Source organism: Empedobacter brevis (assembly GCF_965118635.1).
Lineage (GTDB): Bacteria > Bacteroidota > Bacteroidia > Flavobacteriales > Weeksellaceae > Empedobacter > Empedobacter brevis_A.
The window spans coordinates 1-55820 of sequence record NZ_CBCPHV010000014.1; the positions used below are offsets into that span (position 1 = coordinate 1).

The 55820-nt window shown below is 30.3% G+C and carries 53 protein-coding genes, 1 tRNA gene and 1 pseudogene; 36 read left to right on the forward strand and 19 right to left on the reverse strand.

Translation table 11 applies throughout. The features are described 5' to 3' along the window. A partial coding sequence (locus ACMHJW_RS13060) for an NUDIX hydrolase (protein WP_413533852.1) occupies nucleotides 1-394 on the forward strand: 394 nt, incomplete at its 5' end. Here the strand turns inward: ACMHJW_RS13060 and ACMHJW_RS13065 are convergent. The 4 genes from ACMHJW_RS13065 to greA are packed head-to-tail and all read right to left on the reverse strand — an operon-like array spanning nucleotide 391 to nucleotide 2242. After that, nucleotides 391-774, reverse strand: coding sequence for a hypothetical protein (locus tag ACMHJW_RS13065; protein WP_413533853.1), 384 nt, complete (start codon nucleotides 772-774; stop codon nucleotides 391-393). The genes ACMHJW_RS13060 and ACMHJW_RS13065 overlap by 4 nt on opposite strands. After that, nucleotides 775-1344, reverse strand: coding sequence for a DUF2892 domain-containing protein (locus ACMHJW_RS13070; RefSeq protein WP_413533854.1), 570 nt, complete (start codon nucleotides 1342-1344; stop codon nucleotides 775-777). Nucleotides 1345-1347: 3 nt separating this feature from the next. Then, nucleotides 1348-1740 (reverse strand): HIT family protein, encoded by a 393-nt coding sequence (locus tag ACMHJW_RS13075; RefSeq protein ID WP_413533855.1) that lies wholly within the window; start codon nucleotides 1738-1740, stop codon nucleotides 1348-1350. Nucleotides 1741-1762: 22 nt separating this feature from the next. Continuing rightward, nucleotides 1763-2242 carry a transcription elongation factor GreA gene (gene greA / locus ACMHJW_RS13080; RefSeq protein ID WP_413533856.1) on the reverse strand — a complete coding sequence of 160 codons (480 nt, stop codon included), beginning with the start codon at nucleotides 2240-2242 and terminating at the stop codon, nucleotides 1763-1765. 133 nt (nucleotides 2243-2375) lie between these two features. Here greA and ACMHJW_RS13085 point away from each other — a divergent pair, with 133 nt between their 5' ends. From ACMHJW_RS13085 to ACMHJW_RS13110, 6 genes are all read left to right on the forward strand, one after another. Next, nucleotides 2376-2825 (forward strand): hypothetical protein, encoded by a 450-nt coding sequence (locus tag ACMHJW_RS13085; protein ID WP_413533857.1) that lies wholly within the window; start codon nucleotides 2376-2378, stop codon nucleotides 2823-2825. Nucleotides 2826-3033: 208 nt separating this feature from the next. Further along, nucleotides 3034-4326: a phosphopyruvate hydratase gene (gene eno, locus ACMHJW_RS13090; protein ID WP_413533858.1), complete on the forward strand. Its 1293-nt coding sequence runs from the start codon at nucleotides 3034-3036 to the stop codon at nucleotides 4324-4326. Between the two features lie 79 nt (nucleotides 4327-4405). Then, nucleotides 4406-5689: a citrate synthase gene (locus ACMHJW_RS13095; RefSeq protein WP_413533859.1), complete on the forward strand. Its 1284-nt coding sequence runs from the start codon at nucleotides 4406-4408 to the stop codon at nucleotides 5687-5689. A 131-nt stretch (nucleotides 5690-5820) separates the two neighbouring features. Continuing rightward, a complete protein-coding gene (locus ACMHJW_RS13100) occupies nucleotides 5821-6489 on the forward strand; it encodes a sterol desaturase family protein (protein WP_413533860.1) in 669 nt (222 codons plus the stop codon). A 38-nt stretch (nucleotides 6490-6527) separates the two neighbouring features. After that, the gene (locus tag ACMHJW_RS13105) at nucleotides 6528-7436 is read left to right on the forward strand and encodes a M28 family metallopeptidase (protein WP_413533861.1); all 909 of its coding nucleotides are present in this window, start codon (nucleotides 6528-6530) and stop codon (nucleotides 7434-7436) included. 248 nt (nucleotides 7437-7684) lie between these two features. After that, nucleotides 7685-8203 carry a DUF421 domain-containing protein gene (locus ACMHJW_RS13110; RefSeq protein WP_413533862.1) on the forward strand — a complete coding sequence of 173 codons (519 nt, stop codon included), beginning with the start codon at nucleotides 7685-7687 and terminating at the stop codon, nucleotides 8201-8203. 204 nt (nucleotides 8204-8407) lie between these two features. Here ACMHJW_RS13110 and gcvP read toward each other — a convergent pair whose 3' ends face one another. Beyond that, on the reverse strand, nucleotides 8408-11263 hold the full coding sequence (gene gcvP, locus ACMHJW_RS13115; RefSeq protein ID WP_413533863.1) for an aminomethyl-transferring glycine dehydrogenase: 2856 nt from the start codon (nucleotides 11261-11263) through the stop codon (nucleotides 8408-8410). Between the two features lie 247 nt (nucleotides 11264-11510). On the opposite strand from gcvP, the gene hisE reads away from it, so the two are divergent. Genes hisE through ACMHJW_RS13130 form a run of 3 tightly spaced genes read left to right on the forward strand, consistent with a single transcriptional unit; the run spans nucleotide 11511 to nucleotide 13329 of the window. Continuing rightward, nucleotides 11511-11837, forward strand: coding sequence for a phosphoribosyl-ATP diphosphatase (gene hisE / locus ACMHJW_RS13120; protein WP_413533864.1), 327 nt, complete (start codon nucleotides 11511-11513; stop codon nucleotides 11835-11837). Between the two features lie 18 nt (nucleotides 11838-11855). Then, nucleotides 11856-12632 carry a M48 family metalloprotease gene (locus ACMHJW_RS13125; protein ID WP_413533865.1) on the forward strand — a complete coding sequence of 259 codons (777 nt, stop codon included), beginning with the start codon at nucleotides 11856-11858 and terminating at the stop codon, nucleotides 12630-12632. 16 nt (nucleotides 12633-12648) lie between these two features. Further along, on the forward strand, nucleotides 12649-13329 hold the full coding sequence (locus ACMHJW_RS13130) for a TPM domain-containing protein (protein WP_413533866.1): 681 nt from the start codon (nucleotides 12649-12651) through the stop codon (nucleotides 13327-13329). 442 nt (nucleotides 13330-13771) lie between these two features. On the opposite strand, the gene ACMHJW_RS13135 is transcribed toward ACMHJW_RS13130, so the two are convergent. After that, on the reverse strand, nucleotides 13772-14173 hold the full coding sequence (locus ACMHJW_RS13135; RefSeq protein WP_413533867.1) for a thiol-disulfide oxidoreductase DCC family protein: 402 nt from the start codon (nucleotides 14171-14173) through the stop codon (nucleotides 13772-13774). A 72-nt stretch (nucleotides 14174-14245) separates the two neighbouring features. Between ACMHJW_RS13135 and ACMHJW_RS13140 the strand changes: the two genes are divergently transcribed. Together ACMHJW_RS13140 and ACMHJW_RS13145 are read left to right on the forward strand one after the other, a co-directional pair. Next, nucleotides 14246-15634, forward strand: a complete 1389-nt coding sequence (locus tag ACMHJW_RS13140) for an HTTM domain-containing protein (RefSeq protein ID WP_413533868.1) — start codon at nucleotides 14246-14248, stop codon at nucleotides 15632-15634. Nucleotides 15635-15677: 43 nt separating this feature from the next. Beyond that, complete coding sequence (locus tag ACMHJW_RS13145) at nucleotides 15678-16181, forward strand: DUF2314 domain-containing protein (RefSeq protein ID WP_413533869.1); 504 nt, start codon at nucleotides 15678-15680, stop codon at nucleotides 16179-16181. Between the two features lie 66 nt (nucleotides 16182-16247). Here the strand turns inward: ACMHJW_RS13145 and ACMHJW_RS13150 are convergent, their stop codons facing one another. Next, a complete protein-coding gene (locus tag ACMHJW_RS13150) occupies nucleotides 16248-16679 on the reverse strand; it encodes a DUF4844 domain-containing protein (protein ID WP_413533870.1) in 432 nt (143 codons plus the stop codon). A 4-nt stretch (nucleotides 16680-16683) separates the two neighbouring features. Continuing rightward, nucleotides 16684-18816: a Tex family protein gene (locus ACMHJW_RS13155; protein ID WP_413533871.1), complete on the reverse strand. Its 2133-nt coding sequence runs from the start codon at nucleotides 18814-18816 to the stop codon at nucleotides 16684-16686. A gap of 317 nt (nucleotides 18817-19133) precedes the next feature. Here ACMHJW_RS13155 and ACMHJW_RS13160 point away from each other — a divergent pair, with 317 nt between their 5' ends. Both ACMHJW_RS13160 and ACMHJW_RS13165 read left to right on the forward strand, forming a co-directional pair. After that, nucleotides 19134-19556 carry an acyl-CoA thioesterase gene (locus ACMHJW_RS13160; RefSeq protein WP_413533872.1) on the forward strand — a complete coding sequence of 141 codons (423 nt, stop codon included), beginning with the start codon at nucleotides 19134-19136 and terminating at the stop codon, nucleotides 19554-19556. A gap of 54 nt (nucleotides 19557-19610) precedes the next feature. Beyond that, entirely contained in the window at nucleotides 19611-20816 is a 1206-nt protein-coding gene (locus tag ACMHJW_RS13165) for an RsmB/NOP family class I SAM-dependent RNA methyltransferase (protein WP_413533873.1), read from the forward strand. A 39-nt stretch (nucleotides 20817-20855) separates the two neighbouring features. Here the strand turns inward: ACMHJW_RS13165 and ACMHJW_RS13170 are convergent, their stop codons facing one another. Next, nucleotides 20856-23069: an OmpA family protein gene (locus ACMHJW_RS13170; RefSeq protein WP_413533874.1), complete on the reverse strand. Its 2214-nt coding sequence runs from the start codon at nucleotides 23067-23069 to the stop codon at nucleotides 20856-20858. A 250-nt stretch (nucleotides 23070-23319) separates the two neighbouring features. Here ACMHJW_RS13170 and ACMHJW_RS13175 point away from each other — a divergent pair, with 250 nt between their 5' ends. From ACMHJW_RS13175 to mnmA, 3 genes are all read left to right on the forward strand, one after another. Then, the gene (locus ACMHJW_RS13175; RefSeq protein ID WP_413533875.1) at nucleotides 23320-24186 is read left to right on the forward strand and encodes a cupin-like domain-containing protein; all 867 of its coding nucleotides are present in this window, start codon (nucleotides 23320-23322) and stop codon (nucleotides 24184-24186) included. Nucleotides 24187-24349: 163 nt separating this feature from the next. Next, on the forward strand, nucleotides 24350-25666 hold the full coding sequence (locus ACMHJW_RS13180) for a Na+/H+ antiporter NhaC family protein (protein WP_413533876.1): 1317 nt from the start codon (nucleotides 24350-24352) through the stop codon (nucleotides 25664-25666). Nucleotides 25667-25730: 64 nt separating this feature from the next. After that, nucleotides 25731-26924 carry a tRNA 2-thiouridine(34) synthase MnmA gene (gene mnmA / locus ACMHJW_RS13185; RefSeq protein ID WP_413533877.1) on the forward strand — a complete coding sequence of 398 codons (1194 nt, stop codon included), beginning with the start codon at nucleotides 25731-25733 and terminating at the stop codon, nucleotides 26922-26924. 76 nt (nucleotides 26925-27000) lie between these two features. Here the strand turns inward: mnmA and ACMHJW_RS13190 are convergent, their stop codons facing one another. Beyond that, nucleotides 27001-27771, reverse strand: coding sequence for a CDGSH iron-sulfur domain-containing protein (locus tag ACMHJW_RS13190; protein ID WP_413533878.1), 771 nt, complete (start codon nucleotides 27769-27771; stop codon nucleotides 27001-27003). 160 nt (nucleotides 27772-27931) lie between these two features. Between ACMHJW_RS13190 and ACMHJW_RS13195 the strand changes: the two genes are divergently transcribed. Beyond that, nucleotides 27932-28411 (forward strand): GNAT family N-acetyltransferase, encoded by a 480-nt coding sequence (locus tag ACMHJW_RS13195; protein WP_413533879.1) that lies wholly within the window; start codon nucleotides 27932-27934, stop codon nucleotides 28409-28411. 4 nt (nucleotides 28412-28415) lie between these two features. Here ACMHJW_RS13195 and ACMHJW_RS13200 read toward each other — a convergent pair whose 3' ends face one another. Continuing rightward, complete coding sequence (locus ACMHJW_RS13200) at nucleotides 28416-29138, reverse strand: YqjF family protein (protein WP_413533880.1); 723 nt, start codon at nucleotides 29136-29138, stop codon at nucleotides 28416-28418. A gap of 90 nt (nucleotides 29139-29228) precedes the next feature. Between ACMHJW_RS13200 and ACMHJW_RS13205 the strand changes: the two genes are divergently transcribed. Beyond that, the gene (locus tag ACMHJW_RS13205) at nucleotides 29229-30263 is read left to right on the forward strand and encodes an alpha/beta hydrolase (RefSeq protein WP_413533881.1); all 1035 of its coding nucleotides are present in this window, start codon (nucleotides 29229-29231) and stop codon (nucleotides 30261-30263) included. On the opposite strand, the gene ACMHJW_RS13210 is transcribed toward ACMHJW_RS13205, so the two are convergent. Both ACMHJW_RS13210 and ACMHJW_RS13215 read right to left on the reverse strand, forming a co-directional pair. Continuing rightward, nucleotides 30247-30714 carry a flavodoxin family protein gene (locus ACMHJW_RS13210; RefSeq protein WP_413533882.1) on the reverse strand — a complete coding sequence of 156 codons (468 nt, stop codon included), beginning with the start codon at nucleotides 30712-30714 and terminating at the stop codon, nucleotides 30247-30249. The two genes, ACMHJW_RS13205 and ACMHJW_RS13210, sit on opposite strands and share 17 nt — an antisense overlap. Then, nucleotides 30711-31202 carry a metallophosphoesterase family protein gene (locus ACMHJW_RS13215; protein WP_413533883.1) on the reverse strand — a complete coding sequence of 164 codons (492 nt, stop codon included), beginning with the start codon at nucleotides 31200-31202 and terminating at the stop codon, nucleotides 30711-30713. Before ACMHJW_RS13215 ends, ACMHJW_RS13210 begins: the two co-directional genes overlap by 4 nt. 34 nt (nucleotides 31203-31236) lie before the next feature. Between ACMHJW_RS13215 and truA the strand changes: the two genes are divergently transcribed. The 4 genes from truA (at nucleotide 31237) to ACMHJW_RS13235 (ending at nucleotide 35319) form a co-directional block, all read left to right on the forward strand. After that, complete coding sequence (gene truA / locus ACMHJW_RS13220; RefSeq protein ID WP_413533884.1) at nucleotides 31237-31992, forward strand: tRNA pseudouridine(38-40) synthase TruA; 756 nt, start codon at nucleotides 31237-31239, stop codon at nucleotides 31990-31992. After that, a complete protein-coding gene (locus ACMHJW_RS13225; protein WP_413533885.1) occupies nucleotides 31979-33739 on the forward strand; it encodes an ABC transporter ATP-binding protein in 1761 nt (586 codons plus the stop codon). Before truA ends, ACMHJW_RS13225 begins: the two co-directional genes overlap by 14 nt. Nucleotides 33740-33816: 77 nt before the next feature. After that, the gene (locus ACMHJW_RS13230; protein ID WP_413533886.1) at nucleotides 33817-34233 is read left to right on the forward strand and encodes a hypothetical protein; all 417 of its coding nucleotides are present in this window, start codon (nucleotides 33817-33819) and stop codon (nucleotides 34231-34233) included. 135 nt (nucleotides 34234-34368) lie between these two features. After that, nucleotides 34369-35319, forward strand: coding sequence for a LysR substrate-binding domain-containing protein (locus ACMHJW_RS13235; protein ID WP_413533887.1), 951 nt, complete (start codon nucleotides 34369-34371; stop codon nucleotides 35317-35319). Nucleotides 35320-35379: 60 nt separating this feature from the next. On the opposite strand, the gene ACMHJW_RS13240 is transcribed toward ACMHJW_RS13235, so the two are convergent. Then, the gene (locus ACMHJW_RS13240) at nucleotides 35380-36498 is read right to left on the reverse strand and encodes a calcium:proton antiporter (RefSeq protein WP_413533888.1); all 1119 of its coding nucleotides are present in this window, start codon (nucleotides 36496-36498) and stop codon (nucleotides 35380-35382) included. Between the two features lie 165 nt (nucleotides 36499-36663). Between ACMHJW_RS13240 and ACMHJW_RS13245 the strand changes: the two genes are divergently transcribed. Continuing rightward, on the forward strand, nucleotides 36664-36975 hold the full coding sequence (locus ACMHJW_RS13245; protein ID WP_413533889.1) for a DUF3817 domain-containing protein: 312 nt from the start codon (nucleotides 36664-36666) through the stop codon (nucleotides 36973-36975). 28 nt (nucleotides 36976-37003) lie between these two features. Here the strand turns inward: ACMHJW_RS13245 and ACMHJW_RS13250 are convergent, their stop codons facing one another. Together ACMHJW_RS13250 and ACMHJW_RS13255 are read right to left on the reverse strand one after the other, a co-directional pair. Beyond that, nucleotides 37004-37309 (reverse strand): helix-turn-helix domain-containing protein, encoded by a 306-nt coding sequence (locus tag ACMHJW_RS13250; protein WP_413533890.1) that lies wholly within the window; start codon nucleotides 37307-37309, stop codon nucleotides 37004-37006. Nucleotides 37310-37321: 12 nt separating this feature from the next. After that, nucleotides 37322-37750, reverse strand: a complete 429-nt coding sequence (locus ACMHJW_RS13255) for a transposase (protein WP_413533891.1) — start codon at nucleotides 37748-37750, stop codon at nucleotides 37322-37324. Between the two features lie 140 nt (nucleotides 37751-37890). On the opposite strand from ACMHJW_RS13255, the gene fabV reads away from it, so the two are divergent. The 5 genes from fabV to ACMHJW_RS13280 all read left to right on the forward strand — a co-directional run bounded on the left by fabV (nucleotide 37891) and on the right by ACMHJW_RS13280 (nucleotide 44059). Continuing rightward, nucleotides 37891-39090, forward strand: a complete 1200-nt coding sequence (gene fabV, locus ACMHJW_RS13260) for an enoyl-ACP reductase FabV (RefSeq protein WP_413533892.1) — start codon at nucleotides 37891-37893, stop codon at nucleotides 39088-39090. A 307-nt stretch (nucleotides 39091-39397) separates the two neighbouring features. Next, nucleotides 39398-40807: an amino acid permease gene (locus ACMHJW_RS13265; protein ID WP_413533893.1), complete on the forward strand. Its 1410-nt coding sequence runs from the start codon at nucleotides 39398-39400 to the stop codon at nucleotides 40805-40807. 723 nt (nucleotides 40808-41530) lie between these two features. Further along, on the forward strand, nucleotides 41531-42952 hold the full coding sequence (locus tag ACMHJW_RS13270; protein WP_413533894.1) for a hypothetical protein: 1422 nt from the start codon (nucleotides 41531-41533) through the stop codon (nucleotides 42950-42952). A gap of 241 nt (nucleotides 42953-43193) precedes the next feature. Next, nucleotides 43194-43460, forward strand: coding sequence for an alpha/beta fold hydrolase (locus tag ACMHJW_RS13275; RefSeq protein ID WP_413533895.1), 267 nt, complete (start codon nucleotides 43194-43196; stop codon nucleotides 43458-43460). Continuing rightward, complete coding sequence (locus ACMHJW_RS13280; protein ID WP_413533896.1) at nucleotides 43457-44059, forward strand: alpha/beta fold hydrolase; 603 nt, start codon at nucleotides 43457-43459, stop codon at nucleotides 44057-44059. Before ACMHJW_RS13275 ends, ACMHJW_RS13280 begins: the two co-directional genes overlap by 4 nt. A 136-nt stretch (nucleotides 44060-44195) precedes the next feature. Here the strand turns inward: ACMHJW_RS13280 and ACMHJW_RS13285 are convergent. Beyond that, a tRNA-Ser gene (locus ACMHJW_RS13285) sits at nucleotides 44196-44280 on the reverse strand. Nucleotides 44281-44613: 333 nt separating this feature from the next. Here ACMHJW_RS13285 and ACMHJW_RS13290 point away from each other — a divergent pair. The 3 genes from ACMHJW_RS13290 (at nucleotide 44614) to ACMHJW_RS13300 (ending at nucleotide 49462) form a co-directional block, all read left to right on the forward strand. Next, complete coding sequence (locus ACMHJW_RS13290; protein ID WP_413533897.1) at nucleotides 44614-46053, forward strand: glyceraldehyde-3-phosphate dehydrogenase; 1440 nt, start codon at nucleotides 44614-44616, stop codon at nucleotides 46051-46053. A 180-nt stretch (nucleotides 46054-46233) separates the two neighbouring features. Further along, on the forward strand, nucleotides 46234-49215 hold the full coding sequence (locus ACMHJW_RS13295; RefSeq protein ID WP_413533898.1) for a hypothetical protein: 2982 nt from the start codon (nucleotides 46234-46236) through the stop codon (nucleotides 49213-49215). A gap of 7 nt (nucleotides 49216-49222) precedes the next feature. Continuing rightward, nucleotides 49223-49462 carry a hypothetical protein gene (locus tag ACMHJW_RS13300; RefSeq protein WP_413533899.1) on the forward strand — a complete coding sequence of 80 codons (240 nt, stop codon included), beginning with the start codon at nucleotides 49223-49225 and terminating at the stop codon, nucleotides 49460-49462. A 54-nt stretch (nucleotides 49463-49516) separates the two neighbouring features. Here ACMHJW_RS13300 and ACMHJW_RS13305 read toward each other — a convergent pair whose 3' ends face one another. Continuing rightward, the gene (locus ACMHJW_RS13305) at nucleotides 49517-50554 is read right to left on the reverse strand and encodes a hypothetical protein (RefSeq protein WP_413533900.1); all 1038 of its coding nucleotides are present in this window, start codon (nucleotides 50552-50554) and stop codon (nucleotides 49517-49519) included. Nucleotides 50555-50656: 102 nt separating this feature from the next. Between ACMHJW_RS13305 and ACMHJW_RS13310 the strand changes: the two genes are divergently transcribed. Beyond that, the gene (locus ACMHJW_RS13310; protein WP_413533901.1) at nucleotides 50657-52165 is read left to right on the forward strand and encodes a GNAT family N-acetyltransferase; all 1509 of its coding nucleotides are present in this window, start codon (nucleotides 50657-50659) and stop codon (nucleotides 52163-52165) included. A gap of 206 nt (nucleotides 52166-52371) precedes the next feature. Here ACMHJW_RS13310 and ACMHJW_RS13315 read toward each other — a convergent pair whose 3' ends face one another. After that, nucleotides 52372-53628: a DUF3748 domain-containing protein gene (locus ACMHJW_RS13315; protein WP_413533902.1), complete on the reverse strand. Its 1257-nt coding sequence runs from the start codon at nucleotides 53626-53628 to the stop codon at nucleotides 52372-52374. Between the two features lie 157 nt (nucleotides 53629-53785). On the opposite strand from ACMHJW_RS13315, the gene ACMHJW_RS13320 reads away from it, so the two are divergent. The 3 genes and pseudogenes from ACMHJW_RS13320 to ACMHJW_RS13330 form a co-directional block, all read left to right on the forward strand. After that, nucleotides 53786-54595, forward strand: coding sequence for a hypothetical protein (locus ACMHJW_RS13320; protein ID WP_413533903.1), 810 nt, complete (start codon nucleotides 53786-53788; stop codon nucleotides 54593-54595). A gap of 14 nt (nucleotides 54596-54609) precedes the next feature. Then, nucleotides 54610-55434: a hypothetical protein gene (locus ACMHJW_RS13325; RefSeq protein WP_413533904.1), complete on the forward strand. Its 825-nt coding sequence runs from the start codon at nucleotides 54610-54612 to the stop codon at nucleotides 55432-55434. A gap of 6 nt (nucleotides 55435-55440) precedes the next feature. Then, nucleotides 55441-55820 (forward strand): annotated as a pseudogene (locus ACMHJW_RS13330) (hypothetical protein); the annotation flags it as partial.

Genomic DNA, 55820 nt, shown 5'->3' on the forward strand with positions numbered 1-55820 from the left:
AGAGCATAAAGGAAAGCTATTGGTAATTCACGAACCGTTTCAAGGAAATTTAATTTATAAGTTTCCCGGAGGAGGATTGGAATTTGGTGAAGGAACAAAAGATTGTATTAAAAGAGAAATGATCGAAGAATTGAACTTGAAAGTAGAAGTTCATGAACATTTTTATACCCAAGATTTTTTTGTATTGAATGCTTTTGATCCTACTGAACAGGTTTTATTGATTTATTATAAAGCTTCGATTACAGCTAAAGAATTAGCTAAATTGAAAGTGTTAGATGCGGATATTAATGAATTACTATGGTTATCGAAAGAAGAATTGGATGCTGATAAATTTACTTTAGATGCGGACAAGGTTGTAGTAGATATGTATAAAGAAGAAAACTTCGAATCTTAAGATTCGAAGTTTATTATTTTTTGATCATCAAAATACTGTATAATTGCGTATTTCATCAATAATGTTTGCTCGTTTGTTTTAAGTGGTGGTAAATCTTCCAGTAACTCAAAATGTGGCCAACCATCAGGATCTAAACCATCGAAACGGTAAAAACCAAAAGGTTCTAATACACGACAAACTGCAATGTGCAACAAATTTAGTTTATCATCTTTTTTGAATCGTTTTTTTCCTTGTCCTAATTCTTGAACACCAATTAAAAAAAGAATTGTATCTAAATCTGGTCTTTCACCATCTGTAAAATTTTCTTTGAAGAATTCTTCAATCAGCTTCCACTTATTTGTGTTTGATGATGATTCTTCTGTAAATTTTGATATATCCATTTAGAATTTACGTCCTTTATGACGCATATGTGGGTTTTGTAATTGCGAATTACTTACGTTGAAACGTTTCATTTGCTCACTCATCATTTTTATTTGATCAGTAAACATTCCTTTCGAATCGTTTTTCTTCGCTTCTTTTATATAACCTTCAGCTTCTTTCTTTTTACCTTTAGACATTGCAGCTCCAGCCAAAGATAAATTAGCCATAGCTCTATCATGATCAAAAGATAAACCGTAGTTCAAGGCTTCTCTCATATATTTTTCTGAAACCGAAACATTGTCTTGCGCTTCAGTAATTCCCATCATGTAGTGGTAATATCCCATTTGTTTAGGAATTAATTCTGATGATGGATTTTTAATTTTTTGTAACCATTTTTTCGCTTTTGCCATATCCTCTTTACGTAAAAACCAGAAAGCTAACAATATGTTTTCATTTCTGAAATAAAATATAATAGGGAATACAGCGATTAATAACGAAACAAATCCCCAACCGTATTCGCGAATACTAAACAAAAAGATTGCTAAAGAAATTAATACAGCGGATATTACTAATTTAATGTATTTGTTCATCGATTATAAATATGATTTAATATTATCTGCAATCTCGATCATTTTTTCGGCAGATAATTGAAGTTTTGGATTTGAGAAATTGATATCTTGCGTTGTATTTAGAGGAACCAAATGCACATGTACATGTGGTACCTCTAAACCAACAACAGCTATACCAACTCGTAAACAAGGTATTGCTTTTTCTATAGCTTGCGCAATTTCATAAGAAAAGTCCATTAAACCTAAATAGGTTTCTTTGTCTAAATCGAAGATTTTATCAACCTCTTTTTTCGGGATAACCAATACATGACCTTCTACCAAAGGAAAAGCGTCCAAAATAGCGATATAGTGATCGTTTTCGGTAATTTTGTATGATGGTATTTCTCCGTTTATAATTTTAGTGAAAATGCTTGCCATATGTTTTTTAATTTTTGAAATCTTAGTCCAAAGATATTTCTAAAATTTCAAAATTTAAAGTCATTCCGTTAGGTAATGTAATTTCTGCAACATCTCCTAGTGATTTTCCTAATAATCCTTTTGCGATTGGCGTATTTACAGAGATGCGCATTTTAGCTAAATCTGCTTCAGATTCTGGTACAAGTGTATAGATTAATTCTTGTCCGTTAGCCGTATTTTTTATTTTAACTTTTGATAATATAGATACTTTTGAATGATCTAATTTAGATTCATCAATCACTCTAGCGTATGCAACTACTTCTTTCAATTTAGCAATTTGCATTTCTAACATTCCTTGAGCCTCTTTTGCAGCATCGTATTCTGCATTTTCAGATAAATCTCCTTTATCACGCGCATCAGCAATTTGTTGCGAAATTTTTGGACGCTCAAAAGTTTCCAACTGATGAAGCTCTTCACGCAACTTTTCTAATCCTTCTTTCGTTACATATTGTATATTTGCCATAGCAATAATGTTTAATTAATTTTTTATTAAATAGGTCTTATAAACTAAATAATCCTACACATATCACTAATATGCGCAGGACTATTTACTTATTGTATTACAAAGATAGTAAAAAAAATACAGCAAATTAAAAATGAAACAATTTATTAAAACGATTCTAAATAAGCTTATTCTGGTTTGTGTTTTCGCAAGTCTATTTCAGGCCTGTAGTTCTGATGATGGTACAGTAAGTTGTGTACCTAATACTACTGTTAGAGCATCTATTAATCCTAATTTAATAGAATTCGCTGATCTTAATTCAAGAAATTGGGTTTATTTAAATGGACCATTAACTGGTACGAGAGGACTAATAGTAGTAAAAACTGCTTCTGGTTATAAAGCTTTTGATCGTAATGCACCACATATTTGTCCAGGTGATAAAACAACATTAGTAGTTAAAAACGATTGGATAATAGAGTGTGAAGCTGATGGAGCTAAATGGATGTTAACAGGAAGTCCTATAGAAGGGACGAAGGCTGATAGGCCTATGAAAGATTACCGTGTTGAAGTAATAAATGGGACAATCTTTATTTCTAATTTCTAATTAAAAATTTCTAATTATTTTTTGAATTCATTCAAAAAATAATAATATTTGTAAGCAATGGATTTGCATTCATTTATTATGCATGCATAATTTTTAAAAATACTTTAAGAATTAAATTATTTTTAAAAAAAGGTAAATTCGTTGTAAAGATTACTCAAATCCATTATTTTTGGTAAATCAAAATTTTATCAATTAAAAAATATTAATAATGAGCATTATTTCGCATATCCATGCAAGACAAATTTTAGATTCTCGTGGTAACCCAACTGTAGAGGTAGATGTATATACAGAATCAGGTATTTTAGGACGTGCAGCTGTTCCATCAGGAGCATCTACAGGAGAGTATGAAGCAGTAGAATTACGCGATGGTGGTGATTTATACTTAGGTAAAGGAGTATTAAAAGCTATCGAGAATGTAAATGAAGTGATTGCTCCAGAATTAATTGGTTTTTCTGTTTTTGAACAAAATTTAATCGATCAAGTAATGATTGATTTAGATGGAACTGAAAACAAAGCTAAATTGGGTGCTAATGCAATTTTAGGAGTTTCTTTAGCAGTTGCAAAAGCAGCAGCAGAAGAATTAGGTTTACCATTATTTAGATACATAGGAGGAGTTAATGCAAACACATTACCTGTACCTATGATGAATATCGTAAATGGAGGATCTCACTCTGATGCACCAATTGCTTTCCAAGAGTTTATGATCATGCCAGTTCAAGCAGAATCATTTTCTGATGCTTTACGCAAAGGAACTGAAGTTTTTCATGCATTAAAGAAAATTTTACACGACAGAGGTTTATCTACTGCAGTAGGTGACGAAGGTGGTTTTGCTCCAACTTTTGAAGGAACAGAAGATGCTTTAGATACAGTTATTTCTGCAATAGAAAAAGCAGGTTATAAAGCAGGTGAAGAAATTATGATTGCATTAGATTGTGCATCATCAGAATTCTACCACGATGGAAAATATGATTATACAAAATTCGAAGGAGAGAAAGGAGCTATCCGTACTTCTGCAGAGCAAGCAGCTTATTTAGCAGAATTAACAGAGAAATATCCAATTATTTCTATCGAAGATGGTATGGATGAAAACGATTGGGAAGGTTGGAAAATCTTAACAGATAAAATCGGTAAACGTGTTCAAATTGTTGGAGATGATTTATTGGTAACGAATGTAACTAAATTAGAAAAAGCAATTGATGCTGAAACAGCAAACTCTATTTTAGTTAAATTTAATCAAATCGGTACATTAACAGAAACAATTAAAGCAGTACAAATGGCTCAAAATGCTCGTTATACAGCTGTAATGTCTCACCGATCTGGAGAAACAGAAGATGCAACAATTGCAGATTTAGCAGTAGCATTGAATACAGGACAAATCAAAACAGGTTCTGCTTCTCGTTCAGATCGTATGGCTAAATACAATCAATTGTTACGTATCGAAGAAATTCTTGGAGAAACAGCTATATTTCCAGGACTTAAAGCTTTTAAAATTAAGCGATAAATTGCTTTAAGCTGATATTTATCAGACTTAATTTAATAAAAGAATTGTAAATTACGCTATAAATAATATAAACTATAAAATGTCAGATAAGGTAATATTAAATTACAATGGAAATGAGTTGGAGCTACCAGTTACAACTGGATCAATGGATGAAAAATCTATTGACATTTCTAAGTTAAGAAGTGCTACTGGATTAATTACAATGGATCCGGGGTATAAAAATACAGGGGCATGTGAATCTAAAATTACATTTTTAGATGGTGAAGAAGGAAAATTGATGTACCGTGGATATCCTATTGAACAATTAGCAGAAAAATCTTCTTTTGTAGAAGTAATGTATTTGTTAATCAAAGGAGAATTACCTACACAATCTGAGTTAGATAAATTTATAACAGATATTAATGAGTACAACTACGTGTCAGAAGATTTAATCAAAATCTTAGATGCATTCCCAAGTTCTGCTCATCCAATGGGAGTATTAACTTCTTTAACAGCTGCTTTATCAGCGTTCAATCCAAAAGTTGTTGATGTTACTTCTCCAGATGATATGTACAAAGCTGCAGTTACTTTATTAGGAAAATTTCCAGTACTTGCATCTTGGACACAAAGAAAAATAAAAGGATTACCAGTTAACTACTCTAACGATAAATTATCTTACGTAGAAAACTTTTATCAATTATTATTCAAAAAACCGGGTCAAGAATTAGAATTAGATCCTGTAATTATTGATGCAATTGATAAATTATTAATCTTACATGCAGATCACGAGCAAAACTGTTCTACATCTAGTGTACGTTTAGTAGGTTCTTCTCATGCAGGTTTATTCGCTTCTATTTCTGGTGGTATTTCAGCTTTATGGGGACCTTTACATGGAGGAGCAAACCAAGCTGTATTAGAAATGTTAGAAGCTATCAAAAATGATGGTGGAGATGTTGAAAAATACTTAGCTAAAGCAAAAGATAAAAACGATCCTTTCCGTTTAATGGGATTCGGACACCGTGTTTATAAAAACTTTGATCCTCGTGCGAAAATCATCAAAGTTGCTGCTGATAACGTTTTAGAAAAATTAGGCGTTAATGATCCTATTTTAGATATTGCGAAAAAATTAGAAAAAGCTGCCTTAGAAGACGAGTACTTCAAATCAAGAAACTTATATCCAAACGTAGATTTCTATTCAGGAATTATCTATAAAGCATTAGATATCCCTACAGAAATGTTCACAGTAATGTTTGCTGTTGGACGTTTACCAGGATGGATTGCTCAATGGATGGAAATGCGCGAAACGAATCAACCAATTGGTCGTCCTCGTCAATTATATACAGGAGCACCATTACGTGATTACGTTGAAATTGAAAAAAGATAATAAAATCTTATTCATCATACAATCCGAAAATCAAATTTTGATTTTCGGATTTTTTTTACAATTAATTTTTACAGATTGCTTGTTTAGAATATTCTAAAGCCTTATTTTTAAGTAAATTAAATTTTATAACCATGAAATTTGAGAAAATTCATAATAAAGGTCAAGCACAAATATTCGAAAACAAATATCTCGAAATGTTGACAAAGGGACATCCCGCAGTTATTTGGGGCATGTACATTCCATTACTTTCCTATTGTATTTATTATGGAATTTCTCGCTACAATTTACCTACATTAACAGTTGTTTTTCTTTTTTTTGGCGCAATGTTATTTTGGACATTGTTCGAGTATTTTGCTCATCGTTATCTCTTTCATTGGACAGCTGAACAAGAAAGTCTAAAACGAATTGTTTATATTTTTCATGGAAATCATCATCATTATCCGCGAGATAAACAACGTTTGTTTATGCCGCCTGTTCCAAGTATTCTTTTAGCATCAATTATATTTTTCATTCAATATTTAATTTTAGGGAAATATACATTTGCTTTCTTTCCTGGCTTTATGATTGGCTATTTATTATATGCATCAATGCATTATTTAATTCACGCTGTCGCACCGCCATTCAAGTTTATGAAACCACTTTGGCGTAATCATCATTTGCATCACTATAAAAATGAAGAATTAGGTTTTGGAGTTTCCAACACGTTTTGGGATCGTATTTTCGGAACGATGTTCGACTTGAAAAATGAAAAAGAAGACAAAGAAAAAGTAAAAGATTTGATGTTTGAGAAAAAACGTTAATTTTTTGTATCTTCCGTCAAATTAATCACATAAAGAGAATGAAAAAATATACTTTACTTGCAATAGGATTACTTGCTTTCAATCAAGCTAACGCGCAATATTCTAAAGAAAATCAAAAGAAATATGTAGAAGAATTAGCTTCTGATACCATGAAAGGTCGAAAATTTGGAACAGCCGAAAATCGTTTAGCAGCTGAATTGATAGCAGAAAAATTCAAACAAAATAAATTAAAACCTTGTGTTGGAGATTCATATTTAATCGAATTCGAATATAAAGGGAAAAAAGGACAAAATGTTTGCGGAATAAAAGAAGGAAAATCGTCTGATATTTATGCTGTAGGAGCACATTTTGATCATGTTGGAACAGATGATAAAGGAGATGATAAAATTTTCAATGGAGCAGATGATAATGCAAGTGGAACTTCTGCTGTAATGGCTTTATCTGATTATTTCAAAGATAAAAAAGTAAAACAAAGCTTAATGTTCATGGCTTTTGATGCTGAAGAAATTGGTTTAGTCGGTTCTAAAATGTTGGTTGAAAATAAAGATTTTCAAACTTATTTACCAAATATGAAAGTAATGTTGAATTTGGAAATGATCGGAACTGTTTCGGCTTTCGGAGCAGGAAAAGTATATATGACAGGAAGCGATCGTTCAGATTTAATGAGTTTGATGAATAATAATTCTACCAAAACATTCAAAGTGGAGAATGATCCTTATTTAAAACAACAATTATTTTTTCGTTCAGATAACGTAAACTTTGTCAATCATAAAGTGGTTTCGCATTCGCTTTCTTCTGTAAACATGGAAAACCAAAATCATTATCATCAAAAGAACGATGAAATTTCAGTAATTAATTTTGATAATTTATCTGAAATTACACAAGGAATTGGACATTCTTTATACGAAATGATGAAGAAAAATGAAGCTCCGAAATATAACAATTAATGGATAAAGCAATTAATATAGTTAGTGGAGTAGTTATTGCAATTTTATTGCTAACCTTTTTATCAGAAAATTTCTTTCCCATAAAAGGTTTTGAATTAGTCTATCAGAAAAAGTTTTATTTAGTAATTATCTATTTAATTTTAAGAATTTCGAGAATTTATATACTAAAAAAATCAAAATAAATTTTAAATCCGTTCCAATTTCAGAACGGATTTTTTTAGTACCTTCTCTTTTATTAGAACAAATTTATGGAAGATTACTTAGGAATAATTTTGCGTTGTATTTCGGTTTATGTGTTTATGTTGGTTGCACTGAGAATTTTTGGTAAACAACAATTATCGCAATTGAATACAGCAGATGTTATTTTGATTTTATTGATTAGTAATGCGGTGCAAAATGCAATGGTTGGCGCCGATTCCAGCTTATTAGGAGGTTTGATAGCTGCTGCGGTTTTGTTTCTTTTAAATTTTATAGTGAAAAGAATTTTACTGAAAAGTAAATTAATAGGAAACTTAATCGAACAGAAACCAGAGATTTTGATTAAAGATGGAAGAGCTGATTTTGCGATGTTGGCTAAATTAGGAATTGATGCAGAAGAATTGGATGAAGCCATGCGTGAACATGGTGTACAATATATAAAAGATGTAAAATTGGCAATGATGGAAATTGATGGAAATATTTCGATTGTTACAGTAGATCAAACCCAATTTAAAGAGACCATTTATAAACGAAAACATAATCGCAAAAATTTACAAGGCCCTAATTAACAAGAGATGGAAAACAATTTAGTAAACGGAATTCCCTTTCTATTCCTAAGAATAAATCATCCGAATATAATCAAATGAAGTTTTCTGCGGATAAATAAGATTAAGATTTTACGGATGAATTATTTAAAGATTTATACAAATAAAAAAATCGCTCCGATTTCTCAGAGCGATTTGCTATATTAAAGTTTATTTTAAATCACTTTATTAATCCATATATGCTTCGATAGGAGCACAAGTACAAATTAAGTTACGATCTCCGTAAGCATCATCAATACGAGAAACAGATGCGAAGAATTTACGTTCACGAACCCATTCTAGAGGATATGCAGCTTTAGAACGAGAGTAAGGATATTCCCACTCGTCAGCCGTAATCAAATGAATTGGGTGAGGCGCATTGTGTAATACATTGTTGTCAACTGGATAATCTCCATTCGCAATTTCATCAATTTCTTGACGAATAGAAATTAATGCTTCACAAAAACGATCTAATTCTGCTTTGTTTTCAGATTCTGTAGGTTCTACCATCAATGTACCAGCAACAGGGAAAGATACAGTTGGAGCATGGAATCCGTAATCAATTAAACGTTTTGCAATATCAGTTACTTCGATTCCTGCTTTTTTGAATGGACGACAATCTAAGATAAATTCGTGTGCTACTACATTATTTGCATTTGTATATAAAATATCAAAATGTTTCTCTAAACGAGTTTTCATGTAGTTTGCGTTCAAGATTGCAGCTCGCGTTGCTTTTAATAAACCTTCTGCACCTAACATCAAAATGTAAGAGTAAGAAATAGGTAATATAAATGCAGAACCATAAGGAGCAGCTGCGAATGTATTTTTAGCTTCTTTTCCTCCTGTTTCGATTAATGGAGAAGATCCTAAGAAAGGAGCTAAATGTGATTTTACACAAATTGGTCCTACACCAGGTCCTCCACCTCCGTGAGGAATAGCGAATGTTTTGTGTAAGTTTAAGTGACAAACATCTGCACCAATATTTCCAGGAGAAGTCAATCCAACTTGTGCATTCATATTTGCACCGTCCATATAAACTTGTCCTCCGTAAGCGTGAATCATTTCAGTAACTTCTTCGATATTGCTATCAAAAGCTCCATAAGTTGATGGATAAGTAATCATCAATGCAGCTAAGTTATCTTTATGTTTTTCACATTTTTCTTTCAAATCAACTAAATCTGTTTCGCCAGATTCTAAGTTCTTCACTACAACAACTTGCATTCCTGCCATTGCAGCAGAAGCAGGGTTAGTTCCGTGAGCAGATTGTGGAATTAAAACTACATTTCTGTGTTGTTCTCCTTTTGATTCGAAGTAAGAACGAATAACCATTAATCCTGCATATTCTCCTTGTGCACCAGAGTTAGATTGCAAAGATGTTGCATCAAAACCAGTAATTACAGCTAAATAATCTTCTAAGTTTTTGATTAATGTTTGATATCCTTCTACTTGATCTTTTGGTGTGAAAGGGTGAACATTTCCCATTCTTTCCCAAGACATGTGCAATAATTCTGTTGCCGCATTCAATTTCATTGTACAAGAACCTAATGCAATCATAGATTGATTTAAAGCTAAATCTTTACGTTCTAAACGTTTGATGTAGCGCATTAATTCTGTTTCTGTATGATATAAATTGAAGTTTTCGTGTGTTAAGAAATCAGAAGTTCTAATTAAATCTTCTGGTAAATAACAATCATCTACTTCAAATTCGAAACCATCTTCTGTATTTTTAATTGTAGCAAAAACACTCAAAATTTCGAAAATATCTTCTTCAGAAGTCATTTCGTCAACTGTAATCGAAATTTTTCCTTTTTCGAATCCATTCACATTGATTTCTTCTTCTTCAAAAATCTTCACGATTTCGTCAGAATTTTCAACTTCAATTTGAATTGTATCGAAGAAAGAAGTGTTTACTAATTTAAATCCTAAATGTTCTAAACCTCCGTGTAAAACAGCTGCTTTAGTATGGATTTGATCAGCAATAAATTTTAAACCATCTTTTCCGTGGTAAACCGCATAGAAAGAAGCCATAACAGCTAATAATACTTGTGCTGTACAAATATTAGAAGTTGCTTTTTCGCGTTTGATATGTTGTTCGCGTGTTTGCAAAGCCATACGTAATGCATATTTCCCTAAACGATCTTGAGAAACACCAATTATACGTCCAGGAATTACACGTTTGTATTCTTCTGTACAAGATAAAAATGCTGCGTGAGGTCCACCATATCCCATTGGAATACCAAAACGTTGAGACGTTCCAATTGCAATATCAGCTCCCCATTCACCTGGAGGTGTTAATAACGTCAATGCTAATAAATCTGTTGCAACAGCAACTTTTACATTAACAGCATTTGCTTTTTCTATAAAAGATTTATAGTTATTAATTTGTCCACCTTTTCCAATATATTGAACGATTGCTCCGAAGAATTCCTCGTTTAATTCAGTTGTTTCAAAGTTTCCTACAACTAATTCAATTTCCAAACCTTGTGCTTTTGTTTCTAAAACTGCAATAGATTGAGGAAATAAATTATCTGCTACAAAAAATTTGTTAACATTATTTTTCTTTTGATCACGAGAACGAGATTCCAATAACATGTGCATTGCTTCACCACATGCTGTACCTTCATCTAATAAAGAAGCATTTGCGATAGGTAAACCAGTTAAATCAGAAATAACAGTTTGGAAATTTAATAAAGCTTCTAAACGTCCTTGAGCAATTTCTGCTTGGTAAGGTGTATAAGCTGTATACCATCCTGGATTTTCAAGAACATTACGTTGAATAGGAGCTGGTAAAATTGCACCATAATATCCATATCCAAGGTAATTTTTTACTTTTTTATTTTTCGAAGCAATATCAGCTAGATGATTAATCGCTTCAAATTCTGATAATGCTTCTGGTAAATCCAAAGCATTTTTCAATCGAATGTTTTGAGGAACCGTTGCCTCAATTAGAGAATCAATAGAATCTTGTCCAATTACAGAAAGCATTTCAGCTGCTTGCTGCGCATTGTTTCCAATATGTCTAATGGAAAAATCGTTTGTGTTCATTGTGTTTGCGCTATGTTTATTTTCGCGTAAAAATACGTTTTTTTCTCTTAAAATAAAAGCGAATAACAATCTTAAAAATTAATAAAATGCACACATATCGATTTAATTTTTATTAAATAAATGTGAATAAAAACATATTATTTCTTCAAAAAAATAATAATATTGGCAACAAAATTGAGGTTAATTATTCAGTAGAATTTCTTAAATTTATTCTACGTTAAAAAAAATCTAGCAAACAAACGGTTTTATGGAACTTAATAAAAAAACTTCTGAAGTCAAAAAAGAAAAGAAATTTCCATTTCTAAAGAAATTGGAAATGATGATGGAAGAAGCAAAATTAGAGGATGCGAAAAAATCTAAAATGAAACGTGTTCATAAGAAAGGAAATTCGCAAATCGCTAAAAAAATGGGAGAAGAAGCTGTTGAAATGGTTATTGCTTCGGAGCAAGATAATGATGAAAATTTTTTAGAAGAATCGGCAGATGTTTTCTTTTATTACTTAATGGCTTTACATGCTCGTGGTTTTGAACTAAAAGATGTTTTAGAGATTTTAAAGAAAAGACATAAAAAATAATAAATTTCGAAAGAAAATATGCAAAAAGGCGGAACGTCGTTAAAATTAATAATTGCAGCTGCGATTGTTATTTTTTCGCTTATAAAATATTTTTCTTCTTCTGAAGTCAATGAAATTACAGGCGAAAAGCAATATATCTCATTAACCAAAGACGATGAAATTGCAATGGGAATTAATTCTGCTCCGCAAATGGCTCAAGAGTTTGGTGGATTATCACGAAATAGACAATATCAAGAGCTGGTAAAACGTGTAGTAGCAAAGGTTGTAAATGATAGCGATGCGCACAAAACCAACTATCCTTTTCAGTTTTATGTCTTGGCAGATAATCGTACTGTAAATGCTTTTGCTTTGCCAGGCGGACCAATTTTTATTACCGAAGCATTGTTGTCGCGTTTGCAAAACGAAGATCAATTGGCAGGAGTTTTAGGACATGAAGTTGGTCACGTAATTGCGCGTCATAGTGCTGAACAAATGTCTAAACAAGAACTTTCGCAAGGAATTGCAGGAGCAGCAGGTGTTGCAGCGGGAGATGCGAATTCAGCTTATTATGCACAAGTTGTCGCGAATATGGTGAACATGAAATATGGACGTGATGATGAATTAGAATCCGATGATTTGGGCGTTAGATTTATGATTCAAGCAGGTTATAATCCAGAAGCATTGATTGGTGTAATGGATATTTTGGAAGAAGCTTCAGGAGGAAGTCAAGTTCCAGAATTTCAAAGTACACATCCATCGCCATCAAATCGTCGCGAAAAAATAAAAGCTGCTATAGAGAAATATAGAAATCAGTAGATTTTAATTCGTTATAATGATAAAAAAAATACTTCTATCAGTTCTTTTATTTGCAAATATTACATTTTCTTATGCTCAAGATTATAATCATATCAGCAAAGAAATTTGTAAATCAATAACAAAAGACCAATCATTATTAGGAAAAATAAAATTTCCTGATTTTAGAGACTATATTAAAATTGATGCTGATAAATTTCTAATATCAGATGTAAATGTTTTTCAGTTCAATTTACAAAAGAGTTTGATTAAAAATTGTACTGAATTTTCTTTTATAGAGAATTATTCTTTGGTTCCGTTTTCAAATATTGTTGATTTGGAAAAAGTCTTTAATAGAGAAGATTTAGCTGAACTTGAAAAACAATTAAAGGAAATTCAAAAGAATAATAGTTTTCAGTTATTTATAATTTCTACGAATGATTATTTTCCAAATGAAAATATAATAGATTATTCATTTTCAATCCTTGATAACAATAGTTCAGATCTGTTTCAAAAGGGAAATATGATAATTGTCCTCAATTTAAAATCAAGAGAAGTTAGAATTTCGACGAATGATATTGCACGAAATATAATTTCTGACGATTTTTCTCAAAAGCTAATTGATGAAGTAATTGTTCCAAGATTTAGTGAGAAAAAGTATTTTGAAGGAATTAATGAAGCTATTGTAAAAATTAATGAAAGAATACTTGTGGAAGATTAAATAATTTAAACAGAGTTAATAAATTGAAAGTCCATTTTTCTTTTCTTGAAGTATTATATCTAATTCAATTAATCTGTTGTTTTTTATTTATTAAATACACAGATGGATTAGGATATATGCAAGGAAATGATTTTTATTATACTTCTCAATTACAATCTTCTGGTGATGAAGATGAAGTTTCAATTTATAGTTTAGGATTGGTAACAATACTATTTTTATTCATTAGCATTCTTTCAAAAAGGAAATATAGAGTATTAGCATTTTATTTGTTGTTTGCTTATTTCTCACTGTTTCTAATTCAAATGGCGGAAATAGATTCAACAATACTGAATGGAAACTTTGTTTTCTTGATAATTGTAGTTATAAATCTTTTTTTGACTTTTTATTTTTGGGTAATCCTTTTCCGAAAAATTAAAAAATATGTGAATCAAAAAGTTTAAAATTAATCTAAAAATTTAGCTTTCAATTCTGGAGTTGGTAACCAACAACTTTCCTGTTTTCCAAACCAACGATAACGATTTTTCGCAATAAGACTATAAACCAAATCACGTAAAGGTTTTGGAATGATCATAAAAATAGTCAACCAAGAAATTATTCCGTCCAAATATTTTGCAATTTTTAGTGCAGCCGATGATTTTGTATAGAATTTATCATCTTCAATAAAAACAACAGAATCAAATTGTGTTGCGTTTATGTTATTTTCTTTCAAGAAATTTTGTCCAAAATCAGATTGTAAAGAAGCAAACTGAAATTGATTTTTTTTGTCATGTTCAATCACAAACTGAACAGATTGATTGCATAAATTGCAAATTCCATCAAACAAAATAATTTTCCTTGTTTTCATACAATAAATATAAGGTAAAAGTAGCTAAACTCTAAAGGTTATTTTTAAATTAGCAGAAATTAACAATCAATCATGTTTAGTGAATATTTATTCCGAAAAGTAGATAATTCTCCACTTGTAATTTTCCGAATAATCTTTGGTTTATTAATTGTAGCAGAATGTTGGGGAGCCATTTTTACAGGTTGGGTACAAACAAATTTTGTAGAACCGCAACTTACATTTTCGTTCATTGGTTTCGAATGGACAAATGTATTCTTGGGGCAAAATATGATTTATTTGTATGTGCTTATGGGAATTTTAGGATGGAACATTGTGTTTGGTTTTACTTACAGATTTTCTATCATTCTATTTTCTATTTTGTGGTCGCTAACGTACTTCATGCAAAAAACAAGTTATAACAATCATTATTATTTGTTTATGCTGGTTTCGTGGATGATGACTGTAATTCCTGCGCATCATTTCTTTTCGATAGATAGTTTGATTTTTCCAAGGATAAAACGATTAACCATGCGCAATTGGGTACCAACATTATTTATTATTCAATTGTTGATTGTGTATACTTTTGCTGCTTTTGCAAAGGTTTATCCAGATTGGTTCAACGGAGTATTTCTACAAATGAAATTTCATCAATATGGAGATTTATTAAGTAGAAAATATAACCTTGTTGGTTTAGGAAAAATTGTGAGTAGTTTAGAATTTGCGCAAGTTTTTGCTTGTGCAGGATTTATTTTTGATTTATTGATTATTCCAGCCATGTTAATGAAAAAAACGAGAGGAATAGCCTTCAAATGTGCTGTATTTTTCCACGTTTTTAATTCTGTAGTTTTCGGAATTGGAATCTTTCCATTTTTTGCTTTAGCAATGTTAATTTTCTTTTACGATCCTATTAAAATCCAAGAAATTGTTTTTCCTAAAAAATCATTTATGATGGATCGTTCCGATGATGATAATTTATTGACAACTCGTCGTGTTATGTTTTCATATTTGATGTTTTTCTATGTGATTTGGCAAATTTATTTACCAATTCGTCATTATTTTATTCCAGGAAATGTTTTTTGGACAGAAGAAGGTCATCGTATGGCTTGGCGAATGATGTTGCGTAATAAAGCTGGTGAAGTTGTTGTCTATGTTTCGAAACCAGATCCGCAGAAAAAAGGGAAATATTTAAAACGAGAAAAAGTAGATTTAACTAAATATTTGACCTTTAAACAGATTGCAAAAATGTCGTTTAGCCCAGATATGATGTGGCAATTTTCGAGATATGTAAAGTACGATTATGAAAAAAATGGTATAAATGATGTGAAGGTTTTTGTCGATGCAAAAGTTTCTGTAAATGGCAGTAATTATTATCAATTTACAAATCCGAATTATAATTTAGCATATACAACATGGAGTTATTTTGGTCATCAAAAATGGATTCAGCCTACACCAAAAGAATTGAATTTATCATATTTTGAATAAATTTATGTAACTTTATAAGACAACAATCAAAAGAAATATTAGTATGAAATATACATTATTCGCAATAGCTTTTTCAGCTTTATTATTTTCTTGCGGAAATAAGGAAAGTGCTGGTGTAAATGCTTACAAAGGCATGGATAAACAAAAGGAAGAACAAAAAGATTTGGATAGTATTGGAAAAGAAGCACAACAAACATTTGATGATTTCAAGTTGGCGCTATCGATGAAAGATACAACAACAACAAATTTTATGATTCAACAAAAATATTCAATTCCAAAATCTGATTTAAAAGAAGGAATATGGATAAGTGATATTGTAAATAATAATGATACGTTGAAAGGTGTTGTAAACAGTCAAGTGCAATATATAAAAGACATTAAAATTGGTGATACAATTACAATTGATCCTAATAAAATTGGAGATTGGATGTATTATAAAGCCGACAAGATGATTGGCGGTTTAACTATAAAATATATGCGTAGTAAAATGACGCCAGAAAATCGTGCAAAATACGATGAACAATTTAAAGTAAAATTTGAAGATTAATTTCTTCCAAACAAGAATAAAATCAAAAATGCAATCTTTCGTTAGATTGCCTTTTTGATTTTAAAATTATTTTTTTGTTGGATCAAAACCATAAACATAATGATTGAGGAGTCCATTTGAACTTTCGAGATTAACAATGTCCATTAATTCTTCGATATAATTTGCAACTCTCGTTCTATCTTCAGTATCTAAGTCATATTTTTCAATCGATTTTAAAATACTTTCAATTGCTTTAAGGTATAGTTCTTCAGTAGGATTTTTACTATTTTGAATAAATTCGAATGTTTCAGCAAGTTTATTTATTTCTTTCGTCAGATTAGATTGAATATTTTTATTTTTTAATCCTGGATAAAATAGAGATTCATCTTTATTAAATTTATCGTTTTGAATAAATTTTTCAAACATTTTTTCAGAATTTTTATTAGTCGATTTCTCCTGCGCACAAGAAAAAATACTTAAATTGAATAATATAAAATATAGAATTGAAATTGTTTTCATATTCCTAATCAATCAAAGATAATTGAATTTTACGTTTTTCAGTATCAATTCCAATTACAGTTACTTCAACTTGTTGACTTAAATGTACTTTCGAATTAACATCTGAAATGAATTCATTCGAAATTTTAGAAATATGAATCAAACCATTTTCTTTAATTCCAATATCCACAAAACAACCAAAATTTGTAATGTTATTGATGATTCCAGGAACTTTCATGCCTAATTGCAAATCTTCAAATTTCTTTAATCGCTGATCAAAACTAAAAACTTTAGCTGTAGAACGAGGATCTAAACCAGGTTTTTCCAATTCTTTTTTAATGTCTTCTAAAGTTGGTAAACCTACTTTTTCTGTAATATATTTAGTTAAATCCAGTTGATTAATCAATTCTTTATTTTGAATTAAATCTTTCAATTCAACTTTTAAATCTTTTGCCATTTTCTCAACAATTGCATACGATTCTGGATGAACAGCAGAATTATCCAAAGGATTTTTTGCATTCGGAATTCGTAAAAAAGCAGAAGCTTGTAAGAATGCTTTTTCGCCCAAACGAGGAACTTTTAGCAATTCTTTTCTCGAATTAAAAGCTCCATTTTCACTTCGATATTCTACAATATTTTCAGCCATTTTTTCGCCAATTCCTGCAACATAATTTAACAAATGTTTGCTCGCTGTATTCAGATTTACGCCAACTTTGTTTACACAGAAAGAAACAACATCATCCAGTTCATTTTTTAATAAAGTTTGATCGACATCGTGCTGATATTGACCAACTCCAATCGATTTTGGTTCTATTTTTACTAATTCAGCCAAAGGATCTTGTAAACGACGACCTATAGAAATAGCACCACGAACAGTAATATCTTTATCAGGGAATTCGTCGCGCGCAATTTTGGATGCCGAATAGATCGAAGCTCCAGCTTCATTTACAATAAAAACTTTAAGCGGACGATCAAATGCAATATTCTGAACTAAGTTTTCTGTTTCGCGAGAAGCTGTACCATTTCCAATCGAAATTGCATCTATATTGTAAGCATTGACAAGCGATTTTAATTTTTTTGTTGCCTGAACTTTTTCGTTTTGCGGAGCATGAGGATAAATATTTTCATTGTGCAACAAATCGCCTTGCTCATCCAAAACAACAACTTTACAACCCGATTTATAACCAGGATCTATTGCCAAAATTCTTTTTTCTCCCAAAGGTGGAGCTAAAAGCAATTGATTCAAGTTTTTTGAAAAAACATTTACAGAGGTTTCATCTGCTTTTTGTTTTGCTTCTTTCAAAACTTCATTCGAGATTGAAGGTGCCAAAAGTCGTTTGTACGAATCTTTTATCGCTTCTTCAATAATCCATGAAATTTCTGGTTGAATAGATTTTATTAAAGTATATTCAAGAAATTTGAAAGCTTCTTTTTTATCAATTGATACATTTAATTTTAGAAAACCTTCGTTTTCGCCACGTAAAATTGCTAATAATCGATGAGAAGCAATTTTTTTCAACGATTCTTCATATTCAAAATAATTCGAATATTTAGTCGAATCTTCATCATCTACTTTAGTTTTTACAAGTTTACTTTCGATCAAAGCTGATTTTCTGAAAATATCTCGTAAACGATGACGAACGTATTCATTTTCATTAATCCATTCTGCAATAATATCTTGCACTCCAGCAAAAGCATCTTCGATGCTTATAACATCTTGATTCAAATATTTTTTTGCTAAAATATCTAAATCAGGAATATTATTTTGTTTCATGATAATTTTAGCCAAAGGCTCCAAACCTTTTTCTTTTGCTATTGTAGCGCGAGTTTTTTTCTTCTTTTTATAAGGAAGATATAAATCTTCTAATTGAACTAAATCAAAACTTTTCTGAATACGCTGTTGCAATTCAGTACTCAATTGATTTTGCTCTTCCAAATTTTTTAGGATAAACTCTTTTCGCGAAATAATATCATTGTATTGCGTTTGTAGTTTCTTAATAGCAGAAATTTGAACTTCATCAAGATTTCCTGTAACCTCTTTTCTATATCTCGCAATAAATGGTATAGTGTTATCTTCATTTAAACAATTTACGGTATTGTTGATTGATTTTTCTGAAATAGAATTTAAATGTTGATGAATGTATTGAATCAAATTCATGTTAAAAGTTTGGTCTTGCAAATTACTATTTTTCACAAAAATAAAAAAAAGAGGTTTTGTTTATATAGGTCGTATTTATTATAAATATTTTCCTATTCAAATACTTGTTTTTTGCATGTAAATATTGCTATTATATTTAATGAAAAAAAATAATAAAAATTTTTTAAATAGTTTTTGGTGTATTGTAAATTATTTTTAACTTTGACCTCAGGTAGTAGAGAGTAAGATTGATTTTTTTTAATGTTAAATTTACACTTACTGGTGTAAGTTTTTTTTTATACAACTTTCTTATATTTGAGCAAATTATATCTTCAAAAATGGCTCGTATAAAATTAGACTTTTCAAACGATTTTTTATTTTCAACAATAATTCTTGTACGTATAACAGATCTTAATTATGGTAATCATTTGGCAAATGATAAAGTTCTGTCAATTATTCATGAAGCAAGAATTCAGTTTTTTCAACATTATGGATATTCTGAATTAGATTTTGCTGGAGCAAGTGTTATTATGGCTGATGTTGCGATCGAATATAAAAATCAAGCTTTTTATGGAGATGAATTGTTGGTGGAGATTGGTGTAAAAGATTTTTCTCGCGTAAGTTTTGATTTAGTTTACAAAATTTCAACAAAATATAAATTAATTGCAAAAGCCAAAACAGGAATTGTAACCTTCGATTATCAGCAAAATAAAGTGGTAGAAGTTCCTCAAATAATAAAAGATCTTTTTGAAGTTGTATAATCTTATAAATTAATTACGCTAATCATTTAAGTCTTTGTAAATTTGCAACGAGTTATGAAGATTTTACCATATAAAAATTTATTTGTCGGAATTACCGATACATTGCAACAAATTTTCTTCGAAGGGAAATATGCAGATAAAGAAGTTGAACGAACATTAAAATCGAACAAGCAATGGGGAGCGCGCGATCGTGCTTTTATTGCCGAAACGGTTTATGATTTAGTTCGTTGGAAACGTTTGGTTGAAGGAGCTATGAGTCGCCCACTTTCACCTGAAACAATTTGGGAGTTTGTAGGAACTTGGTTTGCTTTAGATCCAGAACAAACGTTACCAAAATGGGAAGAATTTCAGAAAATCTATCCAAAAGAAGTTTTAAAAAGACATCATCAATCTTCTAAAAATGTTGCAGTAGCAGAATCATATCCAGATTGGATGTTCGAATTAGGAGAGAAGTCATTAGGAAATCGTTGGTTAGATGAAGTGCATGCAATGAACTCGCAAGCACCAACTGTTTTGCGTGTAAATTCGTTGAAAACTGATCGTAAAACATTGCAAAAAGCGCTGAAAGAACGTAGAATAAAATCAAAAGTTTTATCAAAATATCAAGATGCTTTAGAGCTTGAAGAGAAAACAAATATTTTCCGTACAGATGAATTTCAGAATGGTTGGTTCGAAGTTCAAGATGCAGGATCACAATTAATCGCTCCATATTTGCGTGTGCAACCAGGAATGCGAGTTGTTGATGCTTGTGCTGGAGCAGGAGGTAAAACATTGCATTTGGCTGCTTTGATGGAAAACAAAGGACAAATTATTGCAATGGATTTGTACGATTGGAAATTGAAAGAATTGAAACGTCGTGCAAAACGTAACAATGTTCAGAATGTACAAACAAAGGTAATTGAAGCAAAAACAATCAAACGAATGGAGAATTCTGCCGATCGTTTATTGATTGATGCGCCTTGTTCTGGAATGGGAGTTTTGAAACGTAATCCTGATGCTAAATGGAAATTAAGACCAGAATTTATTGATGAGATTTTAGCAACACAAGAAAAAATCTTAGCTGATTATTCTAAAATTATTAAAGTTGGAGGAATGATGGTTTATGCAACTTGTTCTATTTTACCACAAGAAAATGAGCAACAAGTAGAAAAATTCTTGAAAAATCATCCAAATTATAAATTGATTTCAGATAAAATGCATTATCCTTCTCAAACAAATTACGATGGATTTTACATGGCTTTGATCGAAAGAATTTCGTAAGCTAATTAGTATAAAAATACAAAAAGACTAAGTGAGAACTTAGTCTTTTTTGTTACTATAATTTTTTATTTTAAATCGAACTCGTCTATTTTCAAAATTTTTCCAGTCAATACAATTTGTTGCAGGATTACATTCTTTGTGTTTCAATTCAGAAAAACCTTTTGCGGCAACTGTAAAACGATTTTTATTTAATCCTTTTTCTACTAAATATTTCAGAACCGCATTTGCTCTTCGTTGTGATAAATCGAAATTGTAAGATTCCGTTCCAAAAGCATCTGTATGTCCTTCTATTATGAACGAATGCGAAGGATTTCGCTTCATAATCATAACAATTTCATTCAATTTCGGGAAATCAACCGTTCTAATTTCAGTTTTATCAAAATCAAATTCAACCGTTTCCATTAAATAATTAGAAAAATTTTGTACATAATTTCCAATTTTTTCATCCGTTAAATTATTCTCTGGACAACCATTCCCAAAGCGATTTCCTTTTACATATGGACATTCATCTTCAATATCCATAACGCCATCGCCATCTGAATCATAATCATTATTGAAATTTTCAATTTTTCCTTTCTGAATCAATAAATTATAAGGAGTTGAGATATTGAAATCTATTCCAATTTTTTCAATTTCTTTGCGATATCGTCCATCTTTTTTACACATTTCACCGCAACGTTCTTCATCTTTCAAGAGATAATCAATTTTTTGTTTTGCCCAATAAAACTTAATTGCTTCTACAAATTCACTTGAATTTGGTTCATTAATTTCAAAGTTTTGAATGAAATTTTCGTTCGATTGATTTCCAATAATTTCTATTTTTTTTGGATAACGACGATTACAATCGCGCGAAACAAAATTAATTGAGTTTTGAGCTAAATAAGTATTGAAGTTTTTAGGAAATGTTTCGTTGAGGTTGATTTGCGAAGATTGAACTTTTAAATGATAAACAGAAGAATTTAAAATTGCTTGCTCAAATTGGGTTATTTTTTTATTCAATTCTTTCGGTTCATTTACTGTAATAGGAAGCGTTCCTGTTGCTAAGCTAAGAAAATTCATTGCACGATAATTTAGCTCTTTTCCGATTCCTAATGTTATAATTTGTGTATCTTTTGAATAGTTTCGAAGCGAATTATAAACCGATTCATTCAAATTCATTGCGCCATCAGAAATGATTGCAATTATTCGTTTGTAATTTTTATCGAAAGGGTTTTTCTGAATTTGTTCAATTGCTTCATCCAATAATTTTTCTCCATTTCCATTCAAAGAATTTATCTTTTCTAAAGCTAAAGCGATATTTTCTTTTGTCGGAAATACAGATTCTTTGAAAAATAATTCATTTTTCGTGGAATAAACTAAAATATTGAATTTGTCTGTTTCGTTTAGATTTGGAAGGATTTTTTTTATTAATTTTTTCGTCACTTCAATTGGTTGATTCATCATCGAGCCAGAAGCATCTAAAACGAACAAAAATTCTCGTGGAGCATTATATTTAGATGGATTATTTGCAGGTTCTAATGTTCCTAAAATGTAATCGCAACCATTTTCGGTAAACGTTTCAATTCCTGTTTGATTTTCATTTTTTGAATAAGAATATTTAATAAGAGGAATTTTTTTATCCGAAATTTGAGCAACATAAGTTTCTTTATTTTCTTTTGAAAACTTCAAATCTGAACTAATTTCTGTTAGTGGAAAATTGCCTGAAAGATGAATTTTCGAATTAATATTTTTCGGAAAACCATTCAATTCGTTGTTCCAACGATTAATTTGTGTAAAAGATTCTGTTCGTTTAGTTATAAATTCAGGAAAAGAAAGCTGATAATTTAATTTATCTTCTTCTACAATTTTCGAAACTTTTAATTGAATTTTTATCTTAGCATTCGCAGGAATTTTTCCTAAATCTAATTGTAGAAATTGATTATTTTTCTGATTTCTAAAAACCGTCGAAGCATCAATACTTTTTAATTCTTTTCGAATATCAACAATTGATTTGGATTGAATTTCGAAAACTTTGTTGTTTACAAAAGCCTTTAATTCAAAAATGTTTTGCGAAGATTGATAAGGATAAATAAATCTTGCTGAAACTTCTTCTTTAGAATTGTTTTGATAAGTGAAAACGCTATTCAAGTTTCCCAATAAATGATGAAAATTGTAGTTATTTTCGAGTGAAAGCGCTTCTATTTTTTCAAAATCTTCATCATTTTTTAATTCTAAATATGGGAAAATTTCTTGCGCACAACAAAATATATTCATCAGAAAAAGAAAAATAAAAAAAAGTAGATTTTTTGCCTTCAAAGAATTGATTTTAAAAATTCAATGTAAAGATAATGAAAGAATTGATGTATTCTCTAGCATAATTTATTGTAAAGTTTGATGTATATTTAGAGAATCATTAAATAAGAATTAATTATTAAATCATATTTAAAAAAGATTGGTTTAATAATTGTATAACTCATATTTAACAAAAAAGTTAAGTAAATTTGCACTTTATTTTACATAAAAGATGAATTTTAATTTCACAGAAGTTGAAAGAATAGAGAATATTTCTGCAAAAGATTTTCAGAAATATTACGTTAAACCTCAAAAACCAGTTGTAGTAGAGCGAATTACAGAAGATTGGCCTGCTTATGAAAAATGGAATTTTGAGTATATCAAACAAGTTGCAGGCGATAAAGTCGTTCCTTTATATAATAATGATCCGGTTGATTATACAAAAAAAGTGAATGAACCTGTCGCGAGAATGAAAATGTCTGAATATGTTGATTTGTTGCAAAGTGAGCCAACAGATTTGCGTATATTTTTGTATAATTTGATGAGTCAAGTTCCACAATTGCAACAAGATTATAGAATGCCAGATTTGGGATTAAATTTATTCAAATCTATGCCAATGTTGTTTTTTGGAGGAGAAGGATCAAATGTTTTTATGCATTATGATATCGATTTGGCTAATATTTTACATTTTCATTTTGCTGGAGAAAAACGTTGTATAATTGTTCCGCCAGAAGATACAAAATATATGTACAAAATTCCTCATTCAGTAATTTGTCGAGAAGATATAGATTTTGATAATCCAGATTTTGACAAATGGCCAGCTTTGAAGAATATAAATCCGATGGTTGCAGATTTGAAACATGGCGAAATGCTTTACATGCCAGAAGGTTGGTGGCATTATATGAAATATTTAACGCCAGGTTTTTCGATGAGTTTGCGTTCATTGGCACATAAACCAAAGAATCTTTCAGAAGCCATTTATAATATCTTTTTGATGCGTACCTATGATAATGTGATGCGAAAAATAAAAGGAAAAGCTTGGATTGATGAAAAAAATGAACGAGCAATTACTAAAACGAATAAAATAATTGTGAAATAAACCACAATTTTTAGAAAAATTTTCTAAATGAAGGAACGTCTGTTGAAAGATGTTCCTTTTTTATTTTACTGTCCTAAAAAGATATAAATCAACATCTATTTAATTTTCATTTTTTAAAATTTCGATTGATATTTGTAGAATATTTTTCTGAATTTTTAATAATATGATCTTAAAAAAAGGAAATTTTTGGGCTTTACTACCCTTAATCATTTTCATACTTGTCTATTTTTCGACATCAATTTATTTGAACGATTTTTACTCAGTTCCAGCATTAGTTGTTTTTATGTTGGCATTGGTTATTGCATTTGTTCAATTTCCGAAAGTATCTTTTCATTCTAAAACTGAGGCTTTTTGTAGAAATGCGGGAGAAGAAACCATTGTCTTAATGATTTTAATATTTCTTCTTGCAGGTGCTTTCGGTAGTTTGGGTTCTACAATTGGAGCTGTAGAATCAACAGTTAATTTATTTTTAAATTATCTTCCATCTTCATTCATCGTAGCAGGTTTCTTTTTGTTGTCATGTTTTATTTCTACAGCTTTAGGAACATCTGTTGGTACAATTGTAACAGTTGCACCAATTGCGGTACAAATGGATAAAATGATTCCAGGTTCTATGCCTATTTTGTTAGGAGCTGTTGTAGGAGGAGCTATGTTTGGTGATAATTTATCATTTATTTCCGACACAACAATTGCTGCAACGCGAACACAAGAGGTTAGTATGAAATCTAAGTTTCAAACCAATTTTCGAATAGTAGTTCCAGCAGCTATCATTTCGGCAATTATCTATTTTTCACTTTCTCAACATTTTGATACAAGTAATTTTCAAGGGAAAAAATTAGATTTTGATTTAATTTTAGTAATACCTTATTTATTAGTTTTTGGATTTGCAATGTCAGGAATTAATGTAATCTGGGCTTTAATTGTAGGAATTCTATCTTTTCTTGGAATTGGTTTATTCTATTCAGGAATACCTTTATTAGAATTGGTAAGTTCGATTAATGAAGGTTTCAAAGGTATGTTTGAGTTAAGTATTATTTGTTTAATAATCGGAGGAATTGTTGGGATTATTCGTATCAACGGAGGATTAGATTTTATCATTTATCATTTAACAAAAAATATTAAAACAAAACGTCAAGCAGAAATTAGTATAGCCTCGCTTACAGCTTTGGCAAATGCTTGTTTGGCAAATAATACTATTACGATTTTAATTTGTGGAAAAATAGCAAAAGATATTTCTGATCACCATAATTTAGAAGGAAAACGAGTTGCAAGTATTTTAGATACAGTTTCGTGTTTTGTACAAGGTATTTTACCTTATGGAGCACAAGTTTTGGCAGCTGTAGCAGCAGCAAATGCAATTTCAAGTGCAACTAAAGTATCATCGATCGATGTATTATCTAACTTATATTATCCATTTTTAACAGGAATTAGTACTTTAATTTTTATCTTATTTTTTCAGCCAAAATCGACAAAAAAATAGATTGATGTATGATATTCATTCATCTAATATTATTTTATAACTTTGTAGACTGAAATTTTTTAAGATGAAAAGAGTTGTCGTAGGACTTTCTGGAGGAGTAGATTCAAGTGTTACAGCCTATTTGCTAAAAGAGCAAGGCTATGATGTAATCGGATTATTTATGCGTAATTGGAACGATGCATCGGTAACTTTGGAGGATGAATGTCCATGGATAGAAGATAGTGCAGACGCTTTGTTGGTAGCTGAAAAATTAGATATTCCTTTTCAAGTAATAGATATGTCTGATTCGTACAAAGAACGTATTGTAGATTATATGTTTAATGAATACGAACAAGGAAGAACACCAAATCCTGATGTGTTATGTAATAGAGAAATCAAGTTTGATTTGTTTTTGAAAACAGCTTTAGAACTTGGTGCAGATTATGTTGCAACAGGGCACTATGCACGAAAAACTTCTACAATTGATGAAAACGGAAAAGAGATTTTTCAATTGTTAAAAGGTAGCGATAACAATAAAGATCAATCATATTTCTTGTGTCAATTATCGCAAGATCAATTAAGCAAAGCATTATTCCCAATTGGAGATATAGAAAAGCCAGAAGTAAGAAGAATTGCAAAAGAACAAGATTTAGTTACTGCAAATAAAAAAGATTCGCAAGGTTTATGTTTTATTGGAAAAGTAAGTTTACCTGAATTTTTGCAACAACAATTAAAACCAAAAGAAGGTGTAATTGTAGAAATTCCGAAAGATTGGAATGGATATAAACGCGAAATTCCAACTTTTGCAAATAAATACGAAGCATTAGATTTCGAAGCAAAAGGTTTTTCATATAAACAAGAAGATGGCGATATTGTAGGTAAACACCAAGGTGCTCATTATTTTACTCGCGGTCAACGCAAAGGATTAGGAGTTGGAGGGAAAGTAGAACCTTTATTTATTATAGATACAGATGTAGAAACAAATGTTATTTATACTGGTCAAGGAGCTGATCATCCAGGTTTATTGAAAAAAGCATTGTTTATAAAAGAGGAAGAAGTACATTGGATTCGCGAAGATTTGACTTTAAAACCAGTCGAAACGATGGAAGTAATGGCGAGAATTCGTTATCGTCAACCTTTGCAAAAAGCGATTTTACATAAAGCTGAAAACGGAATGTATGTAGAGTTCGAAAATCCACAATCTGCAATTACAGAAGGACAATTCTGTGCTTGGTATATTGATGACGAACTTCTAGGTTCTGGTGTAATCAATAATTAAAATTATAAATTTTATTATATTCATTCATAAAACGCTCAAGATTTTCTTGAGCGTTTTTGTTTTTACCATGATTTTATTAGAAGACTTTACCATCAGTTTTTGGTTGTTTTGGTAAACCATCTTGAAACTTCATTGATGCATGTGTTCCATCACAAAAAGGTTTATTGGATGATTGACCGCATCTACAAATTGTTTGTCTATTACGGACTTCATAATATTCACCATTTGTACTTTTTATCGGAATTCCTCCCCATAAAGTATAAGGACCACTCAAATTATTTGCAGCATCTTCAATAATTCCAACAGAAGGAGTAGTATTTTCATCTTCGATTGGTTGATTGTTTTTATTCCAAACAATTAATCGTCCAGAAGGACAATGATGAGCCATTTCAATGGTTAAATCAACAGAATGCTGTGTAGAATCATCAACTTGATTCCAAATACGTTTTCCATTATCACAAAATCGCGCAAAAGCACATAGTTTTTCATCATCAGTAAGGGAAATAACAGGACCTTCAATAATTTCGGAAGTTAATAATTCAGGATTAAAAGTTGCTGTTTCAGATAAATCTACTCCATTTTCTTTTGCTTTTTCGTGCGATCCATCACAATATGGTTTGTGTTGAGATAATCCACAACGACAAAGATAAGTTTCATTTTTTGCTTCAAATTCCTCTCCTTCTTGGTAATTAACAGAAATTCCTTGTTGATTTGGAATGATAAATTGTTGAATAATTTTAGTTTTTCCGTGTAATAAATAAGGTCCATTTTTTGTCACTTCAATATAGATTCCTTCAGAATTTTGAGTTGTTCCGATTTGAATATTTAATTTATTTGGATTTTCCATAATGATAGATTTTAGATTGAAACTCACTACAATTTAAAAACCATTTTGGTTAGAATCATTTTAAATATTCGTCTTAATTCATTAAAATATAATAAATAACATTATATTTTATTGTGGGTTTTATAAAGTTTTGATTAATTTTAATTTGAAATAATAATTAATGCCAACAATTCAACTCAAATATACAGAAGTAAATCATCATGATGCTTTGTTGTACAATTTAACAGAAGAACAATTGCCTTTTACAGCGTTACCTATTCAAGCTTTTGAACGATTGGAGGAGAGAATAGATGATTATGCAAAACCAATTACAATTTTATTAAATGATAAACCAATTGGATTTTTTGTATTGGATTATGGTGATGATAAATTAGAATTGACAAAGAATGAAAATTCGTTATTAGTTCGTTCATTGTCAGTAAACCCAATTTATCAAGGAAAAGGTTACGGGAAAATAGCAATGAAATTGCTTGATAACTTTGTTAAAGAGAATTTTCCAACGATTAATGAATTAGTTTTAGCGGTTAACGTCAAAAATAAATCAGCTTACGATTTGTATTTAAAAACAGGTTATGTTGATGACGGTTCTCAACGCGAATGGTATAATGGACTTCAACATTTACTTAAGAAAAAACTTTAATTTTTTACAATCGTTCTTTTTCCCAAGCAACAACTTGAACTCCTTCTGAATAATGAATTAAATCTGGATGAGAATCAATTAGTAAATCATTTATTTGATAATCAATCTTCAGAAATTCTATTTCCAATTGATTAATTTTCCAAGGTAAATGTTGAATTTCGTAACGAAATAAATTGTTGTTTTCTTCTAAATATAAGCAATAACGCTCTGTCAAAAATAAATCTAAATCAGTTTTATGTTTCATTTCCATTCCTATATAGAAATCTGCTAAAAGAGAAAAATTTCGTTTAGGATGATTCGCTTTATAAGAATTTTCTGTTCTATTCGTCTCTGATTTTTCGTAAGGCAAACCCGATAATGCTTTTGCAATAATTGCAGACAATAATTTTCCAGCTTCTATTGACAAAAAATAAACGCCAGGTTTCCCATCTTTTGTAACATAAGTTCTCAAATTTATTTCATCAAAGTCAGAAATAGGAGGAAAAGAAGGTAAAAAACGAGGTCGAATTTTTTCCATTGTAAAAGCAACAAGTGAAACCCAAGCAGAACCATTTATTTCATCAATCTCTAAATCTTTTGGAACTAATTCTCTCAAAACTTTAGTATCGATTTTATAATGAAAAAACAAAGCATTATTCCATTCTTGATAATATCTCCATGGTTTTGTTGGATAATCCCAATCACGATGTTTTGTTTCTCCTAAAATTTGTTTGGTAGTATATTTCATTTAAAAACCTTGTTAAACTTTTGATTGAAGGTACTAAATTTATTGCGAAATAGTGAAAAAAGTAGTTACTTCGTATACCAATTTTATCATATGAAAAACGTTTTTTATATCGTGATGATTAGTTTATTAACATCTTGTGCAGCAATTCATAATGTGCCTACTTCACAAAATCCTAATAATTTTATTCAACCAAATACAACAAGTTCATTTGTTGATCAAAATGGGAATTTTTATCCAGATAATTGGTTAAAAACTTTTGGTAAACCACCAGGAAATGCAAGCAGAAAGGAATATTCATTAATGAAAATTGCTACAGAAAATAATTTTCAAAATAAGTTAACTACTTATGAAGATTTGCGTCTAAAAAATATAGAAAAACGTGTTAAAAATAAAAAACGTGTGATCATTTTTATACATGGAATTGATAATGATTATTTGTTTAGTTTAAAAAATTACAATAAAGCCAAAACTTACATGAATATTAATTCATCGCAAGATGAGGTAATTAATTTTTATTGGGACGGTTTGGTGAATGAAAGTCTTTTCGGAGCTGCAAAAGTTTGGGTAAGCGCAACGACAAATAGTCAAATGGCAGGAGTTTTTGGACTTCGTAGAATATTAAATGTTATTCATAATAAAGATATTTATTTAATTTCTCACAGTCGCGGAGCTTCGGTTGTTCTAAGCGCATTGGTAAATCCTTCGTTGAGAGGAAGTGAAATAAAACGCGCTGAAAATGCACATCATGTCGATTTTACAAATGCAAAAGAATTGTTAGAAAATAACAATAAAATTTACAGTATAATGTTAGCTCCTGCAATTGGGAAAATAGATTTTATCTTGGATAATAACCAATTAAAAACCTTTACTCCACAATTGCAACGTATGCATATCACAATAAATGATACGGATTATGTTTTAGGAAAAGGAAAAATCGGTTTTTTATCTAGAAATTTGATTGCGACAGATTTTGGCTACAAAAAAGATTTGTATGATGAACTTTCCAAAACATATACTTTTTTAGATGAAACAGATTTTTCTGGACAAGATTCTCACGAATTCAGAGAATATATCACAAATCCTAAGTTTATTTCTATCTTGAAAAAATTTAAATTGGCGAAGTAAAAAACGTATCATTTTGTTTCAAATAATGTTTTCCTTCAAGATAGTCGATGTGCAGATAATTCATCGTATTTTCGAACGGAAGGAAAAAATTATCTTGCAAATTGTTTCCGTTTGATATCGTAATTACTTTACCTTTTTTGCCCATTAATTTGCGTCCAGTTTTTTCTTGAGAACCAATTAAATCAGTTAATCGATCGAAAAATATTTTCATCAAACTGCTCATTGAATACCAATAAACTGGAGTTGCAAAAATAATTTCGTCAAATTCTATCATTTGGTTGATAATATCTAAAAATTGATCTTGATCCGAATAAGTTTCATTGTAGTTATAAAGTTCAATTGTGTAATCAATCAATTCGATAGAGGTTGCTTCAGGATAAAGTTCCTGAATCAATTTTGTTGTATTCCCATTTTTGTTATGAGAACCATTTATGATAATTTGTTTATTCATTTCTTAAATTCAATTACTTCTAAATTTTCAATTTTTCCTGCATTTAATTCAAAACGCAACATGGTACGCGTTTTCTGAAAACCATGTTTACCAATAGCGCCAGGATTCATATGAATTAAGCCCAATTGTTTATCTGGCATTACTTTCAAAATATGAGAATGTCCGCAAATAAATAATTTCGGAGGATTCTCTGTGATTTCTTTTCGGATTGCAGGATTATATTTTCCCGGATAACCGCCAATATGTGTCATCCAAACATCAACACCTTCCAATGTAAATCGGTTGTTGAGCGGGAATTCAGCTCTTGCTTTATGATCATCAATATTTCCATAAACAGCGCGCAATGGTTTTATTGCGGCTAATTTATCGGTTACAGAAATATCTCCAATATCACCAGCGTGCCAAATTTCGTCTGCTTCTTTCGCATATTCCAAAATTCTATCATCTATATAAGAATGCGTGTCCGAAAGTAAAAGAATTTTCTTCAAAAGGTTGTATTTTTGTTGCTCAAATTTACAACAATTGCGATATTTTTTAGAATTAGCATATAACGGGAAAAATTATTTTGGTTATCAAATTCAACCGAATCAAATTTCGGTCCAAGAAGTTATTGAAGATCGATTGTCAAAAATACTAAGAAAAGAAATTTCTATTGTCGGAGCAGGGCGAACAGATTCTGGTGTTCATGCAAAAAAAATGTTTGTACATTTCGATTATGAAGAAGAATTACCTGCCGATTTAATTAAAAAATTAAATTCTTTTTTACCGAAAGATATAGCTGTTTATCGTTTATTTTTGATGGATGATGAAGCACATGCACGTTTTGATGCAACTTCTCGTTCATACAATTATTTTATTTCACCTTTCAAAGATCCTTTTGCTTTTGATAACGCTTGGATTTTTAATCGAGAATTGGATGTTGATAAAATGAATGAAGCCGCAAAATTATTAATTAAGCAAGGAGATTTCGGAAGTTTTGCTAAATTACATACCGATGTGAAAACAAATATTTGTGATGTAAGAGAAGCTTTTTGGCGAAAAAATGAAAACGGACAATTGGTTTTTAAAATAACGGCCGATCGTTTTTTGCGAAACATGGTGCGCGCAATTGTTGGAACATTGGTTGAAGTGGGATTAGGAAAAATTTCTATCCACGATTTTGAAGAAATTATTGAACAAAAACAACGTTCTTCTGCAGGAGCTTCGGCGCCAGCACATGGATTGTATTTGGTAGATGTTCAATATCCAAAAGAATTATTTAAAAATGAGTTCAAATAACGAAAATACATCGTTTGATTTTAATGGATTAAAACGTGTTTTACAAATCGGTGCGCAAAGCAAAGTCATGTTTTGGTCGGTGATTTTTGTCGCGATTTTTAGTGCATGTTTTTCTGTTTATCGTCCGTATTTAACCGGAAATATCATCGATGATTATATTCAGACGAAAGATTTACCAGGACTTCAAATGCAAATTATAAAATTGGCATTGGTATTGGTTTTTGAAGGGCTTTTATCATTTTTTATGGTTTATTTAGCGAATGTTGTTGCACAGCGAGTTATTCGTTTGTTGCGAGTTCGTTTGTATAATCATTTGATAAAATTTAAACTTGGTTATTTCGATAAAACGCCAAATGGAGTTTTGGTAACGCGTTCGGTTTCTGATGTAGAAACAATTGCCGAAGTTTTCAATGACGGAATATTAGTGATGTTAGGCGATGTATTAAAAATCGTTTTCATCGTTTTTGTAATGTATTGGATGAATTGGGTTCTCGCAACAGTTGTCATTGTGATTCTTCCATTGATGATGATTATTACGCGTTTGTTCCAAAAAGCATTGAAAAATGTTTACCAAGAAGAACGTACACTTGTCGCGAAGTTGAATACATTTGTTCAAGAACGATTAACGGGGATGAATATCATTCAAGTTTTCAATCGTCAGAAAGCAGAATACAATAAATTCGTTTCAATTAATAATGATTTAAAGAAAAACTATTTAAAAACGGTTTTCTATTTTTCACTTTTATTTCCAGTAGTTGATATTATTTCGGCTTTAGCAACAGGAAGTTTAATTTGGTTTGGAGGATTGAGAACGGCTGTTTATGGAGATGTTTCGGTAGGAGATCTGATTGCTTTTACACAATATGTTACCTTATTAACAGCGCCAATGCGTGCAATAGCAGAACGTTTCAATACAATTCAACGGGGTTTAGTTGGTGCAGATCGTGTTTTCAAAATTTTGGATGATGATCAAACATTACCAGATAAAGGAACCATTAAACTAGAACATGTAAAAGGAAAAATCGATTTTGAAGAGGTAAAATTTTCTTATGTTCCGAATAATTTGGTATTAAAAGGAATTTCTTTTTCTACAGAACCAGGAGAAAAAATTGCAATTGTAGGAGCAACTGGAGCAGGAAAATCAACGATTATTAATTTATTAAGTCGTTTTTATGATATCGATTCTGGAACAATAAAAATAGATGATGTTAATATTTATGATTTAGATTTGAAAAATCTTCGTCATCACGTTGCAGTTGTCTTGCAAGATGTTTTCTTATTTAATACTACAATTTATGATAATATTGTTCTAGGAAATAAAAAGATTTCTTTGGAAGAAGTTCAAAAAGCAGCAAAAATTATTGGAATCGATAACTTCATTACATCATTGCCAAAGGGTTATTATAGTGAAGTAAACGAACGTGGAGCAACACTTTCTGTTGGTCAACGTCAGTTGATTTCATTTTTGAGAGCATATATTTACAATCCAGCAATTTTGGTCTTGGACGAAGCAACTTCATCAATAGATACAGAATCGGAAGAATTAATTCAGAAAGCAACAGATAAGCTAACACAAGGCAGAACTTCTATTATAATTGCGCATCGTTTAGCAACGATTCAAAATGCAGATAAAATTATTGTGATGGATAATGGAATGATTGTTGAGCAAGGAACTCATAGCGAACTATTGTCAAAAGAAGGTTATTATGCCAATTTGTATGAGGTTCAATTTTCGAAAGAAAATTAAAAAAATAACAAAAATAAATCGTTAGATTTGTTTAAATTGAACAATCAAAAATATTAACTTTAAAACTCTAATTCAAAATGAAAAAATTATTTTTAACTGCTGCAGTATTAGGTGTAGTCTCTTTAACTTCTTGTAAATCAGAACAAGATAAAGTAGATGCAAAAGTAGAAAATGCTCAAGAAAATTTATCTAATACAGTAGAAGAGCAAGTAGAAGCAGGTAAAGAAACAATGGATCAAATCTCTGATGTTGCAAAAGATTTACCAACTTTTTCAGATCCAAAAGTTACAGAATTTGTTGGAAAATACAACAAATGGGCTGCTGATATGAAATTAGCTGCAACAGCTGGTGATGCAAACAAATTAGCAGAATTGACTAAACAATCAGTAGATTTTCAAAAAGAATTACAAGGTTTTACTCAAACTTTAAAACCTGAAGATGCTAAAAAATTACAAGATTGGACAGCTGAAGTTCAAAAACAATTAAACAAATAATTAAATTTATATTTAATGTTAGCTCGAATTTATTCGAGCTTTTTTTATGGATTAAATTATGATTAATGATATAGATTGATAATATAATAATGTATATCTTTATCACAAAAATTTATAGATATCAATTTTTAATATATGACATTAGTACAATTACAATATGTGCTTGCAGTGGCTGAGCATAAGAACTTTACAATTGCTGCTGATAAATCCTTTGTAACTCAACCAACACTGAGTATGCAAATTCAGAAATTGGAAAAAGAATTAAATATTGATATTTTCGATAGGACATCACATCCAATAAAAATCACTCAAATAGGGGAGAAAATTGTTGCGCAAGCAAAAACAATTTTAATGGAAGCGAATCGTATGAAACATTTAGTAAACGAAGAAAAAGGTTTATTAGAAGGTGATTTTGTTATTGGTGTTATCCCTACTGTTTTACCTTCTTTGGTACCATTGTTTTATAAAACGTTTCAAAAAAATAATCCGAAATCAAATCTGATTATTAAAGAATTGCAAACGGATAAAATTGTAAAAGGAATAAAAGACGGCTCATTAGATTTTGGAATTGTGGTTTCGCCACTTTATGAAGATCAAATTGTCGAAAAACCGCTTTATTACGAACCGTTAGTAGCTTATGTACCAAGTGGACATCGCTTGGCTGATAAAGAAAAAATAAATGAAGAGGATTTAAATACTTCTGATTTATTGATTTTACAAGAAGGACATTGTTTCAGAAATAATGTTTTAGCTTTATGCGATACATCTAACTTTAAAAATCGTCCAATCAAATTAGATTCTGGTAGTTTTGAAGCTTTGGTAAAATTAGCAAATGATGGTTATGGAATGACGTTGCTGCCTGCTTTGGTTGCAGATGATTTACCACAAGAGTACAAAAAATATGTCAAAAACTTTCAGTCGCCAGTACCAACGCGAGAAGTTTCATTGATTTTCCATCAATCACAATTAAGAGATTCTTTCGAAAAAGAATTAATTAATACAATTCAAAGTATTTTGAGAGGAAAAATATTCCTTGAAAAGGATCAAAAATTAGATTCAAATATGGTTTCTTTACCAAAAAAATAAAAACAAAAAAACGACTCAAAATTTAATTTTGAGTCGTTTTTTTATAGATTTTAAAATTCTTTACGGTACTATAGTGGTAAATAAATATGTTGCAAAAAGTGTTAATAAAACAATCCCTTGCTGAATATTTGATCGACCTGAATTTAGTGATAAATAGACGGTAAACAAAGATAATACTAATAGGATAGACGATTTTGCATCAATCCCTAAAGTTACTTGTAAACCTGTGAAATAACATACAATAGCTACCGCAGGAATTGTTAATCCAATTGAAGCCAATGCTGATCCTAAAGCTAAATTAAGACTTGTTTGTAAGCGGTCTTGCTTAGCTGCTTTATAAGCTGCTAAACCTTCTGGCATTAATATAACTCCTGCGATTATGATTCCCACTAATGATTTCGGTGCTCCTAAATCCATTACTATTGTTTCAATTGTTGGAGATAGTTTTTTTGATAATAATACAACAGCACATAATGCTACCAATAATAAAACTAAACTAGAAATTGTAGTAAGAAGATTTGGTTTTTTTACATATAATTCTGACGTTACATTGTCCTTACTGTTTTCTGGTAAGAAATAATCTCGATGACGAATCGTTTGCACAGAAATAAATCCTCCATATAAGATTAATGAAATTATAGCAACAAAGACTAATTGACTTGATGAAAATTCTCCCTCTTTTTCAGAAGTTAAAAAGTTTGGTAAAACCAACGTTAAAATAGAAATTGCAACTAAAGTGATGAGTGCTGTTGAAACACCTTGTTTAATGAAATTTTGTTCTCTATAGCGAACTCCTCCAGCTAATAAACAAATCCCGATTATTCCCGTTAAGATAATCATCACTGCAGCAAACACTGTATCTCGTGCAAGAACGGAAGGTAATCCTGTAGGTTCGGACATCATCAAGGAAACGATTAACGAAACTTCAATAATTGTAATCGCTAATGCTAGGATAATGGTCCCGAAAGGTTCGCCAACTTTATGCGCAACAACTTCAGCATGATGTACTGCTGCTAGAACTGCAGAAATTAAAATGATTCCTAAGACACCTGAAAACCATGGTTGATCTTTAAATCCTTCGGCAATAGTTAATGAAAAAATGGCAAGAATAGGACAGATGATTGTCCAATATGGTAAAGCTAAATTGAATTTTTTTGAAATAAAATTATCTACATGCATTAATAATGAGGTTTTTGGATTTTTACAAATTTAATAAATAATATTGATAATATTTACATGTAATTATCATAAATAGTAATAATTATTTGACTTTAATTATAAAAATAAACTTTTTAACTAATGATTATCATACGTCTACTATCAATAAAAAATTAAATTTGTAAAATGTTAAATGTATCTGACGAAAAGTTAAAGAAATGGTTTAGCACATCATGTGTTTGGGAAACGATAAGTTGTGCGATTTTATTTTTGATAGCAATGCCTATTAAATATCAATTTGATTATGTATTACCAATGCCATTTGCTGGATGCTTTCATGGTTTTTGGTTCACTGCTTATTTAGTTTTACTTTTCAAAGTCAAAAATATATACAAATGGAATGATGAAGATTTTATCATCTATATCATGTATGCATTTATTCCATTCGCTACATTAGCTGTACACAAAGTGATAAAAGAAGATAAAAATAATGCATAAAAAAAGCTTCGTAAAGAAGCTTTTTTTATTAAAAATCATAAATTTTTCGCCACTTAGCGACAGTATTTCTACTGATTTTAAATTCATTAGCTATGAATGTATTCGTGTAATTATTCTTTTTCTGAATGTTCAAGATCTTAAAAATCGAATCTAAATCATAAGATTTGTGTTTCTGATTTTCAGTTGTCTTTTTTGCATTCAAAATTTCAGAAATTTTTATAACATCCAAAGTGTCCATTTCTTTAGTAAGAAGTTTTTTGGTTTGTTGAATTTTTTCTGGAAATTTTCTTTCAATAATGTCTTGGTAAATTTTTTGGTAGTTTGGTTTTTGCATAAAGAGTAAGATTTAGTTTTGAGGTAGGTATTTCTTTATCCAATTATGGATAGTATTTTTAGGTATATTGTATTTGTTAGAGATTTCTTGTATTTTCAATTTTTCATTTGTGTATAAATCCAACACAAAATCTATAATTTCTTTTGTATATACATTTTTGCGGTAATTAGGTAAAGCAGATTTTTTGGAAGTTTCCGTTTTTGCAGGATTTTTACCTAGCGGAGCATATAATATAATATGTTGCGTATAAATTCTGAAAAAATCATATTCTAATAACTTCGACCATTTTAATAAATCGTCTGTTAATATGCTTTTACTTTTGTATTGATTTTTTATTTCGCTTTCTGTGTAGGTTTTAAAGAAAGCTATTATTCTAGATATATCAATATCTAATTCATCAACTCTTTTTTTGATCAAAGAGCCTATGTGAATATTTTTCATAGGTAGTAGGTTTAGTAGTAATTGTAAAAGTAATAAAAAAGAATATAATTTTCCTAAAATATTCTTCATATTCTGATCAAAAAAGAAGGTTTCGCTATATAGAATTTATTTTATAATTTTATGCGACTAAATAAAGTATAATGATTATTCAACCAAGAACAAGAGGTTTTATTTGTATTACTACTCATCCAGAGGGAACTGCAAAAAATGTTCATAACCAAATCGAGTACGTAAAATCAAAAAATATTTCAGCCGAAGGACCAAAAAAAGTATTGGTAATTGGAGCTTCGACAGGTTTTGGTCTGTCATCTCGTATTACAGCTGCTTTCGGATATAATGCAGCAACAATAGGAGTTTTCTTTGAAAAACCAGCTGCACCTAGAAAACCTGGAACTGCAGGTTGGTACAACACTGCTGCTTTTGAGAAAGAAGCGCACGAAGCAGGTTTATATGCAAAAAGCATTAATGGTGATGCTTTCTCTGATGAAATAAAACAACAAACGATTGATTTAATCAAGAAAGATTTAGGTCAAGTTGATTTAGTTGTATATAGTTTAGCATCTCCACGTCGCACGCATCCTAAAACAGGAGTTGCGCATTCATCGGTTTTAAAACCAATTGGAGAACCATTTACAAATAAAACAGTAGATTTCCATACTGCAGATGTAACTGAAATTACAATTAATCCAATCGAATCTCAAGATGATATTGAAAACACAATAGCCGTAATGGGAGGAGAGGATTGGAAATTTTGGATGGAAGATTTGAAAGCAGCTGGCGTTTTAGCAGAAGGTGTAAAAACTGTTGCTTACTCATATATTGGACCAGAATTAACGCATAGAATCTACAAAGACGGAACTATCGGAATGGCTAAAAATGATTTAGAAAAAACAGTTCCTGTTTTGAATGAATTATTAGCTGATTTGAATGGTGTTTCTTATGTTTCTGTAAACAAAGCATTAGTTACACAATCTAGTTCTGCAATCCCTGTTGTACCATTATATGTTTCATTGTTATACAAAGTAATGAAAGATAAAGGTATTCACGAAGGAACAATTGAGCAAATACAACGTTTATTCGAAGAACGTTTATACACAAAAAATGGAGAAGTTCCGTTAGACGAGAATGGACGTATTCGTATTGACGATTTAGAAATGCGTGAAGATGTACAAAAAGAAGTTGATGATTTATGGAAAATTGTAACATCTGAAAATATCAACGAAATTTCTGATATCAAAGGTTATCGTGATGAGTTTTTCCAATTATTTGGATTCAATTATGATGAAATCGATTATGATGCAGAAACTGACGAATTGGTAACCGTTCCAAGTATTTCTTAGAAATAATATTTTCTATAATATCAAACCTCGAAATCTATTTCGAGGTTTTTTTATGTCAAAAAAAATAAACTTAATAAAATATTATTCATGAATAATTAACTTTAAGAGTTTTATATTGTTAATAAATAAAGATGATTTATAGAAATTCTGTAAAATTCCATTCAAAAATCATTGCTTATTTACATTATTTTTAGTTTTTAAGTTTTCTTTTAGAAATATATCCAAAAATGGTAAGATTTATTTTTCGTTTTCTTAAAAAATACATTAAACACATTACATTTCGCCAACTTTTAACACATGTATTTTTATGTCAATTTGGAAAATTAAACCATTAGCGAAATTAATAGAAGATTCGCAAGAAACAGAAGGTGGTTTAAAAAGATCTCTTTCTTCTGGAGCTTTGGTTGCTTTGGGAATCGGTGCAATTATCGGAGCAGGATTATTTAGTTTAACAGGAATTGCAGCAGCAGATCATGCTGGTCCAGCAGTTACTTTATCATTTGTTTTAGCAGCTATAGGTTGTGCTTTTGCGGGCTTATGTTACGCAGAATTTGCTTCCATGATTCCTGTTGCAGGAAGTGCTTATACCTATTCTTATGCAACAATGGGAGAATTTGTAGCTTGGATTATTGGTTGGGATTTAGTTTTAGAATATGCTTTAGCGGCTGCAACTGTAAGTGTAAGTTGGTCTGCTTATGTAGATAAATTTTTGCAACAAATAAATATTCATTTACCTCAAGAATTATTACATGCGCCAGCAGATGGAGGATTAATTAATTTACCTGCAATACTTATTGTGTGTTTATTGTCTTTAGTATTAATAAGAGGAACGAAAGAATCTGCGGTGATAAATAACATTCTAGTCATTTTAAAAGTAACAGTTGTTATAGTGTTTATTATTTTGGGTTGGAGTCATATTAACCCAGAAAATCATATTCCATTTATTCCTAAAAATATTCCAGGAACTCAATTTGGAGGAATGCCTGGAATTGCAGCAGGAGCAGCAGTAGTCTTTTTTGCTTTTGTAGGTTTTGATGCGGTTTCTACAGCGGCACAAGAAGCAAAAAATCCACAGAAAGGAATGCCGATTGGAATTTTAGGATCTTTAGTGATTTGTACGATTTTGTATGTATTATTTTCGTGGGTAATGACAGGTTTAGTTCCTTACGAAACATTCAAAGGAGATGCTTCTCCTGCAGCAACAGCTTTTGCTGTAACAGGTTATACATTTTTACAAAGTGTACTTATTTTAGCGATTATTGCGGGATATACATCTGTAATATTAGTAATGTTGTTAGGACAAAGTCGTGTATTTTATAGCATGAGTAATGATGGGTTATTGCCTTCTTTTTTCTCAGATGTTCACAAAAAATTTCATACACCTTGGAAAACGAATTTATTCTTTTTGGTATTTGTAAGTATTTTCGCAGGATTTGTTCCAATCAAAGATTTAGGACATATGGTAAGTATCGGAACTCTGTTTGCATTTACTCTGGTATGTATTGGAATAATTGTTATGCGTAAAAAAATGCCAAATGCAGAGCGTAAGTTTAAAGTTCCATTTGTTCCATTAGTTCCAATTTTAGGAATTATTGTTTGCGTTTATTTGATGACATCATTAACAATGGAAAGTTGGTGGAGACTTTTAATTTGGTTAGTAATTGGAATTTGTATTTACTTTTTCTATGGTAAAAAACATAGTAAAGTAGATGGTTAGAAATAATAATTAAGTTTTTAAAATCCTTTTTTCTTTTAGAAAAAGGATTTTTTTTACTGAAATCACAAAAGCTTCAAATATTTATTTGAAGCTTTTGTGATTATTAAGGGAATTAAGTCGAATACTTAAGTTTTCGATTTGGCTTTTATATAAATACAATTTTAGTTTACTAATACTTGAAATTTATAAAATCTTCTACATATATTCTATAACCATTACATCATAGCCTTTATCCTGCCATTATCCTGCCTTTATCTAGGGAATATCCTGCCAATATCTATTCATCTAATCCATCCTAAAATAACTATACATGTTTTTAATAAATCCTATTATAGTTTTTGTATATCTTTTTTTATTTTATGATTTTAAATGCACAACATTTGGAGTTAAATAATCACAACTTGCATGTGATCTAAATTCTTTATATGATTTAATGCAATTAATAACTTTAATCTTTGGTTGGTCAAAACCTAATGCACTATCATGTAGGTTGTAATCCATTCTAAAATTCCTTTAATTCTTTCTGTTATTGCATTTCTTGAGGACCACCTTTTCGGTCATACTTGTAGCTGACCATTCCTATGACGCGTTATGTTGTTTAAATTTAGTGAGGCTTCAAATCAATTCATCTTACTAGAAATGTGAATTCACCCTCAAAAATTACAGTTTAAACTGTAATTAGTTTAAAGTCAGTTTTATATGTATTTTATTGTATATTTAAAAATGAAAAACTTTCTCACAGTCCTATTAACAACAATCTTTCTTATTCAATCCTGCGGAAACGGAGCAGAAAAGAGAACAACGAAAACCAATTCGACTAACGAAATTTGGAAAGTCAATGAAAAGGATTATTCCCTTACAATAGAACTGTTGGATAGCGTGCAATACTATGTAGAAAAAGCAAACTCCAACTACAAACCTGATAAAATTAAGAAAATAACTGATTTTGCAACAGCAAAGAAAATGCTGGAAGGTGTTGTTGAATTTAGTGAAAACGAACACTACATCGGGTTAAGAAGAATTCTTTTTAGGAATGGAGAAGTTTATATTGACCGATATGAGGAAGAAGTTTTTTCCGCTTATTATCCTATAGAAGATATTATTACGTTTGTGGGCGGGCACGAAACTGATGTAAGTTATAACCTGAAAAATGGACAGCGAACAGAAGAAACAGGAAATCCCGACTATATCGTAACTTCGCCCAATAAGAAATTTCGCTTAAACGGTTTTTTTGACGGACAGGAATGTGTTTCTTATTCCATACAAAAAAGAATAGATGGTACGTTTCAAAATGTCATCTCGTTGAATAGTGCATTTATTCGAAACGACCGTATCAATCTTTGTCAATTGAAAGAAGCATATTGGACAGACGACAATACATTATTTGTTGCAGAACAGTTATATTACAATGGAGATGCTACTGTAAAAACAAAATACTACAAAGTTTCTTTAGTCAAAGCTGATAAGCCAATAATTGAAAAACGAACACCTTTTCAATCCAAAAATCCTGAAGATTTCATTCCTGACGGATATGTGATTGGCAAATTTGGAGGAGGAACTTTTGCGGAAGATTGGAAAAAAATAAAAGGAGATTTGAACAAAGACGGTTTGGAGGACCTTGTAATCCTTATTAAAGGAACGGATAAAGATAAAATTGTCAAAGACGAGCATAACGATAAATTGGACAAAAACCGTAGAGGTATTATTATTTTGTTCAACAAAGGAGATTATTACGAGTTAGCACTCCAAAACTACGATTGCTTTTCGTCTGAAAACGAAGATGGAGGTGTGTATTTTCCTCCTGAACTGTACTTTGAAATTAAAAAGGGAAATTTGTATATCAATTATGCTCATGGAAGGTACGGTTATTGGGGGTATACATTCAGATACCAAAACAGAGATTTTGAATTGATAGGTTATGACAGAAGTAGCCACAGAGGTCCGATAACAGAAAGTGATATTAGCATTAACTTCCTGACCCAAAAATTAAAACAAAGAGAAAATATCAATGAAAATGTTCAGCGTGACGGAGATGAAATTTTTAAAGAAACCAAACAGAACATCAACGTAAAAGAACTTGTTAGGTTATCCGAAATAAGAGATTTTGATGATATTGACGAGGATAAATTATATACCGTTAAATAAAATGAAAAAACATTCTGAAAATCATATCCAGAATTCATAATCAGAATTAAAGATAAAACTAGATGGAGAATGGACTGTCTTAAATGATTGAGGCAACAATAACTTATTTTCAGCAGTAAAACTGATAAAGATTAAAAAAGAAATTTTAAATAATAGAATCCCTTTCAGCGAAAAGTGAGGGATTCAAAGCTATTTAATGTATGATAAACTGATTACTAAATAATGTGTAAAATTTTAATAGATGAAAAATAGTCCAAATTGGTTAGATAAAGAAGAATATCCGTTTATTTCAAAATTTATGAAGGTAGATGGTCAAAATATACATTATATAGATGAAGGGAAAGGAAATGTATTACTTTTTATTCATGGTACTCTTTCTTGGTCCTTTGAATATAGAAAATTAATAAAATCATTGTCAAAGACTCACAGATGTATCGCGTATGATCATATTGGATTTGGTTTATCAGATAAACCACAAGAGTATGATTATTCTATAAAAAACATTTGAGTAACTTAAACGAGTTTATTGGTAATTTAAAGTTGACTGATATTACATTAATTCTACATGATTTTGGTGGGCCGATAGGATTATCGTATGCTGTTGAAAACGTATCAAATATTGTTAAAATTGTTGCTTTTAATACATGGGCATGGAGTAATACTGGTGAGCGAGAATTTGAGAAGATGAAACCTTTTTTAAAGAGTGCAATCTTACCTTTTTTATACAAAAGACTAAATTTTTCTCCTAAGTTTTTACTTCCTGAAATGTTTGGTAAAAAGTATAAGCTACTTAGTTCTATTAAAAAGCATTATGTATTGCCGTTTGAAAATTCAAAGATGCGTAATGGAACTTTGGGGTTTGCTAAATCATTACTTAATGAACAGGATTTTCTTTTTGCTTTAGAAGAGAAATTGTCTAATATTCAAACTATACCTACTTTGTTAATTTGGGGAGAAGAGGATAGTATTATGACTTTGGAACATAGGGGTAAATTTCAATCAAAATTTGACATTATTGAAGTAGTAAATTTAAAAAACTGTGGTCACTTTCCGCAAGAAGAAGATCCAAAAGTAGTAATTAAACACATGCAAGAATTTGTAAAATAATTTGAGAATTATCTAAAAATAAAAAAAATCCTGCAAACTATTAATTTTGCGGGATTTGTCTATTTTTAGTGACTTTTTCAAAAACTGAAGTGATTGTAAATAAAAAAAGCTCCAAACATTTGTTTGAAGCTTTCAGCGGAGAGTGAGGGATTCGAACCCCCGGAGGTGTGACCCTCAACAGTTTTCAAGACTGCCGCATTCGACCACTCTGCCAACTCTCCAATAACGCTGTTTATTGCGGTATTGCGAGTGCAAATATAGAACGCTTTTTCGAATTACCAAATATTTTTTTATTCACAAATAAACAACGAAAACGTTTTCGTAATAAGTTGTAAAGCTGAATTTTTATTTCAAGTAATTGAATTTAAGTAGTATAAATTTAATTTAATAAAAGATAAAATTTTATAAATTAAGTTTACCTCCTCTATTTTTCTATGAAAATACTTTCATTTTAATGACAATAATTAGTTTTTGCAAAAAAAATGTACGAAATCGTTATAATTGTTTATTTTTGCCAAGAATTAAGTAAATAAACACAAATAAACATTTATTAAATGAACCACTCTTCTTATGATGAACAACTTGCATCTTTTAATGAACTAAGTAAAAAAGTTGTAGAATTCATTAAAATTGTTTCTGATTTATGGTATGATCAATCTGTAGAATTGGTTATTTTCCGCAATCAATTAGTTGATAAAAACGTTAGTGACATTATAAATCTACATCAGTATGCTGAAGAATTTGTAGAAAAAAAGATTTCTATTGATGATACTTTAGCGATTGCTAAAGCGATTGCTAAGGCAAATCTGCCAGCTTCTAGACTTGATGTTGGAAAATTGGCAAAGGAATATATTTCTGGAAACTACAGTTCAGCAGAAGCTTTTGTTGAAGAGAAATTAGGCGTTAGCAAAAATGTAAAAAATGTCGAACCAAAGGATGTTGTATTATATGGTTTTGGTCGAATCGGACGTTTATTAGCTCGTGAATTAGCTTCTCAAATGGGAAAAGGTCAACAATTGAGATTACGTGCTATTGTTACACGTGATAAAAACGATCCTGTTTTATTAGACAAAAGAGCCTCTTTATTACGTCACGATTCTGTTCATGGTGATTTTGACGGAAATGTTGTCGTTGATTACGAAAATAATGCATTAATCATCAATGGTGTTTCTGTTTATATGATTTCTGCTGCACAGCCAGAAGATATTGATTATACAGCTTACGGAATTAATAATGCTTTAGTTATTGATAACACAGGTGTTTTTAAAGATGAGGAAGCTTTATCTCGTCATTTAAAATCTGTTGGAGTAGATAAAGTTTTATTAACTGCTCCAGGAAAAGGTGTTCCAAATATTGTTTATGGTGTTAATCATGAAGAATATAATCCTGAACAAGTAAATATTTTCTCTGCTGCTTCTTGTACTACGAATGCAATTACTCCTATTCTAAAAGTTGTTGAAGATAATTTAGGTGTTGTAAAAGGACATTTAGAGACTATTCACGCCTATACAAATGATCAAAATTTAGTCGATAATATGCACAAAAAATACCGTAGAGGACGTGCAGCTGCATTGAATATGGTAATTACTGAAACTGGTGCTGGTAGTGCAGTTGCAAAAGCTTTACCAAGTTTATCAGGAAAATTAACTTCGAATGCAATACGTGTTCCAGTTCCTAATGGATCTTTGGTTGTTTTGAATTTAGAAGTTGCAAAAGAGACTTCTGTGGAGGATGTTAATAACATTATGAAAAATGCTGCATTAAATGGCGAATTGGTAGAACAAATTAAATATTCATTGAATAATGAATTAGTTTCTTCTGATATCGTTGGAACAACTGCTCCATCTATTTTTGATAGTAATGCAACAATTGTTTCTGCTGATGGTAAAAACGTGGTATTGTACGTATGGTACGACAACGAATATGGATATAGTCACCAAGTAATGCGTTTAGCAAAACATATTGCTGGTGTTAGAAGATACACATACTATTAATAGTATTTTTTCCCTTTATTTAAAATTAATCCACTAGCTTAATAGTTAGTGGGTTTTTTTTTGTAACTTATTCGTTTAAAAACAGATATAATAAATATATGTATTAGATTTGTTAATGTTATATTAATACTATCTATAAAAATTAACATTATTTTTGAAAAAACTAAAAACATTATATTTATGAAGAAACTTTACTTTAGATCATCCTTATTAACATTATTGTTATCAGGATTTGCATTTGGACAAGGTTCTGAAACCTTTGAAAGTCAAAATGTTTTAAATGCATCATATGCCGATAATTCATTTGATGGTGAAACAGATGGTATTAAATGGTACTATGTTAGTGCTCGTGATGAAGGTAGTTTTCCTATTACATCAAAAGGAATAATGCTAAGAGATAAAACACATACCTTAGAAGCTACAATTCCTAATGGAATTGGAAAGTTAACTTTTGATGCGAGAAAAGCTTTTACTGGAGGTAGCAATAATAGAAAGATTGAAATTTTAGTAGATAATGAAGTTGTCTTTACAACACCAACATTTGGAGCACCACAAACAGATACTACTATTCACAATTTTGAAGTAGAAATAAATAAAGCAGGTACTTCTACTTTAACTTTTAGAAATGCAGGACCACAAATAACATTAGATAATATTTCTTGGACAGGATATGAAATTGTTACAAATCAACCTCCTGTTGTTTCTTCTAAAACATTAACAGGTACATATGGTGTATTATTATCTGACGGAAATTTAACTGCAACAAACAATCCTACATCTTGGACACAAACGGGAACTTTACCTTTAGGAATAACTTTTGACAATGGTGTGTTCTCAGGAACACCAGAGCAAGTAGGTACATTTGCAGCACAAGTTACTGCTACAAATGAACACGGCACTTCTGATGCGGCAAACATAACATTTGAAATAGCAAAAGCTGATCAAACTGTTAATTATACTTTTGATAATTTAACTCAAAACCAAGGAACTACTTTTTCTGATTTACCATCTCAAACAGAACAAGGAGTTGCAATTGTTTATACTTCTAAAGACAACTCAATCGTTTCGACAAATGGAAATACGTTGTCATTAGATGGAATTGGTTCTACTACTATTACGGCAACTGCATTAAGTAATGATAATTATAACGAATTCAGTACAACTTTTAATGTTTCTGTAGCGGACCCAAATGCAACGTATTGTTTTGAAGAGACATTTGATGGATTAGAAGGTAACAGTACAAATGGGAATGGATCTGCGAAAGCATGGAAAGGAAATGATAATTTCCCTGAAGATAATTTAGTTAGTGTTTACCAAGCCGGAGAAGCTGTAAAATTAGGAACTAGTTCAAAAATTGGTTCACTTACCTCTAAAAAATTAGACCAAATATCAGGCAATGTAACAGTTTCTTTTGATGTAAAAGGTTGGACAACTGTTGAAGGAAGTGTTAATGTTACGCTAGGTTCAGAAACTAAAAATGTTAAGTACACAGCAAAAATGACTGATGATTTTGAAAATGCAACTGTAAGTTTTGAAAACGTAGCTGCTGGTTCTACTTTAAAATTAGAAACTTCTGCAAAAAGAGCTTTTATTGATAATGTTAGAGTGCTATGTTCAACTGGAGACAGCTCTACAACTTGGGATGGTACAGCTTGGTCTAACGGAACACCAGATCTTACAAAAGATGCTATTCTGAATGCAGCACCTGGAACAAGTTTTTCTGCAAAATCTTTAACAATTAAAGGCGATGTAATAATTCCTGCTGGAATTACAATTACTGTAGAAAATGAAGTGAAAAATGAAAATGATTTCACATTCAAATTCGAACATGGTGCATATTTAATTCAAAATAACGATAATGCAATCAATACTGGTTTAGCTACTTTCGAGCGTAAATCTACTCCTATCTATCGTTTAGAAAATATGACATGGTCTTCACCTGTTATTGGACAAAATATTCTTGAAATTTCTCCATCTACATTAAAAAATCGTTTTGCTAGATTCTTAGAATCAACAAACGATTGGTCTGAAAATGTAACAGCCAATGACAACTTTAAAACAGGAGAAGTAATTGCTTTTAGAGCTCCAAATGATTTTAACAACTATGGCGAAGGAGATGCTAAAGTATTCGAAGGTTCATTCAAAGGACAATTATTTAACGGAGAAGTATCAATTCCAGTTACTAAAACTTCTAAAGGAAATAATGCTGTAGGAAATCCTTATGCTTCGCCAATTAATTTAGATGCTTTAATTGCTGCTAATACTACTGTAGGAATAAATTCTGTTTATGTATGGACACATTCAAAACCTATTGTGGAAGGAGCTTACCAAGGTTCTAACTGGATTATCTATAATGGAACAGGTTGGAATGATAATACTATAACTTCAAAAAACATTGATATTGCACAAGGATTTATTGTAAAAGTTGCAAACGCTGGAGATTTATTACTTAATAACACTATGCGTACAACTGCTAACGATGGTATTCATTACAGACAACAAAAAGATAAATATTGGCTAAGCTTATCAAATAATCAAGCTAAAATTAATTCGTCTTTAATTGGGTATGTAAATGGATCTACAAATAAATTTGATCAGAATTTCGATGCTCAACCATTTGATAACAAAGCTGAAGGGTTATATTCTGTTTTAAATAATGAGTTATTTGCGATACAAGGGCGTGGAGATTTCAACAACGAAGATTCTTTTGACTTAGCTTACAATGTAAAAAAAGCAGGAACTTATCAAATTAATTTAGAACAATTTGAAGGTGTTTTCGAAGCACAAAACATCTATTTGGTTGACAAAAAATTAAATAAAGTAGTTAATTTAAACGAATTAAAAACTTATTCTTTTGAAACAGAAGCAGGTGAAATTAAAGATCGTTTTGCTGTAAATTATCAAAACAGAACATTATCAACAAATGATTTATCTAAAAAAGGATTAGTCGTTTATGCTCAAAATAAACAAATCTCAATTTCATCTCAAGAAGCTATAAAATCAATCAAATTAGTTGATATTTCGGGAAGACAATTACAACAAATTCAAAACTTGAATACTAAATCTTATGTTGTTAATTTGAATCTTGCACCTCAAATTATTGTCGTTGTAATTGAAACAGCTGATGGTAAAACTGAATCTAAAAAAGTAATTTTAAAATAATTGAACTATGAAGAATATAAAAAAAATCACATTTTTATTTTGCTTAATGTCAACAATGACTTTTGCAAATTCTCAAGAAGGCGGAATTAGTTTTTTTGAAAGTAGAACAACGGATTCAGATGGTCCAAATGGTCCAAGTCCAGATCCAGATCCGGATCCAGCTCCGATAAATGATTATTTACCATTATTGGTAATTGGGGCAGGTTTGGTTGCTTTGCGTTATAGAAAACAATTACTAAAAAACTAAGTTTAAAAACTTTTTTATAAAAAGAAAGCTTCTCAAGATTTTGAGAAGCTTTTTTTATTTTATCTGTTCTAAATTATTGTTAATTACTTTAGCTAAGATTTCGCCCATTTTATGACAGTTTTCATAAGATTGATCTTTGTAAAGTTTTGCGAAACCAGTGCGTAACTGTTCAATATTTTCAGGTTTAGAAATTTGATCGTTTTTCATTATTTTCATTAAATCACGAAATCTTTTCGAGCTATTCGAAATTCGTTTTGAAATCAATGACTTCACTTCTTTTCTATATTGATCAATAGAATTTTTTTTCAAACGATTATTCACCAAATCAACCATAATTTTATTTTCTTTGAAATATTGTGGTCGATAAATTTTTAAATTCCCTTCATAACATTGTTGATCAAAATCAATTGGTCGAATTCTATAAATAACTTGATCAAAATCGTGAATTGGTATCACTACATAATTATACGAACGCATATCTCCCAAAAGCCCAATAAAGCAGCGTTCATTGAATTTTACAAACTCTTTTGCAATCTGGTTTTTTTCTAAATCGTTACATTTGTCCAAATAATTTTTTATAAAAACATCGCCTGGAATTCCTAAAATATGCTCTTCGATTAAAGTATTTTTATAAACCAAAAAATTGATTCTATGTGGCGATAGAATATCTTCCAATTCTAACCCATAAATACGCGAAGCATCTGCTTTTTTGATATAAAAGTTAGTATAATTATCATTCAAAACATTACGTACTCGAATACGAAAAGGTTTTGAGTTTCCAAACGTACAATAATCAATAGAATCGACAACCAAATATGGTAAAGATTCTTCATCTCCATCTGAATGTAAATATGTATAAATCCTGTTTAGACTATCTTGTATTTCTTGCTGTTCTGATGCTGTATAATACACACCCAACCAATGCGTATCATTTCCTTCTTTATCTTCAAGCGCTACACAACCCGAAAAACGCATTAAATCATCGTATTCAATACTTGTTTTTGTTTTACGATGATATTTCTCTAAATAATGATTCAATTCATCACTTACAGGATAAATAGGTTTCTTAAATTCTATTTTTACATCTTTCATTTTCAATCATTGTATATTACGAAGATAGCTTTAAATTTATTTTTTAAAATTGTTTATTGGATTAATATTTGCTAAATTCAGTCGAAATCTAAATTTTATAAAATGAATATTCAAGTCAGAAATTTGACTCTTGAAGATTATAGTGATTTGACAGAATCTACAAAAGAAGCCTATCAAAATCAGCTTGGAACATGGACTGTCGACGAAATAAAAGAATTATTAGCTCTTTTTCCTCAAGGTCAACTTTGTGTGGAAGTCGATGGTAAAGTTGTTGCATCGGCACTAAGTATTGTTGTTAATTCTAAGAAAACTAATATTGAATCGAATTATGATACAATCACTTCAAATGGTAAATTCTTAAAACATGATCCTGATGGTGATGTAATGTACGGAATTGAAGTTTTTGTACATCCTAATTATCGTCAGTTACGCTTAGGAAGACGTTTATATGATGAACGAAAAGCTCTTTGTGAGGAAATGAACCTTAAATCGATTGTTGCTGGAGGAAGAATTCCTAATTATTATAAATATTCAAAAGAATTATCGCCTCGTCAATATATTGAAAAAGTAAAAAGTAAAGAAATTTATGATTCAACTTTGGCTTTTCAAATTTCGAATGATTTTAACGTAAAAAAAATTCTAAAAAATTATTTAAAGGATGATAAAGAATCTTTAGAATATGCAACTCTACTGGAATGGAATAATATTTATTATGAACCAGAACTAAAATCTAATTCGCCTACAAAACGTAATATTCGTCTAGGATTAGTGCAATGGCAAATGCGTTTATTCAATGGTTTACAAGATTTCTATGATCAAATAGAATTCTTTGTAAATGCTGTAAGCGATTATGGTTCTGATTTTATAATGTTCCCAGAATTTTTTAATACTCCATTAATGAGCCCTTATAATCATTTAAAGGAGATTGAGGCAATGCATCAATTAGCTACAATGACAGATGATATTGTAAAGAAAATTCAAGAATTGGCTATTACTTATAACATCAATATTATTTCGGGATCTATGCCGCATCTAAAAAATGGTAAATTGTATAATACATCATTTTTATGTCATCGTTCTGGAAAATTAGATTCTTATAGTAAAATACATATTACACCAAACGAATTCAAATATTACGCATTGAATGGTGGTGATGAAATAAAAATTTTTGACACCGATTGTGGAAAAGTAGGTTTGTTGATTTGTTATGATGTTGAATTTCCTGAGTTGAGTCGTATTTTGGCTGATCAAGGAATGGAAATTTTATTTGTTCCTTTCATGACAGATACACAAAATGGTTACACGCGCGTGCGTTGTTGTGCGCAAGCTCGTGCAATAGAAAACGAATGTTACGTTGCAATTGCAGGATCTGTAGGAAATTTACCTCGTGTAAATAATATGGATATCCAATATTCTCAATCTGCTGTTTTCACACCTTCAGATTTCTCATTCCCAAACAATGGTGTTAAAGCTGAAGCTACACCAAATACAGAAATGGTATTAATTGCAGATGTTGATCTTTATCTTTTAAAAGAATTACATGAATATGGAACTGTAAAAACGAAAAAAGATAAACGAAATGATTTGTACGAAGTAAAAGTTATAAAATAAATACAATTAAAAAAACCTCCTATTTGGAGGTTTTTGTTAAGTTCTTATTCTTGTTTATTAAACTTGAACAAGAACAACTAATCTAGCTTTTTTAAGCATAGACCTTAGGTTCGGTTAAGTATCTGTATTAAATTTAGAAATATTTTTTACAAAAGACAAATATTTTCTCTGAAAAGTTTAAATATTAACATATTATAATCAAGTTTTTATAATTCTAGCTCGAAGATTTGAATAAATTTTTCGTTAAAATTATTTGGAACAAATTGATTAAAATAAATTCTTTTTCCATTATTTGAAAAATGAGGGATTCCTGTTAATTCGTTATTGATTAATTCGGTTTGATATAATATTTTAGATTTTTTTTCAATTAAATCAGTCAAGAATATTTTATTATCAACAAAGAAAACAGCATATTTTCCATCTGGGGAAATATTGAATGGTGAGCTTATTGAATTTTCTAAAAATGAATATTGAATAATTTCATTGGTAGATAAATTCGCCCCAAATAATTGTGTTTTCTCAACTTTATCTTCCATTAAAAAATAAATTATTTTTCCACATGGAGAAGAGCGTAACCAATGTCTGAAATTGCTAATTCCTCTTTGAGTAAACGTTATTCTTTTTTGAGATATACAGCTTGGAACATCTGGCAAAGTGAATTTCGTTCCTTTTAAATTATCATTTTCATTAAAACTAATTTCATCTGGGATTGTTGCTATAAAAATTTCCGTTTTCAAATTTCCATTTTCATCACGAACATGTCCTTGAAATGCTATATTGTTTGTTGAGTTTATCCAACATTCATCAAAAGCTTTCTCTATTTCATCGCTCCCATTTGTTGCGTTTGTCACTACTTTAGAAACAATAATAGAAAACATTTCGCCATTATTATTTTCTAAATTCTTATCTAGCGGAACTTCTACTTGTTTAGGAAACATCATCCCAACTACTCGTTGATCTTTTATATTAGCATTCTGTTTCGCTTCTTGTTCTATTATATAATCATTGTACGTAAAGCTAATCCAATTTCTATCTTTTTTCCATGAATGCGAATGCGTTCCTCCTCGCATTGCTCCATTTGTATAAGGAAATTTAATATCGCGAGCATCCATAAAAATTGGTTGATTTGGATAATTTAAATCGATTGCAACGCCTGTTCTTCTTGTAACTGAATATGGCTTTGTTCGGTTTGCATTTCGTATTCCGTGAATAAATATAACTTTATTCTCTAATTGAGAAAACGAAGCTGCTCCAACACCTGGACCAAACTCAGTCTGATTATTCGCTGTGTAGATAATTTCTGTGTTGTAATTTTCTGTGTTGAGTATACAAATGCTTGATGTTTCTCCTATTTTGGTGTCATCATTTCTTGTGTCAAAAACGATATATTTATCATCAATGGATTGTATTTGGAAATGATGTAATGTGTGACCAAAATTATCAAATGTTAACTGTTTTATCATGATAGATTATCTATTATTCAGTTTTTGAATTTACTCTATAAAATTAATCTTTTTACAAAAACTCTACTTTAATTTTAATGTCCATATAACTTACTTATTCTTTGATATATAACATTTAAAAGATTTGGTTTAAATTGCACGCAACCAATAAAATTTTATGAAGAAGAAATTAATTTTCATACCTCTTCTGCTTGTCTATGCAGTAAAAAGTCAGGTAAAAATCACAGATTCCAATAATTCTGAGATAAGCTCAAATTCTCTACTACATTTAGAGAGTCAAAAGAAGAATAAAGGTTTTTTATTACCAAGATTAGCTCTAAGTAATGTTAATTCTCCATCTCCTCTAAATAATCATGTTTCGGGTATGGTTGTTTACAATACAGCAACTGTAAATGGTGTTGATGGTGTTGTGCCAAGTATCTATTTGAATGATGGAACAAAATGGATTAGAATAGAGTCAGAGTCTAATAAACTTGGAGATTTGAAAAATAGCTTTGCAAAAGCTGATTCCAACGGCTGGTATCTATTAAATGGAAGAGATGTTACTACTTTACCAAAAAATGCAAATGCAGTCGCTAAAGCTTTAGGGTTTACGGATAAATTACCTAATTTGATTGATGCTTATTTAAAAAATAAATCAAATTCTGAGGCAATGAATGTTATAAATGGTCGTAATAATTTTATAATAACTCAGGCCAATTTACCAAATGTTAATTTCACAGGAACAACTTCTTCTGTTGATAATCATACTCACACGTATTTAGATAATCCAAACACTACAATAAATGCTTCATATGATAGTAACCAAACGAATCCCTTAGCAAATACTACAGCTCAAAATTTCGTAACATCTTCAAATACCCATTCACATGATGTACTTTTACCTTTAAATGGAAATAATCAACCTGTTGATTATAAGCCAAAAAGTATTACTACTAATGTATTTATATATCTTGGATCTGAATAATAAAAAAAACACTTATGAAAAACATATTTATAATTATATTTTTAGGATATTTTACAACTAGTAACGCTCAAGTTGGCATTGGCACAGAAAATCCTAACCCTTCAAGTATTCTTGAGATTAGTACAACAAATAAAGGAGTTTTATTCAATAAACTTAAACTTTCATCTACTGACAATCCTGCTCCTCTTTCAAGTCATCAAGAAGGTTTATGGGTTTACAACACAGAAACATCTGGTTCTTATCCAAATGAAGTATACCCTGGTCTTTATTACAACGATGGTACAAAATGGATATTACTAAATGCAGGAATACCAAATCCGAGAATAGGAGATATCAAAGCAAGTGTTATATTAGGTGATCGTGATGGATGGTATTCACTAGACGGAAGAGCTGTTTCTTCTCTACCAACAAATGCTCAATCAAACGCAAATGCGCTTGGAATACTTAATAATTTACCCGATGCTAGTGATAGAATTTTAAAAGGTATAGCTACTACTTTACCTCTTAGACAAGTGAATGAAGAGAGTTTTGGAGATTTAGGAGGGACTAATAGTATTACATTAACACAAGATAATTTACCTAATATTGAATATAAAGGTAGCGTAGTAGCAGTTGGTGATCATACTCACACTTTTGATAGTTATGGTAATGCATTCTGGAATCGATATGGAACTAGCGGAGTTACAGGATTAAATAAATTACCAACAGAAACACGTACTACTGAACCTGCAGGAGCACATAGTCACACAGTATCAATCCCTACAGGTGGTACAAATACACCAATTGTAAACTATCCAAAAAATTTCACAACTCAATATTATATTTATTTAGGAAATTAATTTATTATGAAAAAAATTATATACTTTATATTATTTATAGGATCCTTATATACTTCATATGCTCAAGTATTAATTTCTGAGGATAAATCTTTAGCAACAATGAATAATGATGCTATTTTAGAATTAAGTACTGCTAATCATTCTAAAGGTTTGTTATTACCTTACGTAAATTTAAGCTCCACAAAATCTGCTTCACCTTTACCTTCACACATAATGGGAATGATTGTTTATAACTTAAATACATCTATAAACAATGGTGATGTCAATACAAGTGTTTTTCCTGGAATGTATCATAATGATGGTACTTCTTGGCAAAAAGTTGAATTTGATTCACCTTCATTTGGTGATATTAAATATTCAGCAATTTCAGATGATCATGATGGATG

What these genes read in the sequence shown, in the direction of transcription:
- ACMHJW_RS13200 (WP_413533880.1), bottom strand. Translation starts at nt 29,138, where the DNA reads ATGAAATATACTACCAAACAAATTTTAGGAGAAACAAAACATCGTGAT.
- ACMHJW_RS13250 (WP_413533890.1), bottom strand. Translation starts at nt 37,309, where the DNA reads ATGCAAAAACCAAACTACCAAAAAATTTACCAAGACATTATTGAAAGA.
- ACMHJW_RS13150 (WP_413533870.1), bottom strand. Translation starts at nt 16,679, where the DNA reads ATGAAAACAATTTCAATTCTATATTTTATATTATTCAATTTAAGTATT.
- ACMHJW_RS13095 (WP_413533859.1), top strand. Translation starts at nt 4,406, where the DNA reads ATGTCAGATAAGGTAATATTAAATTACAATGGAAATGAGTTGGAGCTA.
- ACMHJW_RS13110 (WP_413533862.1), top strand. Translation starts at nt 7,685, where the DNA reads ATGGAAGATTACTTAGGAATAATTTTGCGTTGTATTTCGGTTTATGTG.
- ACMHJW_RS13070 (WP_413533854.1), bottom strand. Translation starts at nt 1,344, where the DNA reads ATGAACAAATACATTAAATTAGTAATATCCGCTGTATTAATTTCTTTA.
- greA (WP_413533856.1), bottom strand. Translation starts at nt 2,242, where the DNA reads ATGGCAAATATACAATATGTAACGAAAGAAGGATTAGAAAAGTTGCGT.
- ACMHJW_RS13255 (WP_413533891.1), bottom strand. Translation starts at nt 37,750, where the DNA reads ATGAAAAATATTCACATAGGCTCTTTGATCAAAAAAAGAGTTGATGAA.
- ACMHJW_RS13165 (WP_413533873.1), top strand. Translation starts at nt 19,611, where the DNA reads ATGAAGATTTTACCATATAAAAATTTATTTGTCGGAATTACCGATACA.
- ACMHJW_RS13065 (WP_413533853.1), bottom strand. Translation starts at nt 774, where the DNA reads ATGGATATATCAAAATTTACAGAAGAATCATCATCAAACACAAATAAG.
- ACMHJW_RS13225 (WP_413533885.1), top strand. Translation starts at nt 31,979, where the DNA reads ATGAGTTCAAATAACGAAAATACATCGTTTGATTTTAATGGATTAAAA.
- ACMHJW_RS13305 (WP_413533900.1), bottom strand. Translation starts at nt 50,554, where the DNA reads ATGAAAGATGTAAAAATAGAATTTAAGAAACCTATTTATCCTGTAAGT.
- ACMHJW_RS13135 (WP_413533867.1), bottom strand. Translation starts at nt 14,173, where the DNA reads ATGAAAACAAGGAAAATTATTTTGTTTGATGGAATTTGCAATTTATGC.
- ACMHJW_RS13265 (WP_413533893.1), top strand. Translation starts at nt 39,398, where the DNA reads ATGTCAATTTGGAAAATTAAACCATTAGCGAAATTAATAGAAGATTCG.
- ACMHJW_RS13145 (WP_413533869.1), top strand. Translation starts at nt 15,678, where the DNA reads ATGAAATATACATTATTCGCAATAGCTTTTTCAGCTTTATTATTTTCT.
- ACMHJW_RS13315 (WP_413533902.1), bottom strand. Translation starts at nt 53,628, where the DNA reads ATGATAAAACAGTTAACATTTGATAATTTTGGTCACACATTACATCAT.
- ACMHJW_RS13175 (WP_413533875.1), top strand. Translation starts at nt 23,320, where the DNA reads ATGAATTTTAATTTCACAGAAGTTGAAAGAATAGAGAATATTTCTGCA.
- mnmA (WP_413533877.1), top strand. Translation starts at nt 25,731, where the DNA reads ATGAAAAGAGTTGTCGTAGGACTTTCTGGAGGAGTAGATTCAAGTGTT.
- ACMHJW_RS13180 (WP_413533876.1), top strand. Translation starts at nt 24,350, where the DNA reads ATGATCTTAAAAAAAGGAAATTTTTGGGCTTTACTACCCTTAATCATT.
- ACMHJW_RS13130 (WP_413533866.1), top strand. Translation starts at nt 12,649, where the DNA reads ATGATAAAAAAAATACTTCTATCAGTTCTTTTATTTGCAAATATTACA.
- hisE (WP_413533864.1), top strand. Translation starts at nt 11,511, where the DNA reads ATGGAACTTAATAAAAAAACTTCTGAAGTCAAAAAAGAAAAGAAATTT.
- ACMHJW_RS13210 (WP_413533882.1), bottom strand. Translation starts at nt 30,714, where the DNA reads ATGAATAAACAAATTATCATAAATGGTTCTCATAACAAAAATGGGAAT.
- ACMHJW_RS13290 (WP_413533897.1), top strand. Translation starts at nt 44,614, where the DNA reads ATGAACCACTCTTCTTATGATGAACAACTTGCATCTTTTAATGAACTA.
- ACMHJW_RS13245 (WP_413533889.1), top strand. Translation starts at nt 36,664, where the DNA reads ATGTTAAATGTATCTGACGAAAAGTTAAAGAAATGGTTTAGCACATCA.
- ACMHJW_RS13270 (WP_413533894.1), top strand. Translation starts at nt 41,531, where the DNA reads ATGAAAAACTTTCTCACAGTCCTATTAACAACAATCTTTCTTATTCAA.
- ACMHJW_RS13240 (WP_413533888.1), bottom strand. Translation starts at nt 36,498, where the DNA reads ATGCATGTAGATAATTTTATTTCAAAAAAATTCAATTTAGCTTTACCA.
- ACMHJW_RS13085 (WP_413533857.1), top strand. Translation starts at nt 2,376, where the DNA reads ATGAAACAATTTATTAAAACGATTCTAAATAAGCTTATTCTGGTTTGT.
- ACMHJW_RS13100 (WP_413533860.1), top strand. Translation starts at nt 5,821, where the DNA reads ATGAAATTTGAGAAAATTCATAATAAAGGTCAAGCACAAATATTCGAA.
- ACMHJW_RS13170 (WP_413533874.1), bottom strand. Translation starts at nt 23,069, where the DNA reads ATGAATATATTTTGTTGTGCGCAAGAAATTTTCCCATATTTAGAATTA.
- ACMHJW_RS13075 (WP_413533855.1), bottom strand. Translation starts at nt 1,740, where the DNA reads ATGGCAAGCATTTTCACTAAAATTATAAACGGAGAAATACCATCATAC.
- ACMHJW_RS13230 (WP_413533886.1), top strand. Translation starts at nt 33,817, where the DNA reads ATGAAAAAATTATTTTTAACTGCTGCAGTATTAGGTGTAGTCTCTTTA.
- ACMHJW_RS13190 (WP_413533878.1), bottom strand. Translation starts at nt 27,771, where the DNA reads ATGGAAAATCCAAATAAATTAAATATTCAAATCGGAACAACTCAAAAT.
- ACMHJW_RS13155 (WP_413533871.1), bottom strand. Translation starts at nt 18,816, where the DNA reads ATGAATTTGATTCAATACATTCATCAACATTTAAATTCTATTTCAGAA.
- ACMHJW_RS13295 (WP_413533898.1), top strand. Translation starts at nt 46,234, where the DNA reads ATGAAGAAACTTTACTTTAGATCATCCTTATTAACATTATTGTTATCA.
- ACMHJW_RS13205 (WP_413533881.1), top strand. Translation starts at nt 29,229, where the DNA reads ATGAAAAACGTTTTTTATATCGTGATGATTAGTTTATTAACATCTTGT.
- ACMHJW_RS13105 (WP_413533861.1), top strand. Translation starts at nt 6,528, where the DNA reads ATGAAAAAATATACTTTACTTGCAATAGGATTACTTGCTTTCAATCAA.
- ACMHJW_RS13300 (WP_413533899.1), top strand. Translation starts at nt 49,223, where the DNA reads ATGAAGAATATAAAAAAAATCACATTTTTATTTTGCTTAATGTCAACA.
- ACMHJW_RS13325 (WP_413533904.1), top strand. Translation starts at nt 54,610, where the DNA reads ATGAAAAACATATTTATAATTATATTTTTAGGATATTTTACAACTAGT.
- gcvP (WP_413533863.1), bottom strand. Translation starts at nt 11,263, where the DNA reads ATGAACACAAACGATTTTTCCATTAGACATATTGGAAACAATGCGCAG.
- ACMHJW_RS13195 (WP_413533879.1), top strand. Translation starts at nt 27,932, where the DNA reads ATGCCAACAATTCAACTCAAATATACAGAAGTAAATCATCATGATGCT.
- ACMHJW_RS13140 (WP_413533868.1), top strand. Translation starts at nt 14,246, where the DNA reads ATGTTTAGTGAATATTTATTCCGAAAAGTAGATAATTCTCCACTTGTA.
- eno (WP_413533858.1), top strand. Translation starts at nt 3,034, where the DNA reads ATGAGCATTATTTCGCATATCCATGCAAGACAAATTTTAGATTCTCGT.
- ACMHJW_RS13125 (WP_413533865.1), top strand. Translation starts at nt 11,856, where the DNA reads ATGCAAAAAGGCGGAACGTCGTTAAAATTAATAATTGCAGCTGCGATT.
- ACMHJW_RS13310 (WP_413533901.1), top strand. Translation starts at nt 50,657, where the DNA reads ATGAATATTCAAGTCAGAAATTTGACTCTTGAAGATTATAGTGATTTG.
- ACMHJW_RS13275 (WP_413533895.1), top strand. Translation starts at nt 43,194, where the DNA reads ATGAAAAATAGTCCAAATTGGTTAGATAAAGAAGAATATCCGTTTATT.
- ACMHJW_RS13320 (WP_413533903.1), top strand. Translation starts at nt 53,786, where the DNA reads ATGAAGAAGAAATTAATTTTCATACCTCTTCTGCTTGTCTATGCAGTA.
- ACMHJW_RS13160 (WP_413533872.1), top strand. Translation starts at nt 19,134, where the DNA reads ATGGCTCGTATAAAATTAGACTTTTCAAACGATTTTTTATTTTCAACA.
- fabV (WP_413533892.1), top strand. Translation starts at nt 37,891, where the DNA reads ATGATTATTCAACCAAGAACAAGAGGTTTTATTTGTATTACTACTCAT.
- ACMHJW_RS13235 (WP_413533887.1), top strand. Translation starts at nt 34,369, where the DNA reads ATGACATTAGTACAATTACAATATGTGCTTGCAGTGGCTGAGCATAAG.